At 57.2% G+C, this 57671-nt stretch carries 58 protein-coding genes (1 of these 58 running past the window's edge); 20 read left to right on the top strand and 38 right to left on the bottom strand.

What is annotated here, in order from left to right; genetic code table 11:
* Positions 1 to 476, top strand: the 3' portion of a protein-coding gene (locus U5J94_RS05360; protein WP_322564611.1) for a DUF2057 family protein. The gene continues 202 nt to the left of window position 1, outside the view; the window shows 476 of its 678 coding nt (coding positions 203-678); its start codon lies off the left edge, out of view; the stop codon is at positions 474 to 476.
* Positions 477 to 674: 198 nt separating this feature from the next.
* On the opposite strand, the gene pyrE is transcribed toward U5J94_RS05360, so the two are convergent.
* Entirely contained in the window at positions 675 to 1319 is a 645-nt protein-coding gene (gene pyrE / locus U5J94_RS05355) for an orotate phosphoribosyltransferase (protein ID WP_322564610.1), read from the bottom strand.
* Between the two features lie 85 nt (positions 1320 to 1404).
* Here pyrE and U5J94_RS05350 point away from each other — a divergent pair, with 85 nt between their 5' ends.
* Complete coding sequence (locus U5J94_RS05350) at positions 1405 to 2181, top strand: exodeoxyribonuclease III (protein ID WP_322564609.1); 777 nt, start codon at positions 1405 to 1407, stop codon at positions 2179 to 2181.
* Between the two features lie 375 nt (positions 2182 to 2556).
* Here the strand turns inward: U5J94_RS05350 and U5J94_RS05345 are convergent, their stop codons facing one another.
* Positions 2557 to 3306: a sulfite exporter TauE/SafE family protein gene (locus U5J94_RS05345; RefSeq protein ID WP_322564608.1), complete on the bottom strand. Its 750-nt coding sequence runs from the start codon at positions 3304 to 3306 to the stop codon at positions 2557 to 2559.
* A 52-nt stretch (positions 3307 to 3358) separates the two neighbouring features.
* On the opposite strand from U5J94_RS05345, the gene U5J94_RS05340 reads away from it, so the two are divergent.
* Positions 3359 to 3997, top strand: coding sequence for a hypothetical protein (locus tag U5J94_RS05340; protein ID WP_322564607.1), 639 nt, complete (start codon positions 3359 to 3361; stop codon positions 3995 to 3997).
* 7 nt (positions 3998 to 4004) lie between these two features.
* Here the strand turns inward: U5J94_RS05340 and slmA are convergent, their stop codons facing one another.
* The 5 genes from slmA to coaBC form a co-directional block, all read right to left on the bottom strand.
* The gene (slmA, locus tag U5J94_RS05335) at positions 4005 to 4607 is read right to left on the bottom strand and encodes a nucleoid occlusion factor SlmA (RefSeq protein WP_322564606.1); all 603 of its coding nucleotides are present in this window, start codon (positions 4605 to 4607) and stop codon (positions 4005 to 4007) included.
* A 9-nt stretch (positions 4608 to 4616) separates the two neighbouring features.
* The gene (argB, locus tag U5J94_RS05330; protein ID WP_322564605.1) at positions 4617 to 5513 is read right to left on the bottom strand and encodes an acetylglutamate kinase; all 897 of its coding nucleotides are present in this window, start codon (positions 5511 to 5513) and stop codon (positions 4617 to 4619) included.
* Between the two features lie 48 nt (positions 5514 to 5561).
* Positions 5562 to 8144 (bottom strand): phosphomannomutase/phosphoglucomutase, encoded by a 2583-nt coding sequence (locus U5J94_RS05325; RefSeq protein WP_322564604.1) that lies wholly within the window; start codon positions 8142 to 8144, stop codon positions 5562 to 5564.
* A 33-nt stretch (positions 8145 to 8177) separates the two neighbouring features.
* Positions 8178 to 8633, bottom strand: coding sequence for a dUTP diphosphatase (gene dut / locus U5J94_RS05320; protein WP_322564603.1), 456 nt, complete (start codon positions 8631 to 8633; stop codon positions 8178 to 8180).
* Positions 8634 to 8714: 81 nt separating this feature from the next.
* Positions 8715 to 9989: a bifunctional phosphopantothenoylcysteine decarboxylase/phosphopantothenate--cysteine ligase CoaBC gene (coaBC, locus tag U5J94_RS05315; protein ID WP_322564602.1), complete on the bottom strand. Its 1275-nt coding sequence runs from the start codon at positions 9987 to 9989 to the stop codon at positions 8715 to 8717.
* 364 nt (positions 9990 to 10353) lie between these two features.
* Here coaBC and radC point away from each other — a divergent pair, with 364 nt between their 5' ends.
* The 3 genes from radC (at position 10354) to rpmG (ending at position 11608) form a co-directional block, all read left to right on the top strand.
* Positions 10354 to 11028, top strand: coding sequence for a RadC family protein (gene radC, locus U5J94_RS05310; protein ID WP_322564601.1), 675 nt, complete (start codon positions 10354 to 10356; stop codon positions 11026 to 11028).
* A gap of 175 nt (positions 11029 to 11203) precedes the next feature.
* Positions 11204 to 11440, top strand: a complete 237-nt coding sequence (rpmB, locus tag U5J94_RS05305; RefSeq protein ID WP_322564600.1) for a 50S ribosomal protein L28 — start codon at positions 11204 to 11206, stop codon at positions 11438 to 11440.
* A 12-nt stretch (positions 11441 to 11452) separates the two neighbouring features.
* Complete coding sequence (gene rpmG, locus U5J94_RS05300; protein WP_134080758.1) at positions 11453 to 11608, top strand: 50S ribosomal protein L33; 156 nt, start codon at positions 11453 to 11455, stop codon at positions 11606 to 11608.
* Between the two features lie 91 nt (positions 11609 to 11699).
* Here rpmG and U5J94_RS05295 read toward each other — a convergent pair whose 3' ends face one another.
* Both U5J94_RS05295 and U5J94_RS05290 read right to left on the bottom strand, forming a co-directional pair.
* On the bottom strand, positions 11700 to 12005 hold the full coding sequence (locus U5J94_RS05295) for a DsrE family protein (RefSeq protein WP_322564599.1): 306 nt from the start codon (positions 12003 to 12005) through the stop codon (positions 11700 to 11702).
* Positions 12006 to 13979 (bottom strand): hydantoinase/oxoprolinase family protein, encoded by a 1974-nt coding sequence (locus U5J94_RS05290; RefSeq protein ID WP_322564598.1) that lies wholly within the window; start codon positions 13977 to 13979, stop codon positions 12006 to 12008. It abuts the gene before it with no gap.
* A 141-nt stretch (positions 13980 to 14120) separates the two neighbouring features.
* On the opposite strand from U5J94_RS05290, the gene U5J94_RS05285 reads away from it, so the two are divergent.
* The 7 genes from U5J94_RS05285 (at position 14121) to U5J94_RS05255 (ending at position 21400) form a co-directional block, all read left to right on the top strand.
* Entirely contained in the window at positions 14121 to 15074 is a 954-nt protein-coding gene (locus U5J94_RS05285) for an ABC transporter ATP-binding protein (protein ID WP_322564597.1), read from the top strand.
* Positions 15071 to 15832: an ABC transporter permease subunit gene (locus U5J94_RS05280; RefSeq protein ID WP_322564596.1), complete on the top strand. Its 762-nt coding sequence runs from the start codon at positions 15071 to 15073 to the stop codon at positions 15830 to 15832. Before U5J94_RS05285 ends, U5J94_RS05280 begins: the two co-directional genes overlap by 4 nt.
* Positions 15833 to 15855: 23 nt before the next feature.
* Positions 15856 to 17235, top strand: coding sequence for a GldG family protein (locus U5J94_RS05275; protein ID WP_322564595.1), 1380 nt, complete (start codon positions 15856 to 15858; stop codon positions 17233 to 17235).
* A complete protein-coding gene (locus U5J94_RS05270; protein WP_322564594.1) occupies positions 17235 to 18110 on the top strand; it encodes a DUF4340 domain-containing protein in 876 nt (291 codons plus the stop codon). Before U5J94_RS05275 ends, U5J94_RS05270 begins: the two co-directional genes overlap by 1 nt.
* 222 nt (positions 18111 to 18332) lie before the next feature.
* Positions 18333 to 19148, top strand: a complete 816-nt coding sequence (mutM, locus tag U5J94_RS05265; protein WP_322564593.1) for a bifunctional DNA-formamidopyrimidine glycosylase/DNA-(apurinic or apyrimidinic site) lyase — start codon at positions 18333 to 18335, stop codon at positions 19146 to 19148.
* Positions 19149 to 19366: 218 nt separating this feature from the next.
* Positions 19367 to 19765 carry a rhodanese-like domain-containing protein gene (locus U5J94_RS05260; RefSeq protein ID WP_322564592.1) on the top strand — a complete coding sequence of 133 codons (399 nt, stop codon included), beginning with the start codon at positions 19367 to 19369 and terminating at the stop codon, positions 19763 to 19765.
* 18 nt (positions 19766 to 19783) lie between these two features.
* The gene (locus U5J94_RS05255; protein ID WP_322564591.1) at positions 19784 to 21400 is read left to right on the top strand and encodes a diguanylate cyclase domain-containing protein; all 1617 of its coding nucleotides are present in this window, start codon (positions 19784 to 19786) and stop codon (positions 21398 to 21400) included.
* Positions 21401 to 21414: 14 nt separating this feature from the next.
* Here the strand turns inward: U5J94_RS05255 and ggt are convergent, their stop codons facing one another.
* The 6 genes from ggt to U5J94_RS05225 form a co-directional block, all read right to left on the bottom strand.
* Complete coding sequence (gene ggt, locus U5J94_RS05250) at positions 21415 to 23109, bottom strand: gamma-glutamyltransferase (RefSeq protein ID WP_416224154.1); 1695 nt, start codon at positions 23107 to 23109, stop codon at positions 21415 to 21417.
* 214 nt (positions 23110 to 23323) lie between these two features.
* Positions 23324 to 23575: a YfhL family 4Fe-4S dicluster ferredoxin gene (locus tag U5J94_RS05245; RefSeq protein ID WP_322564589.1), complete on the bottom strand. Its 252-nt coding sequence runs from the start codon at positions 23573 to 23575 to the stop codon at positions 23324 to 23326.
* Positions 23576 to 23610: 35 nt separating this feature from the next.
* Positions 23611 to 24090 carry a pantetheine-phosphate adenylyltransferase gene (coaD, locus tag U5J94_RS05240; protein ID WP_322564588.1) on the bottom strand — a complete coding sequence of 160 codons (480 nt, stop codon included), beginning with the start codon at positions 24088 to 24090 and terminating at the stop codon, positions 23611 to 23613.
* A gap of 78 nt (positions 24091 to 24168) precedes the next feature.
* On the bottom strand, positions 24169 to 24738 hold the full coding sequence (gene rsmD, locus U5J94_RS05235; RefSeq protein ID WP_322564587.1) for a 16S rRNA (guanine(966)-N(2))-methyltransferase RsmD: 570 nt from the start codon (positions 24736 to 24738) through the stop codon (positions 24169 to 24171).
* Between the two features lie 188 nt (positions 24739 to 24926).
* Positions 24927 to 26285 carry a pitrilysin family protein gene (locus U5J94_RS05230; RefSeq protein WP_322564586.1) on the bottom strand — a complete coding sequence of 453 codons (1359 nt, stop codon included), beginning with the start codon at positions 26283 to 26285 and terminating at the stop codon, positions 24927 to 24929.
* A 28-nt stretch (positions 26286 to 26313) separates the two neighbouring features.
* Positions 26314 to 27672 (bottom strand): pitrilysin family protein, encoded by a 1359-nt coding sequence (locus U5J94_RS05225; RefSeq protein ID WP_322564585.1) that lies wholly within the window; start codon positions 27670 to 27672, stop codon positions 26314 to 26316.
* 135 nt (positions 27673 to 27807) lie between these two features.
* Here U5J94_RS05225 and ftsY point away from each other — a divergent pair, with 135 nt between their 5' ends.
* The 5 genes from ftsY (at position 27808) to rpoH (ending at position 33079) form a co-directional block, all read left to right on the top strand.
* Entirely contained in the window at positions 27808 to 28803 is a 996-nt protein-coding gene (ftsY, locus tag U5J94_RS05220) for a signal recognition particle-docking protein FtsY (protein ID WP_322564584.1), read from the top strand.
* A 202-nt stretch (positions 28804 to 29005) separates the two neighbouring features.
* The gene (gene ftsE / locus U5J94_RS05215; RefSeq protein WP_322564583.1) at positions 29006 to 29677 is read left to right on the top strand and encodes a cell division ATP-binding protein FtsE; all 672 of its coding nucleotides are present in this window, start codon (positions 29006 to 29008) and stop codon (positions 29675 to 29677) included.
* Between the two features lie 3 nt (positions 29678 to 29680).
* Positions 29681 to 30655: a permease-like cell division protein FtsX gene (ftsX, locus tag U5J94_RS05210; RefSeq protein ID WP_322564582.1), complete on the top strand. Its 975-nt coding sequence runs from the start codon at positions 29681 to 29683 to the stop codon at positions 30653 to 30655.
* 101 nt (positions 30656 to 30756) lie between these two features.
* On the top strand, positions 30757 to 32100 hold the full coding sequence (locus tag U5J94_RS05205; protein WP_322564581.1) for a response regulator: 1344 nt from the start codon (positions 30757 to 30759) through the stop codon (positions 32098 to 32100).
* 127 nt (positions 32101 to 32227) lie between these two features.
* Positions 32228 to 33079, top strand: a complete 852-nt coding sequence (rpoH, locus tag U5J94_RS05200) for an RNA polymerase sigma factor RpoH (RefSeq protein WP_322564580.1) — start codon at positions 32228 to 32230, stop codon at positions 33077 to 33079.
* A 347-nt stretch (positions 33080 to 33426) separates the two neighbouring features.
* On the opposite strand, the gene U5J94_RS05195 is transcribed toward rpoH, so the two are convergent.
* The 13 genes from U5J94_RS05195 to U5J94_RS05140 form a co-directional block, all read right to left on the bottom strand.
* Positions 33427 to 33627, bottom strand: coding sequence for a hypothetical protein (locus U5J94_RS05195; protein WP_322564579.1), 201 nt, complete (start codon positions 33625 to 33627; stop codon positions 33427 to 33429).
* A gap of 420 nt (positions 33628 to 34047) precedes the next feature.
* The gene (gene ccoS / locus U5J94_RS05190) at positions 34048 to 34251 is read right to left on the bottom strand and encodes a cbb3-type cytochrome oxidase assembly protein CcoS (RefSeq protein ID WP_322564578.1); all 204 of its coding nucleotides are present in this window, start codon (positions 34249 to 34251) and stop codon (positions 34048 to 34050) included.
* Positions 34252 to 34284: 33 nt separating this feature from the next.
* Complete coding sequence (locus U5J94_RS05185; protein WP_322564577.1) at positions 34285 to 36786, bottom strand: heavy metal translocating P-type ATPase; 2502 nt, start codon at positions 36784 to 36786, stop codon at positions 34285 to 34287.
* A gap of 11 nt (positions 36787 to 36797) precedes the next feature.
* Positions 36798 to 37622 (bottom strand): FixH family protein, encoded by an 825-nt coding sequence (locus U5J94_RS05180; RefSeq protein ID WP_322564576.1) that lies wholly within the window; start codon positions 37620 to 37622, stop codon positions 36798 to 36800.
* A 10-nt stretch (positions 37623 to 37632) separates the two neighbouring features.
* Positions 37633 to 39039 carry a cytochrome c oxidase accessory protein CcoG gene (gene ccoG / locus U5J94_RS05175; RefSeq protein ID WP_322564575.1) on the bottom strand — a complete coding sequence of 469 codons (1407 nt, stop codon included), beginning with the start codon at positions 39037 to 39039 and terminating at the stop codon, positions 37633 to 37635.
* 151 nt (positions 39040 to 39190) lie between these two features.
* On the bottom strand, positions 39191 to 40099 hold the full coding sequence (ccoP, locus tag U5J94_RS05170; RefSeq protein ID WP_322564574.1) for a cytochrome-c oxidase, cbb3-type subunit III: 909 nt from the start codon (positions 40097 to 40099) through the stop codon (positions 39191 to 39193).
* Positions 40092 to 40268, bottom strand: a complete 177-nt coding sequence (locus U5J94_RS15240) for a cbb3-type cytochrome oxidase subunit 3 (protein WP_416224193.1) — start codon at positions 40266 to 40268, stop codon at positions 40092 to 40094. The genes ccoP and U5J94_RS15240 overlap by 8 nt, the downstream gene beginning before the upstream one ends.
* A 33-nt stretch (positions 40269 to 40301) precedes the next feature.
* Positions 40302 to 41051, bottom strand: coding sequence for a cytochrome-c oxidase, cbb3-type subunit II (gene ccoO / locus U5J94_RS05165; protein WP_322564573.1), 750 nt, complete (start codon positions 41049 to 41051; stop codon positions 40302 to 40304).
* 25 nt (positions 41052 to 41076) lie between these two features.
* The gene (ccoN, locus tag U5J94_RS05160; protein ID WP_322564572.1) at positions 41077 to 42531 is read right to left on the bottom strand and encodes a cytochrome-c oxidase, cbb3-type subunit I; all 1455 of its coding nucleotides are present in this window, start codon (positions 42529 to 42531) and stop codon (positions 41077 to 41079) included.
* Between the two features lie 243 nt (positions 42532 to 42774).
* The gene (cyoE, locus tag U5J94_RS05155; protein WP_322564571.1) at positions 42775 to 43698 is read right to left on the bottom strand and encodes a heme o synthase; all 924 of its coding nucleotides are present in this window, start codon (positions 43696 to 43698) and stop codon (positions 42775 to 42777) included.
* Complete coding sequence (locus tag U5J94_RS05150; protein ID WP_322564570.1) at positions 43698 to 44714, bottom strand: COX15/CtaA family protein; 1017 nt, start codon at positions 44712 to 44714, stop codon at positions 43698 to 43700. The genes cyoE and U5J94_RS05150 overlap by 1 nt, the downstream gene beginning before the upstream one ends.
* A 5-nt stretch (positions 44715 to 44719) precedes the next feature.
* Positions 44720 to 45346, bottom strand: a complete 627-nt coding sequence (locus tag U5J94_RS05145; RefSeq protein WP_322564569.1) for an SCO family protein — start codon at positions 45344 to 45346, stop codon at positions 44720 to 44722.
* On the bottom strand, positions 45324 to 46064 hold the full coding sequence (locus tag U5J94_RS05140; RefSeq protein WP_322564568.1) for an SURF1 family protein: 741 nt from the start codon (positions 46062 to 46064) through the stop codon (positions 45324 to 45326). The genes U5J94_RS05145 and U5J94_RS05140 overlap by 23 nt, the downstream gene beginning before the upstream one ends.
* A 72-nt stretch (positions 46065 to 46136) precedes the next feature.
* Here U5J94_RS05140 and U5J94_RS05135 point away from each other — a divergent pair, with 72 nt between their 5' ends.
* Positions 46137 to 46343, top strand: a complete 207-nt coding sequence (locus U5J94_RS05135; RefSeq protein WP_322564567.1) for a twin transmembrane helix small protein — start codon at positions 46137 to 46139, stop codon at positions 46341 to 46343.
* Between the two features lie 294 nt (positions 46344 to 46637).
* Here the strand turns inward: U5J94_RS05135 and U5J94_RS05130 are convergent, their stop codons facing one another.
* From U5J94_RS05130 to U5J94_RS05085, 10 genes are all read right to left on the bottom strand, one after another.
* Complete coding sequence (locus tag U5J94_RS05130) at positions 46638 to 47507, bottom strand: cytochrome c oxidase subunit 3 (RefSeq protein WP_322564566.1); 870 nt, start codon at positions 47505 to 47507, stop codon at positions 46638 to 46640.
* A gap of 35 nt (positions 47508 to 47542) precedes the next feature.
* Positions 47543 to 48187, bottom strand: a complete 645-nt coding sequence (locus tag U5J94_RS05125; protein WP_322564565.1) for a cytochrome c oxidase assembly protein — start codon at positions 48185 to 48187, stop codon at positions 47543 to 47545.
* Positions 48188 to 48345: 158 nt separating this feature from the next.
* Positions 48346 to 49917, bottom strand: a complete 1572-nt coding sequence (ctaD, locus tag U5J94_RS05120; protein WP_322564564.1) for a cytochrome c oxidase subunit I — start codon at positions 49915 to 49917, stop codon at positions 48346 to 48348.
* Between the two features lie 21 nt (positions 49918 to 49938).
* Complete coding sequence (gene coxB, locus U5J94_RS05115) at positions 49939 to 51078, bottom strand: cytochrome c oxidase subunit II (protein ID WP_322564563.1); 1140 nt, start codon at positions 51076 to 51078, stop codon at positions 49939 to 49941.
* 448 nt (positions 51079 to 51526) lie between these two features.
* Complete coding sequence (gene bioD / locus U5J94_RS05110; RefSeq protein ID WP_322564562.1) at positions 51527 to 52225, bottom strand: dethiobiotin synthase; 699 nt, start codon at positions 52223 to 52225, stop codon at positions 51527 to 51529.
* The gene (bioC, locus tag U5J94_RS05105; RefSeq protein WP_322564561.1) at positions 52222 to 53106 is read right to left on the bottom strand and encodes a malonyl-ACP O-methyltransferase BioC; all 885 of its coding nucleotides are present in this window, start codon (positions 53104 to 53106) and stop codon (positions 52222 to 52224) included. Before bioC ends, bioD begins: the two co-directional genes overlap by 4 nt.
* Complete coding sequence (gene bioH / locus U5J94_RS05100) at positions 53093 to 53893, bottom strand: pimeloyl-ACP methyl ester esterase BioH (protein WP_322564560.1); 801 nt, start codon at positions 53891 to 53893, stop codon at positions 53093 to 53095. The genes bioC and bioH overlap by 14 nt, the downstream gene beginning before the upstream one ends.
* A gap of 3 nt (positions 53894 to 53896) precedes the next feature.
* Entirely contained in the window at positions 53897 to 55054 is a 1158-nt protein-coding gene (gene bioF / locus U5J94_RS05095) for an 8-amino-7-oxononanoate synthase (protein ID WP_322564559.1), read from the bottom strand.
* A gap of 329 nt (positions 55055 to 55383) precedes the next feature.
* The gene (gene bioB, locus U5J94_RS05090; protein ID WP_416224153.1) at positions 55384 to 56352 is read right to left on the bottom strand and encodes a biotin synthase BioB; all 969 of its coding nucleotides are present in this window, start codon (positions 56350 to 56352) and stop codon (positions 55384 to 55386) included.
* Positions 56349 to 56843, bottom strand: coding sequence for a hypothetical protein (locus U5J94_RS05085; RefSeq protein ID WP_322564558.1), 495 nt, complete (start codon positions 56841 to 56843; stop codon positions 56349 to 56351). Before U5J94_RS05085 ends, bioB begins: the two co-directional genes overlap by 4 nt.
* Positions 56844 to 56897: 54 nt before the next feature.
* On the opposite strand from U5J94_RS05085, the gene U5J94_RS05080 reads away from it, so the two are divergent.
* Positions 56898 to 57593 carry a ComF family protein gene (locus tag U5J94_RS05080; protein ID WP_322564557.1) on the top strand — a complete coding sequence of 232 codons (696 nt, stop codon included), beginning with the start codon at positions 56898 to 56900 and terminating at the stop codon, positions 57591 to 57593.
* Positions 57594 to 57671 lie beyond the last annotated feature (78 nt).

Raw genomic sequence — 57671 nt, 5'->3', positions numbered from 1 at the left:
CACTGCACCTGCTGCCCGGCCGACACACCCTGACCTTCAAATACGAGCTCTACTGGGGTGCGGCCGACGCCGGCATGCTGCTCAAATCCAAACCGACCACAATACAGGCCGAGTTCAGTGCCGACCGGGTGTATGAACTGCGTTATGACGAGCCCCGCAACGAAAGCGAGGCCTTCAGCCTGGCCAGTGACTTTCAGGCCACGCTGGTGGAAGCCGGCAGCGGCAGGCGCGTCGCCGCCACCGCATCGGATGAATATCCGTCAGGATTTACCAACGCCGAACCGGTGGTCCGCGAAACGCCCGCCTCGACACCGTCGGCACAAAGCGGCGGCTCGCTGCCCACTGCCAGTCAGGCTGTCAATGAAGACGCCGTCAAACGGCTCAAGTTCTGGTGGCTGATGGCGGATGAAGCCGAACGCGAGGCATTCCGCAAGTGGATACAGCAGGATATGCCAAACTTCGGGGGGACAGAATAAAAACTCACCACCAAGACACGAAGGCACCAAGAAAGATTATTTTTTTGTAATACCGGTATCAAGATAACCGGGAGTCCCTGTGTTCAGATCAGGAACTCCCTATACAACCATCACATAATCAGAAGCTAACGCGACCTTGATTAATCAATAAATTATTCTTGGTGCCTTGGCGTCTTGGTGGTTTATCTTTTGACTATTTCACTCGATGCCGTACTGGTTACGGTAGGCCTTGACCGCTTCGAGCTTGTCATCCATCCCGGGCTGTTTTGACAGGTATTCGATGAGCAGCTCAAGCTGGATAATGCTGTGCACCGGGATGCCGTAATTGTTCTCGACTTCCTGGATAGCGGAGAGTTCGCCCTTGCCCTTCTCCTGACGGTCCAGCGCGATCACCACGCCCGCCGGGCTGGCACCGTTGGCCTCGATAATTTCCATCGCCTCGCCGATGGCGGTGCCGGCGGTAATCACATCATCGATGATCAGCACCTTGCCCTGCAGCGGCGCGCCGACGATGTTGCCCCCCTCGCCGTGGGCCTTGGCTTCCTTGCGGTTGAAAGCATAGGGCACGTCCCGATCATGCTGCTCGGCCAGGGCCACGGCTGTGGCGGCGGCCAGCGGAATGCCCTTGTAGGCGGGGCCGAACAGCACATCGAACTGCACACCGGCATCAACGATGGTCTGCGCGTAATAGCGCCCCAGTCGCGCCAGCGACTTGCCACTGTTGAACAGCCCGGCATTGAAAAAATAGGGACTGACCCGCCCCGACTTGAGGGTAAATTCACCAAAGCGCAATACCTCGCGCTGCAGGGCGAACTCGATAAATTCCTGTTGATAATCACGCATGCGACAAATTCCGGATTGTGGGGCTGGGGATTTCGTTGTTCAGGTTGTGTATCATACACCTTTTGCTCGTAACCGGATAAGTGTGATGTTCAGAGTGATTACCGCCAATCTCAACGGCATTCGCGCTGCCCAGCGCAAGGGGTTCTTCGAATGGATGAAACGCCAGAAGGCGGATGTGATCTGCATCCAGGAGACCAAGGCGCAGGAGCACCAGCTGGATAACAATATTTTCTACCCGAAGGGCTATCACACCTATTATTTCGACGCCCAGAAAAAAGGCTACAGCGGCGTGGCGATCATGAGTCGCCACCGGCCGGACAAGGTCTCCATCGGGCTGGGCTGGGATCATGTCGATACCGAAGGGCGCTGGATCGAAATCGAGATCGGCAAGCTCACCGTCGCCTCGCTCTATCTCCCCTCCGGCTCCTCCAGCGAACAGCGCCATAATAACAAGCTGATCTTCATGGACCGCTTCGCCGGGGATCTCAAGGCCATGCGCCGCCGACGCCGCGATTACATCATCTGCGGCGACTTCAATACCGTGCACAAGGAGATCGACATCAAGAACTGGAAATCCAACCAGAAAACCTCCGGCGTCACCCCGGTGGAACGCGCCTGGCTGGATAATCTGTTCGACAACATCGGCTTCATCGATGCGTTTCGCGAGATCAACAAAAAACCCGATCAGTACACCTGGTGGTCAAACCGCGGCAATGCCCGCGAGAACAACGTCGGCTGGCGTATCGACTATCAGATCATCACACCGGGCCTCAAAGGCACCGTTAAAAAAGCCTCGGTATATAAAAACAAGTGGTTCTCCGACCACGCCCCGCTGACCATCGACTATGACATCACTGTATAGTCCCGTTTCAGTGCGTATTTCTCACCACCAAGACACAAAGGCACCAAGTAAAATAATTACAATACAATTTACCTGGAAACTCGGTATGGACCCAACATGTATAAATGCCCTGGGTGGTGTGCCACCCTGGAATTTCTAAACCTGCTTCGTCAGATTCTAAATAAGCGTTCCGAATACCCGATCACTTTGTTCAAAAGATTGCTTCGCTTCGCTCGCAATGACCGAAAATAATGATGTCATTGCGAGGAACAACGTGACGAAGCAATCTCTCTGGACTGGTATTCGGAACGCTTATTTAGTTACTGACTATATCCGGCCAATTCGATATTAAAACTATCTTTTCTTGGTGCCTTTGTGTCTTGGTGGTAAATATTTTTACCCAATGATCAGCTTGATTCCCACCAGGATAGTCACGATCTCGAATACACGCTTGATCGCCCGGTTGCCCTTGATGATGGAATAGTGGGCACCGAGGTAGCCGCCCAGTAATGAGCCGAGCAGCAGAACCGGCACCCAGTCCCACTTGATCGACCCCAGCAGTCCCAGGGTCAGGGCGCCGCTGCTGTTCCAGAACAGGCCGACCATGACCAGTGTATGGGCGACGGCGCGCTTGTAGTCGAGACCAAACCAGCGCACCAGCCACAGGGTAACGAACAAGCCGGTTCCGGAGGTCAGCGAGCCATTGAGAAACCCGATGCCGAACAATACGGCCCCGCCGATCAGCCATCCGGCCCGGTCGCGATGGGTTCGCGTATCGACCTGCCCGAGCCCCGGGCTGGCCCAGGAGTAGATACCCAGCCCGACAGTCAACAATCCCAGCGCCAGTTCCGCCCAGCGGTCCGGCACGCTGAGAATCACGCCGGCACCCAGGACCACGCCCGGCACGCCGGTCAACAGCATCAACAGCGCGAATTGCCAGTCGAGGTTCCTTTCTCTAAAGTGGCGGGCCGAGGCGCCGATACCCAACGCAACACTGGCCAGTTTGTGGGTTGCCAGGGCGACACTGAAAGGCAGGCCGAGAAAGATCAACGCCGGCAACTGCAGCAGCCCGGCACCTCCGCCGGCAAAGGCGGAAAACGCATTGGCCACCAGGGACACAACAAATAACAGGATGTACTCCAACATGCGCGCAAAATTCCCTACAATTGAGATCCTGGACCCGAGGACCTTACATAAAATGATACCCGAATGCCGTCTGCCAATCCGTCTTTGTCTGCTGGCTCTGCTACTCGGCGGTTTTGCCCCCGCTGCGTTTGCCGGCACCTACAAATGCTGGACTAATGAAGACGGGGTTCGCGAATGTGGCCAGAGTGTCCCACCCGAATATTCCCAGCAACGCATTGAAATTCTCAACCAGCAGGGCGTGGTCATTGAGGTCGAGGAGGCGGCCAGGACCCAGGAAGAACTGGAGCAGGAAAAGCGCACCGCCGAACAGCGTAAACTGGAGCAGGAGGAAGAGGAGGAAAAACGCCGTCAGGATCACATTCTGTTGAGCACCTTTACCACCGAGCGTGATCTGAGGATGTATTACCAGGATAAAGGCAACTCCATTCAGAGGCTGATCGACATTACCCGCTCCAGTAACCAGTCCCGCCAGGAAAAACTGAATGAACTGCAAAAGCGGGCCGCCAACCTGGATCGTCGCGGCGAGTCACTCCCCGAGACTCTCCTGAAGGAAATGGAACAGCTCAAGCGGCAAATAGCCAATAACGAGAAATTCATCGCGGATAAGCAACAGGAGCTGGAACAACTGGATGCTGAATATGAGACGAAGCTAAAGCGATTTCGTGAGCTCAATTCGACCAGCTCACGTTAGCAACGGTTTACTGCCGACTTTGCAGCAGACCCACCAGCAGGCTCCACTGATCCTCCCACATCTCCAGCGGCGGGCGACGAAAGCCAGTACGTACATACTGATTGATCCGGCCTTCCACCACTGCCAGTAACAGATTGGCCGCCGGACCCACCGGCATATCCGGCGGCAATTCGCCGTTCATCTCGCCCTCACGCAATACCTGCTTGAACTGGGTCTCCAAACGATCATAAAACTGGTCGATACGGCTACGCAGGCGTTCCGTTTCGCCCACCAGTACGTCCCCGGCCAGCAGACGGGTAATTCCGGCGTTCTTGCCGGCAAAGCCAAGTACCAGCGCCATGATATGTTCGCTACGCGTGAGCGCGGATTTTTGATCCTCGAGTATCCGGTTGATGAGACCGAAGATCGACTCTTCGATAAATTCGATGAGCCCTTCGAACATCCGGGCCTTGCTCGGAAAATGTCGGTAAAGGGCCGCCTCGGAAACCCCGACCGCGCGGGCCAGGCCCGCGGTGGTAATCCGCTCACCGGGACTTTTTTCCAGTTCGCTTGCCAGAACCTCGAGGATCTGCTGGCGGCGCGACAGTTTGTTGGTTTTATGCTGGTCCATGTAAATACATTAGCTCCGGATAAGAGTGCCGACACCTTCATCGGTCAACACTTCCAGTAATACCGCATGCTCGACCCGGCCGTCGATGATCTGGGCCGTACCCACGCCGGAGTGCACGGCATCCAGGGCACAGCGGATCTTCGGTAACATACCGCCGTGAATCGTGCCATCAGCGATCAGTGCCTCAACCTCTTTGGCCTTGAGCCCGGTCAACAGTTCACCGTTGTTATCCAGCACCCCGGGGATATTGGTTAACAGAATCAGTTTTTCCGCACCCAGAGTGGTGGCGAGTTTGCCGGCCACCAGATCGGCATTGATATTATAGGACTGGCCATCCTCGCCGACACCGATGGGCGCAATCACCGGAATAAAGTCTCCCTGCTTGACCAGCATGTTCACCACGGAAGGATCGATACTCTCCACGTCGCCGACATGCCCGATATCGATGATCTCGGGGGCGTTCATCTCCGGGTTGTGCCGTTCGAAGGTCATCTTGCGTGCCCGGATCAGCCCGCCATCCTTGCCGGTCAAACCGACCGCATGCCCGCCGGCCTGATTGATGAGATTGACGATCTCCTTGTTGACCAGACCGCCGAGAACCATCAGCACGACATCCATGGTTTCGGCATCGGTTACCCGCATGCCTTCGATAAACTTGCTCTCCTTGCCGATCTGATCCAGGACATTGCCGATTTGCGGCCCGCCACCGTGCACGATCACGGGATTCATCCCCACCAGCTTCATCAGCACGATATCGCGCGCAAAGCCCTGCTTGAGCTTCTCGTCCACCATGGCGTTGCCACCATACTTGATGACCATGGTCTTGCCCTGAAAGCGCTGGATATAGGGCAAGGCCTCGGTCAGGACCCTGGCGATGTTCAATGCGGTATCTGGATTAATGCTCATGACAATCGCTTGTTCTTCTGATTGAGATAGACATTGTATTGCGGGTTATTAAAATGGCATCGCCAGATCCGGCTTGACCGTCTGCAACAACTCGCGGAATTTCTGCTGAATCCGTTGTAGCGCCTCCTTGTCTTTGGCTTCAAAGCGCAAGATCAGACTCGGCGTGGTATTTGAAGCGCGTACCAGGCCCCAGCCGTCCTCGAAATCGGCGCGCACACCGTCGATCATGAGCACGCTGGCATCCTCGAAATCGACCTGGTTCATTAACGCTTCCATAACCTGATGCGGTTCACCTTCTGCCAGTTCAATACGTAGTTCGGGCGTATTGATGGCATCCGGCAGGGCGGCAAACACTTCCCGCGGACTTCGTTTGTCATTAGCCAGAAGTTCCAGCAGACGCGCGGCGGCATACAGGGCATCATCGAAACCGTACCAACGCTCCTGAAAGAAAATGTGTCCGCTCATTTCACCGGCCAGCAGTGCGCCGGACTGTTTCATTTTGGCCTTGATCAATGAATGACCTGTTTTCCACATGATCGGCTCGCCGCCTTTTTCCCAGATCACCCGGGTCAGGTTACTGGAGCATTTGATGTCGTAAATAATCTGCGCGCCATGATTGCGCGACAGGATATCGGCGGCATACAGCATCATCAGCCGATCCGGCCAGATGATATTACCGTCGCTGCTAACCACACCGAGGCGATCGCCATCACCGTCAAAGGCAATACCCAGATCGGCACCCTGGGCGCGCACCAGTTCGATCACATCGCGCAGGTTCTCCGGCTGACTGGGATCGGGATGGTGGTTGGGAAAGCTGCCATCCACCTCGCTGTAAATGTCGATCACCTCGACACCGAGCGCGCGAAACAGTGCCGGCGCCACCGCGCCGGCCACCCCGTTACCGCAATCGATCACGACCTTTAAGGGCCGGGTGATCTTGATATCGGAAACGATGCGCTTGAGGTAGTCGTTGGTCACCTTGTGCGTGGCATAACTGCCCTTGCCCTGCACAAAATCCTTGTTCTCGATACGCCGACGCAGATCCTGGATCACGTCCCCGGAGAGTGTCTCTCCACCCAGCATCATCTTGAAACCATTATAATCGGGCGGGTTATGGCTGCCGGTCAGCATGACACCGGAGCCCTCGGCCATTTCATGCGCCGCATAATAAAGCACCGGTGTCGGTACCATGCCGACATCGATTACCTGCAAACCGGTTGATTGCAGACCGCGCACCAGCGCACCGCCCAGTTCCGGACCGGACTTGCGCCCATCGCGGGCAAAGGCCATTTTCGTCAGCCCGCGGCGGCTGGCTTCACTGCCCAGCGCCTGGCCGATCAACATGGCGTGCTGGGCACTCAGGGTACGCCCGACGATGCCGCGAATGTCATACGCCTTGAAAATCTCCGCCGGCGGCATAGCGGGCAACGCCGCTGTCGGCGCCGGTTCAGGCTTTTTTGGCGGTTCGGGCTCCCTGTTTTGAAAACGTGCCTGATTCTCGTCGCTGTCCAGTTCTTCGACTGAGATGCTGCTGTCCGCAAACAGCCGATCGCTGCTCGTCGCCCCCATCGGGGTGTTGAACGAGTGACTGTCATCATCATGCTCGCGTTGCACAACCGGAGCCACAGTCAGATCGTCCAGCCGTTTCGCCATCTGCTTGAACTCTTTCATTTTCATGAAATACTCATGACGCTTGTTCCCGCGCAGCAGACTGGCCTCAAGCAGCATGAAGTTTTCCAGATCATTGCGGATGGAACGACTCATCGCCTGGTACAACAACAGCACCGAGATTCCTATCAGCACGATGCTGATAACCAGAATGGTCAGCAGGTTCACATTAAACGCCGAAACCCGGACCACCTGCGGCATCCAGGCCGACAGCTGCCAGGCGGTATTGGGAATATCCACATGGGTCGACTCGGCCCGGGTCTGATAGGCAGGATCTCCCGCCTTGCCCAGCAGGACCGAATTTTGTTCGGTGATTTTCTGCTTCAGCTCGACATAACCCTTGCCGGCGGCCTGCTGCATCCACTGATCCAGCAGGCCGGCATCGAGCGCCAGCTGCACATGGCCAATCACCTCGTCCCCAGCCCGATTCAGGACCGGCTCGACGATATCGATATGTTGCTGCGGGGTATCCAGCGCATGAACCTCGACCGGCGGGCGGCTTCGTAACTCCTCGGCCTGACGCTGCTGATCCAGACAGGCAAACCCGAGATGCGGCTCGCTGCTTTTATCCGGGGAATAGATTTTCGGCTGCAGCAGACGCACTTGCAGGGCGTTATTAAACATCGACTGCAATTCATGTTCGCGCTCGGCGATTGCCGCCCGATTACCGCTTCTCAACAGCTCACGAGTCTGCGGATCCTTTGCCACGCTGTGCAGGCCCTGGGCGTAATCGGCCACCGCCTCGCTGATACCCGTGGCCGTGCGCCGGGCCTCGTTTTCCAGCACCGCATTTTCCTGGGTCTGCAGGGCGAGCAGCGGCGTCATCTGGCCGGTAAACACGGCCACGGTCAAAATGGCGCTGAACAGGAAAAAGGCGATCAGGCTCACCGTGGTCAGGGTAACGCCACCGGAACTGATCTGTTGTTGCTGGTGCTTGCTTTTGCGTTTGCGACGACGGGCCACGCTGCTTCTCCCTGTTACGGGTTATTATTCAGGTTATGCACTGCCGGTGTGCCCAAACCCGCCTTCGGCCCGGACACTTGGTTCGAAATTCTCCACGAGTTCGAACTGTGCCTGAACCACCGGCACCAACACCAGTTGGGCGATACGCTCACCAATCTCGATAGTAAAAGAATCGCTGCCGCGATTCCAACAGGAGACGAATAACTGACCCTGGTAGTCTGAATCGATCAGGCCGACCAGGTTGCCCAGCACGATACCGTGTTTATGCCCCAGCCCGGAACGCGGCAGAATCACCGCCGCCAGCGACGGATCGCCGATATGAATCGACAGCCCCGTCGGAATCAGTTGGGTTTCGCCCGGGTTCAGCGCCAGTGGTTCTGGCAGACAGGCGCGCAAGTCCAGTCCGGCGGAACCGTCGGTGGCATAGTGCGGCAGGGGAATATCCTTGCCGAGACGATCATCGAGCAGTTTGAGTTTGATACGTGTCATAGGGACAGAGCTCGCCTGTAAGTTGGTGAGTGTTTATTCTGGTTGGTGTCGGCATCGAGCCGGGCCGACCCAAGGCCTGTTTTATATTTTTGGTCGGCTGGCCTGATTCAATTTTACTATTTTACCCTTGCCGGCGGCAGTCCGATCACGCTGTTCATAACGGCTGACGATGACCGGTATCAACTGGCGAGCCAGTTGCGCCTTGGAGGCCAGCGGTAGATGAGCTTCTCCGCCCGGCCAGAAGACCTGCAGGGCGTTGGTCTCGCTGCCAAAGGTCCCGTCAGTGTCGGTCGCGGCCGGCCCCACCTGGTTGGCCACCACCATTTCCAGCTGCTTGGCCTCCAGTTTGGCACGGGCATAGCGCTCCAGATCGGTGGTTTCGGCGGCAAAGCCGACGCAAAACACGCCCGGATGCTGCTGTTTGACACCGGCCAGAATGTCGGGATTCTTCTCCAGCTCCAGGGTCAGATGCGACTGGTCTTTTTTGATCTTCTCCGGCCGGGCCCGGGACGGCCGGTAATCGGCCACCGCCGCGGTGGCGATAAAGATATCGGCTTCGTCAATGCGCGAGGCCACCGCCGCGGCCATCTGTTGTGCGCTGATCACCTCGAGGCGCTCGACGTGTGCCGGGGCGGCCAGATTGACCGGACCACTGACCAGAATCACCCGGGCACCGGCCTCCACCGCCGCTTCGGCCAGACTGAAACCCATCTTGCCGGAGCTGTGGTTGGAGAGATAACGCACCGGGTCAATCGCCTCCCGGGTCGGCCCGGCGGTGATCAGCACGGTCTTGCCGGTGAGGCTGCCGGTGCTGAACAGATCGGCCAACCGGGTAACGATCTGCTCCGGCGGACTCATACGCCCGGCGCCGACATCGCCGCAGGCCTGCTCGCCCTCGTCGGGACCGATCAGCAGGATGCCGCGTTGCTGCAGGGAACGGACATTGTCGACAGTGGCCGGATTGGTCCACATATGGGTGTTCATGGCCGGGGCCACCGCCAGCGGCCGTTCGGCGGCCAGACAAACGGTGGAAAGTAAGTCGCTTGCACGACCCTGGGCCAGGCGGGCCAGAAAATCAGCACTGGCCGGGGCGACAATAATGGCATCGGCCCAGCGCGCCAGCTCAATGTGGCCCATCGCCGCCTCGGCATCGGCGTCCAGCAAATCCTGGTGCACCGGGTGACCGGAAACCGCCTGAAAGGTCATTGGCGTGACGAACTCGCCGGCGCCCTCGGTCATCACCACCCGCACCTCGGCCCCCGCCTCGCGCAGGCGACGCACCAGATCGGCCGCCTTGTAGGCGGCAATGCTGCCGGTGACCCCGAGCAGGATGTGTTTGTTGGCCAGCTGTGTCATACATATAAAGTGTATCAGAGTTTCCGGGCCCTTCGGAGTAAACTCCGAAGGACAGGGCCGAGGGACGAGGAAAATCTTCAACCACGAAGGCACAAAGACACAAAGGAAGAACCGTTCTGTCCTGGGCCGTCATAGCGGTGCAGACAGGGGTAGGCCGGACATAGCAACGCGGTGTCCGGCAGCCGGAGAATTGCCCGATACCGCTGCGCCATATCGGGCCTACCTGCTCCGTGGTTCTGGTTTTCCTCGTAACTCGTCCCTCGTCACTCGGCCCTTTTCCTGACTATAATTGAACAACACTCTCTGGTCGGCCGGAAATGCTGGCCGGTTTACCCAATCTGCTGAAAACGACAAGGAGGTCGTCATGCCCCTCACCGACTGGCCGCAGGCGGAGCGCCCGCGGGAAAAACTCCTGGCCCGCGGTCCCGAAGCCCTCTCCGACGCCGAATTGCTGGCGATTTTTCTGCGCACCGGCACCCGCGGCAAAACCGCCGTGGATCTGGCCCGCGAGGTGCTGCACCAGTTCGGCGGCCTGCGTGGGCTGCTGACCGCCAGCCAGGAACAGTTCTGCCAGCTACCCGGGCTGGGCCAGGCCAAATACGTGCAGTTGCAGGCCGTGCTGGCGCTGGCCCAACGCCACCTGGGCGAGACCCTGCAACGGGAGAGTGGTCTGCACAGCCCGGAGGATACCAAACGCTATCTGCAAAGCCGACTGCGGGATCTGCCCCACGAGGTGTTCGCCTGCCTGTTTCTCGACAGCCAGCACCGGGTGATCCGCTACGAGGAGCTGTTTCGCGGTACCCTCAACGGCGCCAGCGTGCATCCGCGCGAGGTGGTCAAAAAGACCCTGCAACACAATGCCGCGGCGCTGATTTTCGCCCACAACCACCCCTCAGGCATCGCCGAACCCAGCCACGCCGATCGCCACCTGACCGGCCGGCTGGTCGAAGCGCTGGAGCTGGTAGACGTGCGGGTGCTGGACCATATTGTGGTCGGCGACGGCGAGTGCGTGGCCTTTTCGGAGCGGGGCTGGCTATAAAAAACAGGGCCGAGGGACGAGTGACGAGTGACGAGGAAACCCGGCACGGCCGACAGTTTGCCTGAAATCCGCGCGATACGGCACTTTAGGAGGAATTGGGCTTGTAAGGCTGGCGGGAAATCCGTAAAATTCGCGCTCTTTGACGCATTGTGCAGCCGATTTTTGGAGAATAACCATGGCCAGAGTCTGTCAAGTGACTGGCAAACGTCCGATGAGCGGGAACAACGTCTCCCACGCTCATAACAAAACCCGTCGCCGTTTTCTGCCCAACCTGCATAACCACCGCTTCTGGGTGGAATCGCAGAACCGCTGGGTGAAACTGCGTGTCAGCAGCAAGGGCATGCGCATCATCGACAAAAAAGGCATCGAGGTCGTCCTCGAGGATCTGCGCCGTCGTGGCGAAAAGGTGTAAGGAGCCAATATCATGCGTGACAAAATCAAACTCGTCTCCAGCGCCGGCACCGGCCACTTCTACACCACGACCAAAAACAAGCGCAACATGCCGGAAAAAATGGAAGTGAAGAAGTACGATCCGGTGGTCCGCAAGCACGTGGCCTACAAGGAAGCGAAGATCAAGTAAACCGTTCGACGCAACGTGCGCTCGCTGAACCCCAAAAAACCCGCTGCCTCGTCAGCGGGTTTTTTTATGCCGCCGTGCGAGGTGGCGCCCGTCACGGGCGCCAGTATTTATAGCCTTGCAACTGTCGCTGAATGACATGCGGCGCGCCGGCCGGGATAAAATCGACTTCCAGGGGAAAATCCCCCTCTTCCAGCTCCCAGGCCCGCATGCTGATTCGACAGACCTTAAAGGCGACACCGCGATTGACCAGCTTGATCAACAGCTGGTTGGTTTGCGGGTTATTGGCCAGCAGTGCATGAATGCCGTCTTCATAGGCAACCACTTCGATATTCAGTTTCTTCTGCCCCAAATCCTCGAGCACCTTGTCAATTTGCAGCAGAGCCCGACGATATTTCAATTATCGCCGGTTTAATAACAAACAACCTGTCTCATGCACCCGGGCCTGCCAGTGCGGTGCGAGGTAGGTGGTGGAGACGGTTTCGGTGATCAATACCGGCCCGCGAAGGGTTTGTCCGACGACCAGTTCCTCCCTGGCGTAGACCGGCACCGGTGTCTCGATTGCATGCAAGTCAACGTATTCATAAGGTTCAGCCGGATCGCCCTGGCTGACGGCCTGTAACACGATCTCCTGAGGGGGACGCTGCAAGGCAACACGCAGATTGACCAGCTCCACCGGCAGCGCGAGTTGATGGCCGTAGCGTTGTTCGTGTTGGGCATGAAAATCGGCCGTGGCCTGGTCGATATTCTGCCAGGGCAGATTGAGATAATAGGACTGCCCCTGGTAACGCAGATCGACACTGGGCGCCACCTCGATCGTCTCCCGCGCAACACCTTCCTGCTGCATGGCCTCGAGGCCCGGTTCGATCAACGCCGCAAATGCGTGATCCATCGTTGCATTATCCCGATCGCGTAACAGCCCTCCCAGCGTCCGTGACAGTTGCCGGGCGCGCGGCGCCACCAGCATGCCAAGCGCAGACAACACCCCGGCGTAGACCGGGACGATGGCCCGTTGCATGTTCAGCGCCTCGGCCAGGGCACAGACGTGCAGGCCGCCGGCCCCACCAAAGGAGACCAGCGCCAGCTGACGTGGATCGATCCCCCGCTGCACTGACATGACCCGCAGGGCGTGGGCCATATGCTCGTTGGCCAGACGCAGGATCCCTTCGGCCGCCTCTTCGGGCGACAGATTGAGCTGGCGGGCAATCTCGTCCACTGCCGCTTTTGCCGCCGCCCCATCCAGCGTCATATTGCCGCCGAGAAACGCGCCGGGGCGCAGGCGCCCCAGCAGCAGATTGGCATCGGTCACGGTAGCCCGCTTGCCGCCCCGAGCGTAACAGGCCGGCCCGGGTGCCGCGCCGGCCGACTCGGGGCCTACCTGCAACAACCCGCCGGCGTCCACGCTGGCCAGTGAACCACCACCGGCACCGATGGTGTGCATGTCGACCATCGGCACCGCAACCGGATACCCCCGGATGGTCCCTTCACTGGTGAGCTTGAGCGCCCCGTCGATCAGCGCCACATCGGTGGACGTGCCGCCCATATCGAAGGTCAGCAGGCGTCGGCAGCCAACCTGCTCGCCGATATACCGGGCCGCGGCCAGCCCCCCGGCCGGGCCCGAGAGCAACATGTGTACCGCCTCTTCCCTGGCCTGGTGGGCGGCGATGGTACCGCCGGAACTTTGCATCACCGTGATATGCGCCTGCGGCACCCCCTGTTGCAGCCGCTGCAGATAGCCTTCGACCCGCGGTCCGACGCAGGCGTTGAGCCAGGTGGTCATGCCCCGTTCATACTCTTTATATTCGGGCAAGACGCGGGAGGAACGGGAGATAAACAGCCCGGGCGGCAGGGCCGCCTCGATCTGCTTTTCGAAGCTGTCATCCAGATAGGAGAACAACAAATTGATCGCCACTGCTTCCGGCTGCAGGCGCGCAATCGCCTCGCGTAGCTGCTGCAGATCGGCCCCGGTGAGCGGCTCGATGACACTGCCGTCCGCGGCCAGACGTCCGCCGGTCTCCAGGCAATGATCCCGTGGCACCGGTGGCGCCAGGGTGCGCGGCTGCAGGTTATACAGCTCGCGCCGGGTCTGTCGGCCAATGCTCAGCATGTCACCCAGCCCGCGGTTGGTGATAAAGACGGTGCGCGCGCCCTTGCCTTCCAGTACCGCGTTGGTCGCCACGGTCGAGCCATGCACAATATAAAAGGCCGTCCCCTCCGCCAGCTGATCCAGTTGCAGATCCCGCACCCCTTGCAGGATCGCCGCCTCCGGCGCCGCCGGGGTGGACAGCACTTTGTGCATGGTGATCGCGTCCTCCCGATACAGGACAAAATCGGTAAAGGTCCCGCCGGTATCGACGCCGAGTAGTACACTCATGGGTAAGCCATTCCTTCCGGATTCGCGATCGATTGTATCATCTTGGCCAAAACGGCATTACGGGCTTGTCACCCGGACGCAGAAGCTTATAATTTCGCCCCGGCATGACATTGATAATAACCACGGCCGCTGTTAACCGACATGCATAATGACAACCTGATCAGCGTGGAACATCTTTCCCGGCGTTATGCCGGTCTGGTTGCCGTCAGGGATGTCAGCTTCGAGCTGCAACGGGGCGAAGTCCTCGGCTTTCTTGGCCCCAATGGTGCCGGCAAGACTACCACCATGCAGATTATTACCGGCAATCTGGCGCCCACCAGCGGTCGCATTCTGATCAACGGCCTCGATCTGCTCGACCGCCCCAGGCAGGCCAAGGGCGAAATCGGTTATCTGCCGGAACAACCGCCGCTGTACCGCGAACTGACCGTGGATGAGTATCTGCGCTTTTGCGCCCGGCTTAATCGTCTGCGGCGAGATACCATCGGCCGGGCCGTCGATCGCGCCAAGCAGCGCTGTGGCCTGGAACAGGTCGGTCGGCGACTGATCAATAATCTCTCCAGGGGGTATCAGCAGCGGGTGGGCATCGCCCAGGCAATTATCCATTCCCCGGCGATCGTGGTCCTGGATGAACCGACCGTGGGGCTGGATCCGATCCAGATCCGCGAAATCCGTGAACTGATCCGGGAGCTGGGCAAAGAACACGGCGTGATTCTCTCCACCCATATTCTGCCCGAAGTGCAAATGACCTGCGATCGGGTGCAGATCATCAATCGCGGCCAGCTGGTATTCAGTGATCATGTCGACAACCTGAATCGTCGTATGCAGTCGACCAGCCTGATCCTCGGGTTGCATCAGCCACCGGCACAACACATCCTGAGCACCCTGCCCGACATTAACGACGTACAGGCACTGGATAACCACCGCTTCCGCCTGCTGTATGCGGCGGAGGCAAACCCGGCCGAGGCGATCGCCCGGCAGGCCGTCGAACAGGGCTGGGGCCTGTTCGAACTGACCCCGGAGCACAAGACGCTGGAACAGATTTTTGTCGAAATCACCAGCTCGGAACAAAGCGACGGGGAGATTGCGGCGGCATGATGGTGCTCACTCTGGCGCAACGCGAACTGCGTACGCTGTTTCTGTCCCCGCTGGCCTGGTCGATTCTGGCGGTGATGCAGTTCATTCTGGCGTATCTGTTTTTGACCTCGCTTAACGATTTCATCACCCTGCAGCCCCGGTTGCAGAACCTGGAATCGCCTCCCGGCGCCACCGAACTGGTGGTCGCCCAGGTCTATGGCAGTGCCGCGTTTATTTTCATGATGGTGGTGCCACTGTTGACCATGCGTATCATCAGCGAAGAGCGCCGCAACCGCAGCATCGCCCTGCTGTTCAGCGCGCCGCTGTCCATGACTGAAATTATTCTCGGCAAGTACCTGGGGCTACTCGGCTTTTTGCTGCTGGCCTGTCTGCTGATCAGCCTGATGCCGCTGTCACTGCTACTGGGCGGTCCGCTTGATCTCGGCCTGTTACTGGCCATGTTCCTCGCCCTGTTCCTGCTGGCAGCCTGCTTTGCCGCCATCGGTCTGTTTCTCTCGACTTTGACCTTGCAACCGACTATTGCCGCCGTCAGCACCTTTGGCGCCCTGTTGCTGCTGTGGATTATTGACTGGGCCGGCGATCAGGGGGGGGATACCGCTGCCAGCGGGCTACTGGAATACATTTCCATACTGCGTCATTTCGAGGCCCTGAGCCGCGGGTTGTTCAGCACTACTGACATACTCTATTTTCTGTTGTTTATTACGGTGTTCCTCGTGCTCAGCATCCGCCGCCTGGATGCGGATCGTCTGCAACACTAGGCCTTTATGGAATTCTGACAACCATGCAAGTCACGCCCAAAAGCCGCTTACAGATTCGCCTGCAGAACATCTTTTTTGTGGTGCTGTTTCTGGCAATCATGACCCTGCTGGCCTGGCTCAGTCTGCATTACAAATACGAAAGCGACTGGACCGCTTCCGGGCGACATACCCTCTCCGAGGCGACGGTAACCCTGCTGGAGCGCATGGAGGGGCCGGTGAAGATCCTCGCTTTCGCGCGCAGCGGTAATCTGGTCTCGACCCGGCGCAATATTGCCGAGATGATCGAACGCTACCGGCAACACAAGGACGATATTCATATTCGCTATATCAACCCGGAAACCGAACCGGACATGACCCGTGAATACGATATCAGTGTCGATGGCGAACTGGTCGTCACCTATAACGATCGCACCGAACACGTTCAGGATCTCAGCGAAGCGGCGCTGACCAATACCCTGCAGCAACTGCTGCGCAGCGGCGAGAAACATATCGTTTTTGTCGCCGGACATGGCGAGCGCAACCCCGAAGGGCGGGCCAACCACGACTACGGCCGCTTTGCCCAACATTTGCGCGACAAGGGGATCAAGAGCAGCACCCTCAGGCTCAGTGACAACCCCGCCATCCCCGCCGACACCGCCGCCCTGGTGATCGCCGGACCGCAACTGGATTACCTGCCCGGTGAAGTCGAGATCATTCGCGACTATGTGCGCAACGGCGGCAACATGCTCTGGCTGCATGATCCCGGCAAGCTGTATGGTCTGCAACCCCTGTTGCAGGAACTCGGCCTGGATTTTGTCCCGGGCACTATCGTTGATCCCTCGACCCAAATGCTCGGCATCAATGATCCGACCTTTACGGTCATCGCCGACTACAGTGCCAGTTCCCACCCGATCACCCGTGATTTTCGGTTCATGACCCTGTTTCCCCGTGCCGCCGCCATCAAGACGTTGCCTGACAGTCGTTTTAAAGCCGAACCGTTTTTACAAACCGTCCCGCGCAGCTGGGTGGAAACCGGCAAACTCGACGGCGTAATCAACTATGACGAAGGCGAAGACACAGCCGGACCATTGCACATCGGCGTCGCGGTGACTCCTGATACGGCGGATGAGGAACAGACCGATCATGATGCTGCCGGACAACGCATCGCAGTGCTGGGTGACGGTGACTTTCTCGCCAATGCCTATCTGGGCAACCAGGGCAACCAGGACCTCGGTTACAACATTATCAACTGGTTGAGTCATGATGACGCCTTTATCGATATCCCCTCGCGCACCGCACCGGATACCGAGCTGACATTGGACTCGCTGACCTGGTCGATCCTCGGCTTGCTGTTCCTGTTCGGACTACCGCTGCTGTTGCTTGGCTATGGTCTGTACATCTGGTGGCAACGACGTAAACCCTGATGCGCTCACGTCTGCTGCTCAATCTGGCCCTGTTACTGGTCGTTCTGATCCTGACGCTGGTGGTGTTCTACACCCCCAGGGAGTCCGGACAGGCCGGGCCACAGCGCCTGACCGACCTGGCCCCCGAGGAAGTCACGCGCATCGACTTGCAGCGCGAGGCGGGTCAGCCGGTCACCCTGTATAAAAAACAGGGCGTCTGGTATATGCAAACACCCTACGCCGCGACGGCCAATGATTACCGGGTTCAGGCCCTGTTGCGTCTGCTCCAGGGTGAATATGCCAGCACCCACGACCTCACGAAGCTTGATCCCGCAGACTACGGGCTCGATCAACCGCGTGCCACGGTGACCTACAACGACACTCTGCGCATCGCCTTTGGCGACACCGAGCCTTTGTCACAGCAGCGTTATATCCGTATGGCGGATCGCCTGTATCTGGTGCCCGACACCCATTACTACCATACTGCCAGCCCGGCCACCGGTTATCTCAGCCATGCCCTGTTGCCGCCGGGCAAGATTACCGGTCTGCAGTTGCCGCAAATGCAACTTGCCCTGCAGGAGGGCCAGTGGCAACTGCAACCGCCACGCGAAGACCGCTCCGCCGATGCCCTGACGGAACTGGTCGCTAACTGGCGCAGTGCCCAGGCCATACGCCTGGAACCGGTCGAAATGGACGAACTCCCTGCTGCGGATATCCGGATCGAACTGGCGGATCGAAAAATGCCCGTCCGTTTCACGCTGCAGGAAAAGGATGGACAGCCCACCCTGCTGCGCCACGATGTGCGCCTGCGTTATGTTATCAACGAGGATATCCGTCAACAGCTGCTGCAACTGCCCGCAGCTATCCCCGAACCCGAATTCAACTCGAATCATTAACCACCAAGCCACAAAGACACCAAGCAAAAAGATGGCAACCAGTAACTGGTCCCGGTAGTCTGCCAGCGTTCTGTCTTTGATGCCACACGACCGGCATGAAAGTTGACCGCTCTATTATAACTCACGTATAGAGCTATATTGTCAGTTAAACAAAAACTTGGTGCCTTTGTGTCTTGGTGGTGAAATAATATAAATTTTACAGACGAACTCTACTGAAGTCCCATGCCTGAACTGCCCGAAGTTGAAACCACCCGCCAGGGCATTGCTCCGCACCTGAAAGGGAGGCGCATACGGGAAGTCATTGTGCGCCAGCGACAATTGCGCTGGCCAATCCCGCGCAACCTCAACGCCTTGTTACAGAACCAGATCATTGAACAGATCGATCGCCGCGGCAAATACCTGTTATTACGAATGACTAAAGGAACACTGATCATGCATCTTGGCATGTCCGGTAGTCTACGGGTTCTGCCGAGTCAAAGCGCCGTCCAAAAACATGATCACCTGGATATTGTGCTTGATGACGGCCAATGTCTGCGCTTGCGCGATCCGCGCCGCTTTGGCGCGGTATTGTGGACTCGCGGAGCCCCCCTGCAACACAAGCTGTTGGCAGCGCTGGGGCCTGAGCCGTTGTCGGACCAATTCGATGCTGACTACCTGTGGCAAAAGTCACACGGCCGCAAGTTGTCGATCAAGGCTTTCATCATGGATAGTAAAGTCGTCACCGGCGTCGGTAATATCTACGCCAATGAAGCCCTCTACCTGGCCGGTATTCACCCCCGGCGCGCGGCCGGACGAATCGCCCGGGCGCGCTATGCGGGTCTGGTCAATGCAATCAAACAGGTTCTCGAGGCAGCGATTCGTCAGGGGGGAACCACACTGCGTGATTTTACCGCCAGTGACGGCAAGCCCGGTTATTTTCGCCAGCAGTTGCACGTCTATGAACGTGAAGATAAACCCTGTCACCAATGCGGTAAGCCGCTTCGGCAGGTGGTAATCAGCCAGCGTGCCAGCTACTATTGCCGATACTGTCAGCGCTGACGCTGTATCAGTATTAACTAATACTGGATTCAGTACACGGCAAGGGAATGCCGCCTTTCCTGAAAATTTCAAGTAACGCCTATCCCTGCCGACATACTTGACATGGTTAAGAGAAATACCGTTGTTATTCTGCCGCGCACGACTAATTAATCTGAAAGACAGGGGTAATTAACAATATGAAAAATCGTTTCCGAGCAGTTTCAGGAGCGAAACTCATCATGCTGTTTTTGCTACTGGGCAACGCCTTTGCCGCAGCCGAAGAGGAAATCGTGGAATCTATCCCCGGTGTTAATAAAGTTAACGCGGAAGAATTGATCAATCTGGTTGGTCAGACACCGAAAATGCTGATTATTGACTCCCGTATTGTCAGCGATCGGGCACACGGGTATATCGAGGGTTCTACCAGCCTGCCGGATATCGAGACCGACTGCGACAGCCTGGCAGAAACCATTCCCGACAAGAGTCACCCGACGCTGTTTTACTGCAACGGTCCCAAGTGCGGGCGTAGTGCCAATGCCGTGCAAATTGCCCGGAACTGCGGCTATACCAACCTGCACTGGTTTTTTGGTGGTTTCGAAGAGTGGCGCGAAAAAAAATATCCCTACATTAAAAAATAAGCCGAGCTTCATCGCGTTATGCCATTCTATGTATCGATCAAAACCAACCTGATACTGACCATTTTGCTGGTTGGTCTCCTGGGTCTGGGGCTGGCCCTGGCCAGCACCAGTGTTTATCGAGATGTCATTCTGGACTACAAGCGCCAGTCGCTTGTCGATATGGTGGAAATTAAAACCCGGGACAAGATGAATCAGCTGGAAGAGTACGCCCGGGATCTGGGCAACAGTCTGAAAACATCGACCACCTTTCGCCAGGCGCTGGATAATGACAACTTCGAAGCATTGCATGGCGTGCTGGAACAACAGTTCCACCAGTACTTCGTTACCGCCAACATCCTGCGCCTTGAACGATTGGTCGTCTTTTCCATCGATTTCGAAACCCTGGCACAATCCAGTGCCGAAAACACCACGCTGGAACACCCCGGCTCGGTATGCCCGGAACTGATTGAGCAGGCCGAACAACGCCGGGGCGCGGCGCGACTGCAGATTCTCGCCACCCTGTGTAACAATGATGGGCATCCCTACTACACTATCCTGTTGCCACTGGGCGGCCTGAATCCCAACGGCTATCTTGAGGTCGTCAGCGCACCAACGCCCAGTCTGAGTCCGATCGAAGACGAGCTGGGTATGCCGGTACAGATCCGGCTACCTGATGGTAACCTCCTGTATCGCTCGCAACAATGGCCCGCATCACGCAACAACGGTCTGATCGCCCGCTACCGCCTGAATACTACCAACCGGCACGAGCCTGCATTATTGATCGAGGTCTATGACGATACCCATCAGATGTATCAGGAACTCCAGTATACGCGTAACATGATTCTGCTACTGTCAGCGATTGTTATCGTGCTGGTGACAGCGGTGGCCCTGTTCCTGCTGCGTCGTACGCTGATTCGCCCCTTGCAAATGCTTAATAGCCACTTGCAACGGTTGCATGGCAATAACAAACTGCTGGGCGAACCGATTGCATCGCGCAGCAATATTATCGAAATCAACCAGCTGATCGATGACTTTAACCTGATGGCCGGTAAACTGCACGATCTTTATGGCCGCCTGGAGCGCATGGCCTACACCGACCCCCTGACCCATCTGCCCAATCGCGGGCTTTTTAATGATTATATCGATTATCTGCTCAACGAATACCGCGATCGCGGACAACGCTTTGCCCTGTTTTTAATTGATCTGGATGAGTTCAAGCTGGTAAATGACAAGTTCGGTCACGAGGCCGGTGATATGCTGCTGTGCGAAATCGCTTCACGTATGGATAACGTTTTGCGCACCCCGACATTGACGGACAACCAGGGCATTTCACTGGCCGATATTACCAGTCATGATCTTCTCGTGCGCCTTGGGGGAGATGAATTCGCCGTGGTTCTGCCTGAGATAGAGAGCATTGAACAGGTCGATGAGATCGCAAAAAAACTGACAGCTGCCATTTGGCCATCGATGGATATTCACAATACCACGGTAACAACCCATCTAAGCATCGGTATTGCTATCTATCCCGACGACGGTAACGGTCGTACCAGCCTGCTGCACCGGGCCGATGTCGCCATGTACCATGCCAAGAACCATAAACTTGATTACTTTTTTTATCATCATCAAATGACCGAGTCCCGGACATCCCGCCGCTAACCTGACGGCTAAAATTACCGGGTAATTGCCAACCCCTCGCCACGCGGATCGCTGGCGGCCTCGATTTGGTTGTTCAACCGATCCCGGATCACCAGCTGCATATTGCCGTAGCGGTTGTGCAGTTCCGTCAGTACATGGCCCCGACCGGCCAGTTCCCGCTGCTGCTCCGACGTCAAAGCCCGCGGTTCATACTGCACCTGATCCGGCAGATATTGATGGTGATAGCGTGGCAGACTGACAATGGTTTGCGCATCATGGCCCTCGACAAAGCCCAGAATCCCGTGCAGCACCATGGTAATGATCCGACTACCGCCTGGCGTGCCGAGAACTGCCAGCCGATCGTCATGCTCCACAAAAGTCGGACTCATGCTCGAGAGCATGCGCTTACCCGGCTCGATGGCATTCGCTTCGGCCCCGACCAGTCCATAGACATTCGGTACACCTGGCTTGGCGGAAAAGTCATCCATCTCGTCATTCAGCAACACGCCGGTTCCCGGCGGCATAAAGCCCGAGCCGAACGGGTAATTAATACTCAGCGTCGCAGCCACGCGGTTCCCTTCGCTATCCAGGATGGAAAAATGCGTCGTATCACGGCCTTCATCACTGTCCGTGACCGGCGGCAACATGCTGCTGTCACTGGCCTGTTCGAGTTCAATGCTTTGCCGCAGGCGGGCGGCGTGCGCCTTGCTGGTCAGGCGTTCAATATTCATCTCGATAAAATCGGGGTCGCCCAGATACTCGGCTCGATCACGATAGGCGCGGCGCATGGCTTCGATGATCAGATGCTTGCGATCGACCGCGGGACGTTGTGCCAGCTCGTAATCTTCAAGAATATTCAACATGGTGACCAGCGCCACCCCACCGGACGAGGGGGGTGCGGCGGAAATGATCCGGTAATTGCCGTAGGTGCCGGTGATCGGCTCGCGCTCCACGACTTGATAACTGCTCAAATCCTCGCGGGTCCAGATACCGCCTGCGGCACGGGTTTCTCCGACCAGTCGCGCCGCCAGTCTGCCACGATAAAAACCGTCGGCACCCTCGCGAGCCAGTTGTTCAAGCGTCGCAGCCAGATCCGGTTGCCGGATCAGATGCTCTAATGGCGGCACGTCATTGTCCAGCAAAAAAACTTTCGCCGCCGCCGGTGAGCGGCGCAACACCTCCAGACGAAAACGGGCCATGCGTTGATAATGGGGTGTCACGGCAAACCCGTCACGCGCGACGCGAATTGCCGGCGCCAGCGATTCGGATAACGACAATCGACCGTATTCCTTTGCCAGATGCGCCAGGGCCGCCGGCTCACCGGGAATGCCCGCGGCCAGGGGGCCGTTCACCGACAAACCGTCGATCACCTCTCCCTGCTTATCCAGGTACATATCACGGTGGGCCAGAAGCGGCGCTTTCTCGCGACCATCGATCATCACGTTTCGGCCCGTATCAGCCTCATGCAATAACCAGAAACCGCCGCCGCCGAGCCCGGAGCTGTAGGGCTCGACCACCGCCAACGTCGCACTGACCGCAACCGCCGCATCAAACACATTACCGCCGGCATCCAGAATTCCCAGCCCCGCTTCAGTCGCCACAGGGTGGGCTGAGGCCACCGCCGTATCCGGGGTCGGCCTGTCACAGGCGGTTAATAACGTGCCAATTACTAACAAAATGCAAAGTCGAACGATTCTCATGACCTCTCCCATTGGTTGCGACAACCCCATCACGTTACGAAGGCAAACAAGCCAAACGCTTATTCGCCAGAATTGCAGATGCAAAACAGTCTGAAACAATTGTAAGTCTATCCGGGTCGACTTGCGTGCATTGGCGGACTGGTTATCAGCACAGTTATTCCCGAACTGAGGTTATTTTCCCTTTCTGTCGTGCACAAAAAAACCCCTCAACAGGGGCTTTTTATACATCAATGATCCGGTGCCTTCAGGCCGGGGCGGTCAATTTCTCGTATTTGGCCTGCAGCTGCTCCCTGGTCTCTTCATTATCCGGATCGACGATAATGCAATCAACCGGGCAGACTTCAATACACTGGGGCTCATCAAAGTGTCCGACGCACTCGGTACACAGATTCAGATCGATCTCGTAGATCTCATCACCCTGATAGATGGCTGTATTCGGACACTCCGGTTCACACACATCGCAGTTGATGCATTCATCGGTAATCAGTAGGGACATGCCGAACTCCAAATCAATCCTGAAGAGTGAAAATTTTATCGCATTCGCCGTGTCAATGCAGCCACAACTTTCTCGTGGACAAACGGCGACACATCCCCACCCAGTCTCGCGACTTCTCGTACCAGGCTGGAGGAGATATAGGAATACTCCTCGGCCGGCGTCATAAAGACCGTTTCGATATTCGCCGCCAGATGCCGGTTCATGCTGGCCAGCTGAAATTCGTATTCAAAGTCGGAGACCGCGCGCAGGCCACGAATGATCACCGTGGCATTTTGTTGCCGCATAAAATCGACCAGCAACGTATCAAATCCGCAGACTGTCACATTGTCGTCCGGCTGCAATACTTCGTTGGCCAGGGCAATACGCTCCTCCAGTGAAAACGTCGGTTGCTTGCCGGTGCCGCCGGCGGCAATGGCAACGATAACCCTGTCAAACAGACGACTGGCACGTTGCACCAGATCGCTGTGACCATTGGTCACCGGATCGAAGGTACCCGGATAGATGGCAATACGCATAAACTGTCCCCGAATTTTTATCTCTTAGTGTAGCGGTTCGTCCACGTCGCGACCATACCCTGCAATCAAGCAGGCGAATCAGGCAGGTTGCAGACGTCGGGCAAGCAGATAAGCCACCTGCCCAGCCTGTTTGTCACGCTGCAATTGCCAGTTGGCCGGTAACGACGGCGCCGGCCCATGGCTGTCATGTTCAAAGTAGATCCAGGCATCGGTTGTCAGCCAGCCACCCGCCTCCAGTTGATTGAAACAGGCCTCCAGCACCGCGGACTGATATGGCGGATCAAGAAAAACCACCTCGCACGCTTCGCCGGGTCGTTGCAGATAACGCAGTACCTCCGACTGGTATACCGCCATCTGTGTCGCTTGTAGCAGGCGTACATTCTGCTGCAACTGTGACACCACGCGTGGATGACTGTCCACCAGCGTGACCCGCGCTGCACCCCGCGAAGCCGCTTCAAAACCGAGCGCGCCACTGCCAGCGAAAAGATCCAGCACCCGGGCGCCCTGAATTACCTGGGCCAGCCAGTTGAACAACGTTTCCCTGACCCGCTCCGGTGTCGGTCGCAGAGCGGGCGCGGGGAAAAACCCCAGCTTGCGGCCACGCCACTGCCCACCGATGATCCGAAACTGGTTACGCTGTCCCGCCATGATCAAACCCGGTTCGTCATTCGAAGTTATTTATTTCATTTGCGTTCGTTGGTGTGTTTAGCGGACTTTGTTAATTCAGTCAGGTAGAGGTGCACTACCTGACCTGCACAAGAGATGGGTAAAAGGCGCAAGACAACATTAATTATCCTCTGCGACCTCTGTGTTCTCTGTGGTTCAAAGCTTTTATATTATTCAGCCTGCTTGCCGACGGTGACGGTGAGCAGTTTTTCAGGGTCGATGCGGCGCTGGAAGGCATCGCGAATATCGGCCGCGCTCACGGCTTCGACATTCTCATTAAACGTATCCAGGTAGTCGTGCGGTAACCCGTAGAACTCGATCATGGCCAGGTACTCAACGATATCCTTGTTACTGTCGATACGCAGCGGAAAACCACCGGTGATATTCTTCTTTGCGTGCGCCAGTTCATCCTTGGTGGGCCCCTGATCAATAAATTTCACCAGTACCTCCTGCAGCAACGCCAGCGCCTGTTGTGCCTGTTCGTTACTGGTTTGCAGTCCCATGATAAACGCACCGTTAACACGCTGAGGGACAAAATAGCTGTAGCTACTGTAGGCCAGGCCCCGATCTTCACGAATGGTCTCCACGATCCGTGAGCCAAATCCGCTGCCGCCCAGAATGTGATTACCGACATAGAGGCTGAAATAATCGCGATCGCCACGTCGCATCCCCGGTTGGCCGACCAGGATATGGGTTTGCGCTGACGGATGGGCGTGATCAACCCGGTTCGCCTCCGACAAGGCTTCCACTTCCGGCAGAGACGGCGCCGGCTCACCGGGATTCAGTTTTGCCGTGACCTGCTCGGCCAGCTCTTTGGCCTGCTGACGATCCAGTTGCCCGACGATCGCCACTACCGCATTGTTGGCCACCATATATTGTTGATAAAACGTCTGCAGATCGCCACGCTGCATCGCCTTGACACTTTCCTCCTCGCCGCTTACCGGTGTCGCATAGGGATGCTTGCCGAACAGATTCTTATAAAACAGATCCTTGGCGAGATCGCCGGGAGACTGCTTCTTGTTTTGCAGACTGACCAGGGTGTTACGCCGCACCCGATTAAACGAATCGTTCGGGAAGGTCGGCTCCCCCAGGATACTGGCGAAGGTGCTGAGCGCCTGCTCACGCAACGGTTTATCCACCAGCGTGCGCAAACTGAACGCCGCCATATCCCGCTTGACCGATGCACTGTAACTGGCACCGATATCATCAAAGCGTCGTGCCAGCTCATCGGCATCCCGATCACCGGCCCCTTCATCGAGCATGCCGGCGGTAATCTTCGCCAGACCGGGTAAGTTCCCATCGCGGGCACTGCCGGCATCGAACACCACCCGCACATCAACCATCGGCAACTCCGGCGCCGGCACAAAAACGACACGTGTGCCGTTGTCGGTTTTCCAGCTCTGGATCGCCAGGCCCGACGAACTGTCAGTGGCCTCGAACTCTGTCGGGTTCTCCAGCCTGGCAAGCGCAAACGTCAAAACCACGATCACAATGACGGCGGTGGTAATTTTCCAGTTCAGTCGTTTCATGGGATTCATCATTCTTTTGGCTTATTCTTCAGTGCGAACGAGTCGGCGGCGGTGTTGCAGCGGACAACGAACTATTGAGAGGTAACGGTTCAAGCACCGCGACAGTACGGTTGTCAGCACGCAGGTATTTGCGCGCGACCTTGCGAATCTGCTCCGGCGTCACCGCGTTGATCTTCTCCCGATACTGCTCCATGGTTTGCCAGCCGAGTCCAACGGTCTCCAGAATCCCCATCTGCATGGCCTGATAAAACATGGAATCCTTCTCGTAAACATCACTGGCGACAACCTGGGCCTTGATCCGGTCCAGTTCCCCTTCGCTGACCAGTTCGTTTTTAAGGGTTTCGATCTCGGCCAGCAGCGCCTGCTCCAGCGATTCGATGTCATGATCGCGCGCGGGCGTCCCACTGAGCTGGAACAGCTGGCCCTGCCGGGCGTAGAGGTCGTAACCGGCATCGGCGCCGGCGGCGATCTGCTGGCCACGCACCAGCTTCGACGGCAATCGGGCACTGCGTGAACCGCTCAGTACTCCGGCCATCACTTCCAGCGCGTAGGCCTCCCACTCCGCCTCCACTTTATTGAGCACCGGGACATGGTAACCCAGCATCAGATACGGCAGTTCCGCAGGTACCCGCACCGTGATCCGACGCTCGCCGTTTTGTGTCGGTTCAACACGCGGCTTGATGGCCGGCGGCTCGACAGTCGGAATCTGGCCGAAGTGTTGTTTCGCCAGCGCATGCACCCGGTCCGGCTCGACATCGCCCACCACCACCAGCGTGGCGTTATTCGGTGCGTACCAGTGACGATACCACTGACGCAGATCCGCTACGGCGAGATTTTCCAGATCGTTCATCCAGCCGATGGTCGGATGGCGATAGGGACTGGTCATAAATGCAGCGGCATTGTACTGCTCATAGGTCAGGGCGCGGGGATTATCTTCGGTACGCAGCTTGCGCTCCTCGATGACGACCTGGCGTTCCTTGTCGAACTCCTCTTTTGGCAGGGTCAGGTTGCGCATCCGATCGGCTTCCAGCTCGAAGCTGACGGCCAAACGGCTTTTTTCCAGTTGCTGGAAATAGGCGGTAAAATCCTTGCTGGTAAAGGCGTTCTCGCGACCGCCGTTTTCCGCGATGATACGGGAAAACTCGCCGGGCCCGTGCTTTTCAGTGCCCTTGAACATCATGTGTTCCAGCAGATGGGAGACACCGGTAATCCCGTTGTGTTCGTAACTGGCGCCGACCTTGTACCAGATTTGCGAGACCACCACCGGTGCCCGGTGGTCCTCGCGGACCAGCAATTTCATCCCGTTGTCCAGATTATACTCATGAACCTGGGCCAATGCCGGCGCAACAAAGGCGCCCAGCATGAACAGCATCAGTAAACGTCGCATTGATTTATTTGGCCTGTATGACGTGTTATTAACTTACTCAAAACAGCGAGCGGTGGTAGGATAGTGCGCCTGAAACCCAGGAACAACCGATTCCGCCGCATTTCGTTTTTTACAATTACTACGACCCTATATTCGATGTTTGGTTTCCGCAAATCCAGAACTGACTCGCAAGATGAGGCGCCCGCCTCGCCGGGCCTGTTTGTCCGCCTGAAACAGGGCCTTTCGCGCACCCGTTACGGGCTGAGTGACGGGCTGGCGCAGCTGGCCCTGGGCAAAAAGCAGATTGACGACGAACTGCTCGAAGAGATCGAGACCCTGTTGCTCAGCGCCGATGTGGGCGTCGAGGCGACCCGGCGGATCATCGATGATCTGACCGCCCAGGTCTCGCGCAAGGCGCTGCAGGACAGCGACGCCCTGCTGGACGCCCTGCAACAGAACATGCAGCAGATCCTCGCCCCCTGCGAGGCCCCGCTGACCATCGACACCACCTGCCGGCCGTTTGTGATCCTGATGGTCGGCATCAATGGGGCCGGCAAAACCACCACCATCGGCAAACTGGCCCGGCAACTGCAGCAACAGGGTCACTCGGTCATGCTGGCCGCCGGCGACACCTTCCGCGCCGCCGCCATCGAGCAATTGCAAACCTGGGGCGAGCGCAACGACATTCCGGTCATCGCTCAGCAACACGGTGCCGACAGTGCCTCGGTCATTTATGATGCCATGGCCGCCGCCCGCTCGCGGGGCATTGACGTGCTGATTGCCGACACCGCCGGACGCCTGCACACCCAGGCCAACCTGATGGACGAGCTGAAAAAGGTCAAACGGGTGATGACCAAGCTGGACCCGGCCGCGCCCCACGAAGTGATGCTGGTGGTGGATGCCGGCACCGGGCAGAACGCCCTGGTCCAGGCCGAGCAATTCCATAACGCCGTAGGTCTGAGCGGCATTACCCTGACCAAACTCGACGGCACCGCCAAGGGCGGGGTAATCTTCGCCATCGCCCAGAAACTGGGCATACCGATCCGCTTTATCGGCGTCGGCGAGAGCATCGAGGACCTGCGCCCGTTCCACGCCGGCGAATTCGTCCAGGCCCTGCTGGGCAGCGACGCCGACGAGATACAAGAGCAATAATAAATTAAGCGGCAATCAGTGAATACGTGACCGTGTCAGACAAACAAGGCGAGACGAAACGTTACGCTTTAAGTACTTGATGTAAAGGGGAAACCGGGGTGAATCTGAATCAACCACCGAAGACACTGAAACCGGCTTTGACCGGAAAACTTGCGGGCTTTCCTCGTCCCTCGCCCCTCGTCCCTCGTTCCTGTTATTGCTGATGATTCGCTTTACCTCGGCCAGCAAACGCTACCCGGGCGGCTATGAAGCCCTGACCAATGTGAGCTTTCACATGCCCCCCGGACAGATGGCCTTTTTGACCGGTCATTCGGGCGCCGGCAAGAGTACTCTGCTCAAACTCATCGCCCTGCTGGAGCGCCCCAGTCGCGGCCAGGTGTTGATCAACAACCAGAACCTGGCGCGCATCGGCCGCCGCCGCATTCCCTATTTCCGGCGCAATATCGGCATTATCTTCCAGGACCACCAGCTGCTGTTCGATCGCACCGTGTTCGACAATGTGGCCCTGCCGCTGATCATCGCCGGCCAGCCGCAGCGCGAAATTGGCCGCCGGGTGCGCGCCGCGCTGGACAAGGTGGGCCTGCTGGGCAAGGAGAAGGCCTATCCGATCACCCTCTCAGGCGGCGAGCAGCAGCGGGTCGGCATCGCCCGGGCGGTGGTCAACAAACCGCCGCTGCTGCTGGCCGACGAGCCGACCGGTAACCTGGACCCGAAGCTCTCCGCCGAAATCATGGGTATTTTCGAGGATTTCAGCCAGGTGGGGGTCACCGTGCTGGTGGCCAGCCACGATCTGGCCCTGATCTCGGGTTTGCCCTACCGCCGCCTGACCCTGGAACAGGGCCGGTTGAACGCCGACAGCGATCCGAGCGAGTAAGCCATGCGCCGCGAACGTCCCGCCAAACCCACCGCGAACCGCCGCCCCGCACTGTTGGCGCGCCCCGGCATCCATCTGTTGCGCCATTTGCAGGTGTTTTTCTATACCCTCGGCCAGCTCAGCCGACAACCGACGTCGTTGCTGATGACCGCAGCGGTCATCGGCATCGCTCTGGCCCTGCCTACAGGACTGCATGTGGTGCTCAAAAGCGCCCAGCAACTGAGCGGCGGCTGGGACGAGGCCAGCCAGATATCCCTGTTCCTGCAGCGCGGCACCTCCGAGGGCGAGGCCCGGCGGCTGGTCAATCAGCTCGAGCAGCGCCCGAAGATCCGCCAGGTCAGCTATATTTCGTCCGAGCAGGCCCTGGCCGAATTCCAGCGCCTCTCCGGCTTTGGTGACGCCCTCAACGCCCTTGAGGAGAACCCCCTGCCGGCGGTGGTGGTCGTCCAGCCGCACCTGCAACAGAGCGACCCGGCGAGTACCGAGGCACTGCTGGCCGAGTTGCGCGAGGATCCCCGGATCGACCTGGCCCGGCTCGATGTGCAGTGGGTCAAACGCCTCTACGCCATCATGGATATCCTGCGTCAGGGCGTCTATGTGCTGGCCAGTTTGCTGGCGCTGGCGGTGCTGCTGGTGGTGGGCAACACCATTCGTCTGGCGATTCAGAACCGCCGCGACGAGATCGTGATCATCAAGCTGATCGGCGGCACCGACGCCTTCATTCGCCGACCGTTTCTCTATACCGGCTTCTGGTATGGCCTGTTCGGCGGGATCATCGCCTGGCTGCTGGTGACGATCTCCCTGTGGGTGCTCAACGGGCCGGTGGAAAAGCTGGCCGGCCTTTACCAGAACAGTTTCGCGCTGAGCGGTCTGAATACCCAAACCACTGTCACCCTGCTAGTATCGGGCGTTCTGCTCGGTCTGGCGGGTTCCTGGATTGCCGTAGGGCGGCATTTGCGCGATATCGAACCCGGCTGAGCGCCATTTATAATAAATAAACCCTGAATTCGTTACAGATTGCACCGTGGCTGTCGATACAAACAGTAGCACGGCAAAATGTGATACCGAATAACAAACCCATGTCAGACACGCTTACCCGCATTATGGTGGTCGACGGCTCGTCCGTATCACGGGCAATTCTCGCCCGGATTTTGCGCAGCGAAATCGAGAACGTCGAAGTCATCACCTGTGAATCAGGTCATGATGCCGTCGCGCAGCTGAAGAACCAGCATTTCGATCTGGTAACCACGGCCCTGCTGCTTTCGGACATGGACGGGCTGGCGCTGAGCCGCGCCATCCGCGACACCAAACGCCACCACTATACCCCGGTGATCGTGGTCTCCGGTGACGCCGATATCCGCCTGCTCAAGGAAGGGTTCGAGTCCGGGGTAACCGACTATTTCGACAAATCCAACGGCTACAAGGCATTTGGTGATTTCATCAAATCCTTCATCCAGCGCAATACCGGGCTGGTGGGCCACATCCTCTATGTGGAAGACAGTCGCACTGCCGCGGCGGTGACCCGCAAGATCCTCGAAAAACACGGCCTCAAGGTGACCCTGACCGATAATGCCGAACAGGCCATCGTGCTACTCGACAATCAGGGCAGGGGAGACGATTTCGACATGGTCATCACCGACTTTTTTCTCGAGGGGGCGCTGACGGGCGGGGATCTGCTGCACGCCATCCGCGCCCGCCTGCACCTCTCCCAACAGGAGTTGCCGGTCCTGGTGCTGACCGGCTCCGACGACAAGCAGAAACAGGTCGAGGTCTTCCACGCCGGCGGCAACGACTTTGTCGGCAAGCCGTTGATCGAGGAGGTCCTGATCGCCCGGGTCCGTTCCCTGCTGTTGATCAAGCATCAGTACGACGCACTCAAACAGCAGGCCGAAGCCATGCGCTGGATCGCCGCCACCGACAGCCTGACCGGCGTGCGCAGCAAGCGCTATCTGGTGGATAACGGCGAAAGCTACATCCGCGATCCCGCGCATCAACCGGTCTGGGCCATGCTGATCGATATCGACCACTTTAAAACGACCAATGACACGCTGGGGCACATTACCGGCGATCATGTCCTGGCCGAGCTGGGTGAAACCCTCAATCAGTGGTTCCCGAACGACATGGTGGTGCGCTTTGGCGGCGAGGAGTTCTGCGTACTGGTCAAACAACACTCGGCGGACGCCATGCTGGAACGCGCCGAGCTGCTGCGTCAGCACATCCAGCAGCTGCGACCGGCCGGGGTCGACACCACCGTCAGCCTCGGCCTGGCCAGCACCGAGGATCACCCCGATGCCCATCTGAACGACTTCCTGAGCAAGGCCGACGAGGCCCTCTACCACTCCAAGGAACGGGGCCGCAACCGCGCCAGCATCTTCACCAGCGAGGGACCGCAGGAGTCGCCGTGGAACTATTCCAACGAATGAGCGGTCTTAATCGGTTGAAATCTCAATGTTTTCCGGCTATATATTAGCGGGAACTAATGGATGATCTGGCACTCTAAGTTTGTGAGTGCTAGGATTGAACGACATGATGAGCGAGGATACACATATTATGAGTAAGGGTCTACAACTGCAACTGGCCGTGCCGACCGGCAACCTGGAATCCTACATCCAGGCAACGCGCAGTATTCCGATGCTTTCCGCGGAGGAAGAGACCTCACTGGCCCGCCGCTGGCAGGAACAGCAGGAGCTGGACGCCGCGCAACAGCTGGTGCTCTCGCATCTGCGCTTCGTGGTCCATATCGCCCGCAGCTACAGCGGCTACGGCCTGCCCCAGGCGGACCTGATCCAGGAGGGCAATATCGGCCTGATGAAGGCGGTCAAACGCTTCGATCCGAATGTCGGCGTGCGGCTGGTCTCCTTTGCGGTCTACTGGATCCGCGCCGAGATCCACGAATACATCCTGCGCAACTGGCGCATCGTCAAGGTCGCCACCACCAAGGCCCAGCGTAAGCTGTTCTTCAACCTGCGCAGCGCCAAGCAGCGTCTGGGCTGGTTCAACCAGGACGAAGTCGAATCGGTCGCCGAGGATCTGGGCGTGACCACCAGGGACGTGCGCGAGATGGAATCGCGCATGAGCGGTCAGGACGTCGGTTTTGATCAGCCCGATGATGACGATGACGATCGCCCCAACCTGTCACCGGTCGGCTTTCTGGAAGATATGAGCCACGAGCCTTCGCAGGTAGTGGAAGATCAGCAGTGGGAGGCGCATAACAAACAGCAGTTGCTGGGCGCCCTGCAGGATCTCGACGATCGCAGCCGCGACATCATCACCCGCCGCTGGTTGAGCGACCACAAATCCACGCTGCATGATCTGGCCGATACCTACAACATCTCGGCCGAACGGATCCGTCAGCTCGAATCCAACGCCATGAAGAAATTGCGTGGTGCGTTGGCCGCTTAAACTGGACGACCTGCATCAATAAAAAGGCCTCCACTGTGAGGCCTTTTTTGTTTCCGTACCCGGTGGTTTCTCTCATATGCTCCGGGAATAACGCGGAGGACGCAAAGTCGCAGAGGCGCGGAGAATAAAATAATACCAATGTGAAAAAGAGTTATGTCACAAAATAATAACCCTCTTCCTTATGCCTGAGGCCACAAAAGATCTTCGCTGCATCTTTCTTTGCGTCCTCCGCGTAAATTATCAGCCCTGCGGGGTGCATACTACGCACCGTCAACTAGCACGAATAGAACGACTGCACTGACATACAATTCATTTCTCCGCGCCTCTGCGCCTCCGCGTCCTCTGCGTTAACTTCCAGAGCCTCCGGGAATTGACTCCGGCTTATCAGGCACGTTGTCAGATTCGTAGTCACTGCCCAGATCGATACCCAGCTCTTGTGCCACCGCCTGCCAGTAGGGTTCGATCTCGCAGGAGCAGCAATCACACCACACCGCGATACCCTCGTGCATGCTGATGGACGAACGGGATTGCGCTTGCTTGTCGGCCATAAAACACCTCCGCGATTGCCAACACGTGTTCAGCGTCCCCTGCTAACAAGCGTAGACCTCCCCGGGCGGATTTTCGAGAAGCTTGATTATTGCGCGAACCCATGGCAGCCGGAGCACTGCATGACAGCGCGCCAAAGACGCACCACGGAAGGAATCACGCCACCGACGTATAACAGAAAGGATTTGAGTCTCCTTGCCGGACAGGGCGATCGACCCGCCTCTGCGGCAAAGGATCGGAAAGGCATTCAGCCGCCAATCAGGACCGTCAGCAAACTGAACCAGGCAATAGCGATCAGCGCGACCACGATCACCATGGGTAAATTCTGGAAGGTGAACATCTCTTTCATCGGGTTCTCCAAAAAGGCGTCATCGTTAATAAGTAAATTCTAATAAAGCCGGGGCCGCGCATCAAGTCGGTTTCTATTCGTCTTTATCCTGATCCCCGCGGGATTCGGGCTCCTCCCGCCGGCTGGGAATACGCGGATCGTCATCATCCATCAATATCCGGTGGGCGGGTCCCTCCAGATCGTCAAACTGGCCACTGCGCACCGCCCACACCAGCGCGCCGATGGCCACGGCCATAACGATCACGGCGATGGGGATGAGCAGATAGAGAATTTCCATGCTGAGAACTCCTGTCTTCCGGCGCTGGCCGGTTCAGCCGGGTTTGACATCATTATCCGCCACCTCGCCCGGCGGCTGAACCCCGAGGCGGCGCCGGGCCGCCGGTGCCGGCGACGCCTCGCCATTATGGCGAAGCAGCCGCAAGGCGTTGAGCACCACCAGCAGCGAACTCAGGGACATGCCCAGCGCGGCGAGCCAGGGGGTAAGCAGGCCGGCGGCCGCGACCGGCAGCGCCACCAGATTGTAGCCCAGCGCCCAGCCGATGTTCTGGTGAATAATACGCCGGGTCGCTCGCGCCTGAACCACGGCATCCAGCAAGGGACTCAGCCGGTTGGCCTGGAGGATCATATCGGCACTGTTGCGCGCCAGCTCGACCCCGCTGGCCATGGCGATGGAGACATGGGCCTGGGAGAGCACCGGGGCGTCATTCACGCCGTCGCCGACCATGGCCACGGTGCGCCCCTGCGCCTGCAGCTCGCGCAAACCGGCCAGCTTGTCCGCCGGCAGCAGCCCGCCCCGGACCTGTGCAATCCCGAGCTGTTCGGCCACCCGCTGTACCGTGGCCGGCTCGTCGCCGGAAAACAGCTGCACCTCGATCCCCTGCTCGATCAGCCCCGCCACGGTCTGCGCCGCCTCGGGACGCAATTGATCGCTCAGCGTCAGCGCCGCCAACAGCCCCTTGGCCGAGCCCAGATAAACGGCACTCTGGCCCGGCACCGCTTGTGGCACAGGACCCGCACCGCTGAGCTCGCGCACAAAGTCCAGATTGCCGAGCCGATAGGCGATGCCATCGATCTCGCCGGCGACGCCGCGCCCGGGCGTCGCCTGCAACTGCTCGACCGGCACGGTTTGGGGCGCCTCGGCGACAATCGCCTTTGCCAACGGATGTTCCGATCCCTGCTCCAGCGCCGCGGCCAGCACATGGCAGCGCGCCGCCGGCAGCGTGCCCAGCGGCATCACCTGCTCCAGTCGCAGTTCGCCCTGGGTGAGGGTCCCGGTCTTGTCGAAAACCAGGGTATCGATCCGCGCCAGGGTCTCCAGGGCATGCCCGCGGGTAGTGATCACCCCCCGCCGGGTCAGCTGGCCGGTACTGGCAGTCATCGCCACCGGGGTGGCCAGCGCCAGGGCGCAGGGGCAGCTGACCACCAGCACCGCCACCGCCACCCAGAAGGCGCGCATAGGCTCGATCTGCCACCAGACCAGCGCCGCGCCCGCCGCCAGCAGCAACACGCCCAGCACGAACCAGCCGGTGCCCCTCTCGGCCAGCCGGGCAATCCGCGGTTTCTCGCTCTGGGCCCGGTCCAGCAGGCGCTGGATCCCCGAGAGGACCGTGTCCTGACCGACCTGCGTCACCCGCATCTCCAGCGGGCTCTCGACGTTGACCGCGCCGCCGATCAGGGCCTCGCCGGTACGCCGGGCGCGGGGCAGACTTTCGCCGGTCAGCAGCGACTCATCCACGCTCGAGATGCCGCGAAGGATCTCGCCATCGGCCGGCACCGTCTCGCCCGGGCGAATCCGCACCCGATCCCCGGGGACCAGCTCGGCCACCCCGACCCGGCATTCACTGCCATCCGCCTCCAGGCGGGTTGCCAGCGCCGGCAACAGGGTGGCGAGGGATTCCACCGCCGCGCTGGCGCGCTGGCGCGCCCCCATTTCCAGAAACCGCCCCAGAAGCAAAAAGAAGACGAACATGGTGGCCGATTCAAAATAGACCTCCCCGCTGCGGCTGACGGTGGCGATCAGACTCGCCAGATAGGTCCCGCTCACGGCCAGTGCCACCGGCACATCCATGCCCAGCCGACGCTGGCGCAGATCGCGCCAGGCGCCGCTGAAAAACGGCCACCCCGAGTACCAGACCACCGGCGTGGCAATCACCAGGCTGACCCAGCGCAAAAAGTGCATCATCTCGGGGCTCATGCCCTGGTCCTCACCGGCGTAAAGCGCCACGGCCAGCATCATCACCTGCATCATGCCCAGCCCGGCCACGGCGAGCCGGCGCAGGGCGCGCCCCCGCTCGCGCTGGTGCACCCTGGCCTGATGCTGGGGATCATAGGGGTGGGCCAGATAGCCGATGGCGCTGATCGCCTTGAGGATGTCACTGAGATGGATCTGGCGCTCATCCCAGCGCACCCGGGCGCGCTGGGTACTGTAGTTGACGGAAAACTCCAGCACCCCCGGCAAGCGGCCGACATGGCGCTCGCTCAACCAGACACAGGCGGCGCAGGTGATCCCCTCGAGGATCAGCGCCGCTTCGCGCTCCTCGGGTTCGCCACTGACAAAACGCTGTTGCACCTCGGGCCGGTCATACAGATCCAGCGTCTCCAGCACATCCGGGACCAGTTGGGAGGGATTGGGGGCGTTGTCGGTGCGATAGCGGTAAAAGTCGGCCAGACCCGCCTCGACAATGGCGTTGGCCACCGCCTCGCAACCGGGGCAACACATGGGCCGTGCCTGCCCGTCGATGACAGCCTGATAGTGACTGCCTGGAGGAACCGGCTGCCCGCAGTGAAAACAGCTGTGTTGCTGCTCAACCATAAGCGGGCGACTCAGCGCGCGGCCTCGACCCGGGTCGTGGCCTTGATCTCGTGGGTTTCCTTACCCCGACGCACTTGCAGCAACAGCTCCCAGCGGCCGGCTTCGGGCAGCACCAGGTCGGCCAGGTAACTGCCGGGTTCCCCGGCCTGCGGCTGCATCGCAAACGGCTGATCCAGCCGGCTGTCGCCCGGGCGAAGGAACACGCCACTGACCTCGGCATCGCCGATCGGCGTGCCGTCTCTGTCGAGCACCCGCAGTTTGAAGCGGGACGGTTGCCTGGCCAGGGCCTCGCCCAGCCAGCCTTTCTGAATCTGCCAGGCACGGGCCTCCTGTTCCTGGATGCGTTGCTGAAACTGGTTGAACTCATCCTGCTGCTTGCGAAAATCACGCGCCACCGTGCCGGGGAAGCGGGAACTGACCTCGCCGCCGGCGCGCGGCTCGGGCAGCAGCCAGTGCGTTGCCTTGTTGTCCAGGCCTTTTTGCGCCATCAGGATGTAGACGGAATTGACGGCGATGACCACCATGAAAAAGATCACGATCGCCGCCGGTCCCCAGTGAAACCAGCGTTCTGACTCACCCGCTTTGCGTCGCGCGTCGCGCTGGCTGCTGATGATCCCCAGCACATAGACCGTGACCAGATAGATTGCCAGGTGGATGGCAAACACATCGGCGCCCGGCCACTTGATAATCACCAGGGGCATATAAATACCCACCACCAGCAAGGCAACGACGACAGCCACCATCTTGCCGTCCAGCCGGCTGAAGCGATACAGCAAGGCGAAGCCGACGGCAATGGCAATGACACCACCGAGCAGGGAATACAGAATATCTGTCATAGCAATGACCTTAGCGCGTTAGTGGTGTATAAAAAACGGTAGTGCGGCGAGTCGTCAGCGGCTGTTCGCTATTGATCTGACGAATCACAAACTCGAAAGACTGGCGCTCCTGTTCGGCAATTTCCGGCCGGCGATTCACCTTGGCCATCAGTTTAAGACTGTGTTCCGGGCTGACGGTGACCTCTTCATTGCCCCCCAGATCCAGCTCCGCCTGCGGCAGGCCACCGATACTGATCCGGTAACGAATCGACTCACTGGTCTTGTTGTTGATTTTTATCTCATAACGGTTCTGAATCCGACCGTCGGACAGTGTCACGGACATCGGCTGGCGAAACTGGGCCACGCTCAGCTCAACCTTGTCCCGATGCGATATGGCCCAGGTCAACAGACCAACCGCCGCGATCAGAGCCAGGGCATAACCGAGGTTTTTAAGATTGAAGGGATTGCTCTTCTCGCCTTCCAGGGCCTTTTGCGAGGTATAGCGGATCAGTCCGCGGGGGTAACCGATGCTGTCCATAATAGTATCGCAGGCATCAATACATAAGGCACAGGAGATACACTGGTATTGCAAGCCATTACGAATATCAATCCCCACCGGACAGACCTGTACGCAATAACCGCAATCGATACAGTCGCCCACCTTGTCGGCAATACGGGCCTCGCGCGCCATGTAGTCTTTGGACGGCTTGTGCCGCCCCTGCTCGCGTTCACCGCGCTGCTCATCATAAGCGACGATCAGGGTGTCACGATCGAACATCACGCCCTGGAAGCGGGCATAGGGACACATATAGGTACAGACCTGCTCACGAGCCAGCCCGGCCATTACATACGTGGTTGCGGTCAAAAACAAGGTGGTGGCATAGGCGGCAAAGGGTGCCTCGCCGCGGAAAAAGTCCAGCACCAGTTGTGGCGCATTACCCCAGTAAAGCACAAAGGTCAGGCCGGTCACAAAGGCCATGGCCAGCCATAGAACGTGCGTCATCCCCAGCTTGAAAAACTTGGTCTTGCTCCAGGGCGCATCGGCCAGCTTGATACGGGCATTACGCTCACCCTGGACCAGGCGCTCGATCAGGATGTACACATCGGTCCACAGGGTTTGAAAGCAGAAGTAGCCACAAAAGACACGGCCCGCCACGCCGGTCACAAAGAACATTAACAGGGCAAATATAATCAGCACCCCGGCGAGCCAGAAAATATCCTGGGCATAGACCACCAGATCGAACAGGTAAAAGTGACGTCCGGCCAGATCGAACAACACGGCCTGATCCGGCGCATTTTCCCGAGCCCAACGCAGCCAGGGCAGCAGGAAATAGACCCCGTACGCGAGCGTCAGTACCGCATACTTGATCGTGCGAAAACGACCTTTGACGGATCGCGGGTAAATCGGGATACGGGACTGATAGGCGGTTTGTGTCATTCAAGCTTCATTTTAATAATCGAACATCCACTACGGTAGCACGAGCCTGTTGTGGCGAGCAGGAACCCACAGATAAACAAAGGGAGGGACGTCCGCATACCGCAAACGCACCCTCCCCCCTGTTGTGTTGTTATCTGAGCGGGTCGTCGGCTTATTTGCCGCCACCCATCTCATGCACATAGTAAGTCAGAATCTTGATTTCGGTATCCGACAAACGGGCTTTCCAGGCCGGCATATGCCGGGACTTGCCATTTCTCACCAGTTGCATGACTGCGGATTTTTTCTGCTCCAAGCTTCCAGCAGCGGGGATATTCACGATGGTCCAGATGCTGTCGATCAGATTCGCCGACCCCATCATCGTCTTGCCTTTGGCATCTTCACCATGACAAACGGCGCAATTGGCAGCAAAAATCTGCTCCCCGCGGGAAATTTCATCTTCCGCCATATCGTGACCGGACAGGCTCAAAACATAGGCAGAGACGTCGCCTGTCTGCTGCGATGATAATTGGCCCTTGAACCCGGGCATATTCCCCTGACGACCTTCACGGATAGTTTGCTCAATTTGTTCAAAGGAGCCGCCCCACAGCCAGGCATCATCAATCAGGTTGGGATACATGCCAATAACGCCATTACCGCCAGTCTGGTGACAGGCCGCACAATTATCCGCAAACAGCACCTTGGCCATGGAAAAAGCGAAACCGCTCTGTTCCGGATCCGACTGGATCTCCTGATAGGAGGCCTGGCTCAACTGCTCCACGTATTTGGCCTGCGCCTCCCGGGCTTCCTGCATCTCTTTTTCAAACAGGGCGCGGGTATTCCAGTGCGTCGTCTCTGTCTTGCCGTCTTCGGTCGTATAGGTGATGTCGTTAAATGCACCCTTGGTGTATGTATCACCAATTGGCAGCGTTGGATAAAGTATCCAGTAAATAATGGCAAACACGACCGTGGCATAGAATGCCCACAGCCACCATGTCGGCAGGGGATTATTAAATTCCTGCAGATCACCGTCCCAGGCATGACCGGTTGTCTGAACTGTTTTCTGGGTTTTGTCTTTACTCATTGTCTGTATCCTTGCGATGGGCTACATCATCATCTTCAAACGGAATATTCTTGTATGACTCAAGTCGACGGCCGCGCTTACGGCTTGCATATACATATAAAACGATGCCGATAAATGTAAAAAAGAACAGGAACAACAGAAACGTTTTCGCGTCTCCTGAATGTACCATCGATCTTATCCAGTCAAACATTTCGGGTCACACTCAGCGGAACTGTACAAAGTAGCCGTCTTCGAACTGGTTGAAATCAACCATGGTCCCCAGCACCTGTAAATAGGCAACCAGAGCGTCCATTTCGCTGATCACCATCGGATTACCGTCGTAATTGCCCTGATTGGCCTGGGCAACCAGGTTCTCTGTTGCCGCGTTGATATCCAGTTTCCGGGCGACTTCTTCCCCAAATCGCTCGACATTGGCCTGATATGCCGCTTCGGTTTCCGAATACGGCACACCGACCATCTTCAATGCGCGCATCCGGTCCGCGACATCCTTGTAATTGAGCTTATTCTCCAGCAACCAGGGATAGTTCGGCATGATAGATTCAGGAACGACCGATCGCGGTGCAACCAGATGCTGAACATGCCATTCATTGGAGTATTTATCACCTACACGAGCCAGGTCCGGACCGGTACGCTTGGAGCCCCACTGGAACGGGTGATCAAACTTGGATTCGGCTGCCAGCGAATAATGTCCGTAACGCAAAGCCTCATCACGGAAGGGGCGAACCATCTGCGAATGGCATGTATAGCAGCCTTCGCGCAGATACAAATCGCGACCACGCAGTTCAAGCGGTGTATAAGGGCGAACAGTATCCTTACCGGCCACCTTGACCTCTTCCACCGTATCATCGATCAGATATAGCGGGACGATTTCGACCAACCCGCCAATGCTAATAACGATCAGCGTCAGAACGATAAGCCAGCCGGCATTGGTTTCTATAGTTTCATGTTTCATTGCGCTTCTCTAATCCTGTTTTTCTTTAGGCCTTGGCCATTTTTGCAGCCAGTTTGGCTTCCAGTTCAGCCCCCTCAAGATTCGCCTTACGGATTGTCATGTAGGTATTGAATGCCATCAAGACCATTCCGACAACAAAGAACGCGCCGCCCAGCGCACGGAATACATACGGCTGATGCAGGAAGGCAACGGATTCTATAAAGGTGTAAGCCAGATTCCCGTACTCATCAAAGGCACGCAGCAACAGACCCTGACCGATACCCGCCACCCACATCGCGGTGATATACAGGACGATGCCGATGGTTGCCAGCCAGAAGTGCAGATAGATCAACCGATCGCTGTACATTTTGGTTTCCCACAGGCGCGGAATCAGATGGTACAGCGAACCGAAGGTGATCATAGCCACCCAGCCCAGGGCACCGGAGTGTACGTGACCAATAGTCCAGTCCGTGTAGTGCGACAGGGCATTCACACTCTTGAGCGACATCAGCGGACCTTCAAATGTGGACATGCCGTAAAACGACAGCGCCACAATAAAAAAACGAATAATCGGGTCGGTGCGCAGTTTGTCCCAGGCGCCTGACAGGGTCATGATCCCGTTGATCATGCCGCCCCAGGACGGCATCAGCAGCAAAATAGAGAATGTTGCAGCCAGCGTCGAGGTCCAGTCCGGAATGGCGGTCCAGTGCAGATGGTGGGTACCGACCCACATATACAGGAAGATCAGTGCCCAGAAGTGGATAATAGACAGACGATAGGAGTAAACCGGACGTCCAGCCTGCTTGGGTACAAAGTAATACATCATCCCGAGAAATGCGGCGGTCAGGAAGAAGCCAACCGCATTATGTCCGTACCACCACTGGGTCATGGCGTCCTGAACGCCGGCATGCAGGCTGTAAGACTCCAGGCTGAACATGCTGACCGGCACGGCCATATTATTGAAAATATGTAACAGTGCCGTGGCCAGAATAAAGGCGATAAAGAACCAGTTGGCGACATAAATGTGCGGCTGACTGCGACGACGCAGCGTCTGAACATAAATCCAGAAATAGGCCACCCAGGTCACGGCGATCAGGATGTCGATCGGCCAGACCATTTCCGCATATTCGCGGGCCTGGGTATAACCCATGACATAGGAGATAGCCGCCAGAACGATCGATGCCTGCCAACCCCAGAATGTGAGATTCGCCAGGCCATCGTTATACAGGCGTACCTGGCAGGTCCGCTGCACCACATAATAGGAAGTTGCGAACAATGCGCTGCCCCCAAAACCGAAAATCACCAGCGTAGTATGCACCGGGCGCAAACGACCAAAGGTGATTTCCGGAATATCAAAGTTCAAAAAGGGCCAGGCAAGTTCGGATGCAATATACAAGCCTGCGAACATCCCCAGCACACCCCAGACGATCGTCATGATGGTGAACTTGCGGACAATATCGTAGTTATATTGCTCCGCAGCCTGCGCAGTTGAATGGGCCATATAACGCCTCTTGGTTCTTGGTTGAATCAGGTGAATACAGGTTTAAAGGGGGCGATCCCGCATCCTGCGCCAGCACAGGAAACCTGAGAAAACCCCTCTGGAATATAAAGATATCCTAATATTGTAAAGTATCTATAAACGAACAGGCAACTCCGGATAACCCGGCAAGTATAGACAGCTGCGTCACCGCGGGCCGGATAGGGGAAGATTTACGTCGGTCTTTACACTTATGATTAAAAGGGTTTATGTCAGTAGCAGGAGTAACAGCGGGACATAGTGATCGATCAGCAACAGCGCAAACAGCCCCATCAAATACACGATGGAATAACCAAATGTCTTGATCGCGATCTTCGTATCCTTGTCCGACTGCATGCGGATTGCATAGTAGAGGAAAACCCCGCCCAGGATAATCGCGCCGATAAAATAGAGCCAGCCGCTCATCCGGGTCGCAAACGGCAACAGGGTGATGCCGAACATAATAATGGTGTATAGCAGGACATGCAGGCGGGTGAACTGCACCCCGTGGGTCACCGGCAACATCGGCACATCCACCTTGGCGTATTCCTCCCGTTTGTGGATAGCCAGTGCCCAGAAATGGGGTGGCGTCCAGGTGTAGATAATCAGGAATAACAACAGGCTGTCGGGATGGATCTGCCCGGTCACTGCGGTCCAGCCCAGTACCGGCGGCGCGGCACCGGCGGCGCCGCCGATGACGATGTTCTGCGGCGTGGCCCGTTTCAGATACATAGTATAAATGAAGGCGTAACCGATCAGGGACAACAGGGTCAGCACGGCGGTCAGCGGGTTGACCAGATAAACCAGGATTACCATCGAAGCAATCCCCAGCAGAGCGGAAAACAATAACGCCTGTTTATTGGTAATGGTGCCGGACGGCAAGGGACGTTTCGAGGTCCGTTGCATCTCGGCGTCGATCTTCTGATCCACAATCTGGTTAATCGCCGCCGCCGAGGCCGCGGCCAGACCGATTCCCAGGGTGCCGAAGATCAGCGGCTGCCATGGCACCATTCCCGGCACGGACAAAAACATGCCGACAATGGCCGTAAACACGATCAATGCCACAACCTTGGGCTTGCACAGGGTATAGTAGTCACACCACAGCCGGAAAATTTCCGGGCGGACTTCAGACTGTTTGACGGTCTCCCCCATTACGTTCTCCGCGGCTTGAATGCCAGGTGGTTCAATGTCACCAGGGTCAGCAACAATAACGCACCCACACCATTATGCGCCACCGCCACACCCAGTGGCAGGGACAACAGGACGTTGGCAATCCCCAGGCTGACCTGCAGTAACAATACGCCCAACAAGGTCAAACCCACCGGCGGCAGGTTTTCGCCAAGTCGCCCCAGCAACAGCATCACGCCCAGCACCCCGAGATACAGGAAAGTGACCAGCGCACCGAGGCGATGGGTAAAGTGCACCGTGACGCGCGCGGTATTGCTCATGATGCCGCCCTCATAGTCGGGCCCGATTCCGTGCCACAACGTAAAGGCTTCGCCAAAATCGGTTTGCGGCCACCACTTGCCCTGACAGGTCGGGAAATCGGTGCAATGCAAGGCGGCGTAGTTGGCACTGGTCCAGCCCCCCAGCATGATCTGGCCCACCACCACCAGCAAACCGATCAGGGCCAGTTTCTTCAACCGGCTTTGCTGTATTATACCCACGCGGCGCCGGGAAAACAGATTCAGGTGCCGCAGGGTCAGCCACCACAACAAGGAGAGGGTTGCCATACCCCCCATCAGATGCAGCATCACGATCACGGGCTTGAGCTTGATGGTGACGGTCCACATTCCCAGCAAAGCCTGGAAGATGATCAGAATGCTCAAAAACAACGGCAGCTTGACGGCCTGCTTCGGGTTCCTGCGATTGCGCCAGGCAACAAAGGCCAGGGTAAATACCAACAGGCCGAGTATGCCTGCAAAATAGCGGTGAACCATCTCCTTCCAGGCCTTGTGCGCTTCAACCGGGCGGTCCGGATATAGTTCGTTAGCCAATTGGACAGCCTGTTCGCTTTTCGGCACGCCCAGGTGTCCGTAGCAGCCCGGCCAGTCGGGACACCCGAGACCGGCATCAGAGAGCCGCACAAAAGCGCCGAGAACCACAACACAAAACGCCAGAACTGTTGCAATCAGCGCCAATCTGGCAAACAGGGTTTCTTTTGTCATTTTACTTATCCTGATCGCGCAAACTTCAATAACCTTTCCAGATCCTTGATCATGCCTTTAGGATCGTAATCCTCGGGATAACTCATCATCAGAAAACCACGGGGATCTGCCAGATACATTTCCTGAACAGTCGGTCCGGCACCAACATCGTGTTGGAACTGGCTGACGACTTTCTGCAAGTCGGATGCATCACCATATACCACCTTCAACTCGGGATGATCCGCCAACACAGCGTGCAGGCTTTCTTTGGGTTTGCCACCTGTCGAAATATGGATCCGTACAATTCGCTGTCGATCACCACCCTGGGCCAGACGTATCTGACGCATCAGATATAATTCATCCCTGCACGCCTGATCACAGCCGGCCCCACCGAAATGGATCATGAGCCATTTATCACGTACATCCGAAAAGCGAAACGCTTTGTCCTGTATATCAGTGAGCACGACATCCTCTAACTGACGCGGCGGCTGAATCAGATCACCGTGGTTACGTTCTCCGCCTATATCCCACTTATCCAGATTAAAATACAGCACCAGGACAATAATAATCGGCAGAAAGAAAACAGCGACCAGTAATAAAAAATCCCGTCGGCCCTTATTACGCTGTTCGTTACTTACGTTCATGTTTTGCATGGTTAATCTTTCTAGTGTTGACAAATATAAATATTAAAACCAGGGCCAGTGCCAGGGTGAACCACTGCACCGCATAACTTGTACTCTGCTCAGGCTCACTACTGACAATCTTCCAATCCCTGACAAATCCGTACGGCTCATTCTCATCCAGTCGCAATATATAAGGATACAGCGTGTAGCCTGTCTGTTTTTCCAGTTCCTGGATGTCCAGCCATTGCACCACCCGCGGCCAGCTTTTATCGGTATAACTCCGTTCACCGAGTTTCAGGCCAATGCCTCCCGGTAGCTTCAGCTGGCCGGTCAAGGTAACGGTTTTCCCCGGTGTCTCGAATTCCGGCAACGTGTCACGTCGAAGCCGACCATCCACCCAGCCACGATTTACCAGGATGTATTGCTGACTGTCTTCAATCCGCAGCGGCGTAATAACATGGTACCCAGCCCGTTTTTGATGGATCTGATTATCCCGCAAAATCTGGCGCTCAGTAGCAAAATGCCCACTAACCGTGGCGCGCCGATATTCTATCTCATCACTCGGATCAAGCCGAGACAGCTCTACTACAGGCCGTGCCTGCTGCTCGGCATAACGCTGCTGAATCTCGCGTTTTTCCTCCGCACGATCCAGTTGCCAGAACCCCAGCCGTAGCAAAATTGGCAACAGAATGAGTGTTGCGACAGTCGGCCACAGGCGGGGCCGGAATTCGCGGTTGCCGAATTGCATTTCTCAGCCTCTGTCCATATGCCTGTCGCGGCAATTTGGGTATACTTTATTCACCAGCTTTCGGAGGTAACCATGCTTTTCAAAGCAGTCATCGTCATAATTCTGGTACTGATTTTGCTCAGCCTGGCCAGCGCCCTGTTTTCCATGCTCAGAGGCAATCAGGACTCTACCCGTACTGTCAAGGCATTGACCGTGCGGATCGCCCTGTCCATCGGCCTGTTGATCTTCATTATGATCGGCTATTCACTTGGTCTTATTTCACCACACGCGCTCATATAACGCTATTGTGATTTTTTCACCGTCTCTAACTGCTGCATTCTATGACGTCGCTAAACAGGCGTTCAGAATGCCCGATCACATTGGCTTTAATCGGTACTGCCGCGCCTTCCCGGACACGCCGTGAACACATCCCTGTAGGCTCGACGGCCACGTCCTTGTGGCCGACGGTCCGGGAAGGCACGGCAGCACCTCATGCCTGCACCGGTATCCGGAACGCTTATCTAGCAGACTAAACTTCTGAGCAAAAAAAAGGCGCCGCGATCGCGGCGCCTTCCATAGCCACGCTATATCCGCTTATAGCCAGTATACGAAGATAAACAGGCCAAGCCAGACAACATCCACGAAGTGCCAGTACCAGGCCGCCGCCTCAAAGGCAAAGTGATGCTTGGCGGTAAAGTGGCCCTTGATAGCCCGCAACAACATCACCAGCAACATGATAGCCCCGATGGTGACGTGCAACCCGTGAAATCCGGTCAGCATGAAGAATGTCGAGCCGTAGATGCCGGATGACAGCTTCAGGTTCAGATCGGTATAGGCGTGACCATATTCGTAGCCCTGAAGGAACACGAACAAAGCACCGAGCGCGACTGTCAGGAACAGACCTGTAATCAGTTGTGTACGGTTATTTTTCTTCAGACCCCAGTGTGCCCAGGTGATGGTCAGTCCGGAGGTCAGCAGGATAATCGTGTTATAGAACGGGATCCCCCACGCACCGACAATTTCCTTCGGCCTGTCAAAACCTTCCGGGTTCGGCACATCCATCAACGGCCAAGCCGCCTGGAAGTTGGGCCACAACAACTCGCCGGTCATCGCATTGTTGCCGGCGCCGTCAAGCCACGGCACCGCCCACTGACGAACGTAGAACAGGGCACCGAAGAAGGCAGCGAAGAACATGACTTCCGAGAAGATGAACCAGGCCATCCCCATGCGGAAAGAGGTATCCACCTGCGCGTTATATTGTCCACCTTCACTCTCAGAAATGACCTTGCCGAACCAGCCGAACATCATCACGATGACAATAATCGCACCGACGATTATCCACAGACTGCTTCCGCCATGTAACCAGTTGGCAAAACCCGCCAGCAGGGTGAACAGGCCGACTGAACCCACAATCGGCCAATGGCTCGGTTCGGGCAAATAATAGCTACCTTGTGCGTGTGACATGGCTACCCCTCTTTATATGCTTATAGTGGTAATTGTTATTTGTTCAAATAGACCCGGCTGTTTTCGGCAACTGCCACAACGGGCGCATTGCTATCATCCAGCCTGGTGTTTTTTTCAGTATCAAAAAATGTATAGCCGAGAGTAATCGTATTGACGTTTTTTGGCAGATCCGGATCCACCACAAACACCAATGGCATTTCCTTCGCTTCTCCCGGCTTGAATGTCTGCTGGTTAAAACAGAAACACTCCATCTTGGTGAAATATTTTACTGCTTGTGACGGTGCCAGGCTGGGTACGGCCTGGGCAACGACTGTCTTGTCCGTTTTATTTTTGGCGTAAAACTTCACCTGTTTTATCTCACCGGGATGAAGTTCCATGCTCCGGGTCATTGTTCTGAATTCCCAGGCCAGATTCTGATTGAGTGTCGTGGTGAACTGCACGGTTACAGTCCGATCCATATCTGTTCTTGCCGCCAGTTTTGCTCCCCTCTCAGCGCCTTCAGCCGCATCATAGCTTCCATCCTGGATTGCCAGGAAACGCCCGTTGAGGCCAAACGCATCACAGACCATGTTGTACAGCGGTACCAGGGCAAATCCAAAACCGAACATCGCAAAAACGACCACGGTCAGTTTCCTGACCACTTTGCCGTGTGAAACGCCGGTTTTTTCCTTATCTGCCATGACCCGTTACCAGTATTTGGCAAAAACAGCGATATAAAATCCGACTGCAATCAGCACCAGGATAGTTAGGGTCAGTTTTAAACGATTTTGTTTTGCCACTTCACTCATCTTTGTCTATTCCGGTCAATCGGGAAGGCCCGAGGGCCTTCCCGTATGACTTATTTAACTTGCGGCGGGGTTTCAAAGGTGTGGTACGGCGCCGGTGATGGAATCGACCATTCCAGGCCTTCCGCACCTTCCCAGACCTTGCTGGTAGCCTTTTCACCACCACGGATGGTCTTGATGATGATGTACAGGAACAACAACTGACTGGCACCGAAGACGAAGCCGCCAAGAGAGGCCATCATGTTGAACTCGGCGAACATCGGCGAATAGTCCGGAATCCGTCGCGGCATACCGGCCAGACCGACAAAATGCATCGGGAAGAACAGCACATTGACTGAGATGGCTGACAGCCAGAAGTGCCACTTGGCCAGGGTTTCGCTGTACATGTTACCGGTCCACTTCGGCAACCAGTAATAAACACCCGCAATGATAGCGAAGACTGCCCCGGTGACCAGTACATAGTGGAAATGCGCGACCACGAAATAGGTATCGTGGTACTGGAAGTCAGCCGGCGCGACACCCAGCATCAGGCCGGTAAAGCCGCCGATGGTGAACAGGAAAACAAAGGCAATCGCCCACAGCATCGGGGCCTCGAAGGTCATCGATCCCTTCCACATGGTTGCGGTCCAGTTGAAGACCTTGACCGCGGTGGGCACGGCAATCATGACCGTCGCGTACATAAAGTACAGCTCACCCGCGACCGGCATTCCGACAGTAAACATATGATGCGCCCAGACGATGAACGAGAGGAACGCAATCGCCGCGGTGGCATAGACCATCGAGGCATAACCGAACAGCGGCTTGCGCGCGAACGTCGGGATGATCTGCGAGACCACGCCGAAGGCCGGCAGGATCATGATATACACCTCGGGATGACCGAAGAACCAGAACACATGCTGGAACAGAACCGGGTCACCACCACCGGCCGCATCAAAGAAGCTGGTGCCGAAGTTGCGGTCGGTCAGCATCATAGTTACCGCCCCGGCCAGAACCGGCATCACCGCAATCAGCAGGAAGGCGGTAATCAGCCAGGTCCAGACGAACAGCGGCATCTTCATCAGGGTCATGCCCGGCGCACGCATGTTCAAAATGGTCGCAATGATGTTGATCGCGCCCATGATGGACGAAAAGCCGAGCAAGTGAATCGCAAAGATAAAGAAGTCAGTACTCGCCGGTGCGAAGGTGGTGGACAACGGCGCGTAGAAAGTCCAACCGAACGCCGGGCCGCCGCCTTCCATGAACAGGGTGCTGATCAGCATGGTGCCGGCAAACGGCAGAATCCAGAAGGACCAGTTGTTCATGCGCGGCAGTGCCATGTCCGGCGCGCCGATCATCAATGGAATCTGCCAGTTGGCCAGACCGACGAAGGCCGGCATGACCGCCCCGAAGACCATAATCAGGCCGTGCATGGTGGTCATCTGGTTAAAGAAGTGCGGGTCGACGACCTGCATGCCCGGCTGGAACAGCTCGGCACGAATGACCATAGCCATGGTCCCGCCCAGCAGGAACATGATGAACGCGAACCACAGATACAGGGTACCGATATCTTTATGGTTGGTCGTAAACAGCCAACGCGTAATACCCGTCGGGTGTTGATGCTCGTGTGTCGCAGCTACTGTACTCATTCTTATATCCTCCACTACGCCTTAGCGCGCTGCCTTAACGTCTGACGGTTGTACAACACTGGCGCTGTTACCCCAGCTGTTGCGTTCATAGGTGATAACTGCGGCCAGATCGGCATCATTCAGCTGTGGGCCAAAGGCCTGCATGGCGGTACCGCTCTTACCGTTCAAGACGATGTCAATATGGCCTTCCGCCGGACCGGTGGTCAATGCACCACCTGCCAATGACGGGAAGGCTCCCGGAATACCTTGTCCATTCGCCTGATGGCAGGCGGCGCAGGTTCCCTTATAGACTTCTTCACCACGAGCCATCAGTTCATCCTTGGTCCATTCACGATCACTGCCCGCGTTGGCTGCTGCGGCCGCTGCTTTTTGTTCGGCAACCCAGTCGTTGTATTCATTTTCGGCGACAACTTTGACCACGATGGGCATAAAGCCATGATTTATACCGCACAGCTCGGCGCACTGGCCGCGATAGGTGCCGGTTTCGGTGGCCTTGAACCAGCTTTCATTAATATACCCGGGAATCGCATCACGCTTGACGCCGAGATCGGGCACCCACCAGGCGTGGATAACGTCATTGGAAGTGGTCAGGATGCGGACTTTCTTGTTCACTGGAACCACGATCGGATTGTCGACATCCAACAGGTAATTTTCAACAGTTCGCACATCGACACCGGAATCTTTCTGCCGGGCCTCGTTGCTGGCCTGATCGAGATTACTGAAAAAGCTCACACCTTCGTCCAGGTATTCATATTGCCACTTCCACTGCCAACCGGTTGCCTTGACGGTCACATCGGCATTGCCCGTATCTTCATATTTGAGCAGGGTTTTGGTAGCCGGAATCGCAATCAGTACCAGAATCACCAGCGGTATAATCGTCCAGATGACCTCCACGGTCGTGCTTTCGTGAAACTGGGATGCCACCGCGCCTTTTGATTTGCGATGTTTAAACAGTGAATAGATGATCACCCCGAAAACGCCGATACCGACGATAGTAACAATCCAGAGCACCAGCATATGCAGACCGAATATCTCCTTGCCGACGACCGTGACAGTCTCGGGCATATTCAGTTTATATTCCGCGAACGCGCTGCCCGGCCCCAACAGCAAAACAGCATATAGGAAGCTTCGGAGCTTTCTCGTTATCGTATTTGCCGACATACCTCTACCTCTTCCGGTTGGGATTTACTAATTTTTGATTAGAGTTTTAAACGCCCGCCGCTCTACAACCCTGCTCGAAATAAAAGCTGACGTGCGCAGGTAATTCTTTTTTATATTGTACTTGTCGTTTTTGTCTGCCCGCTGTTCCGTCACCAGGGTGTGATTCAATTCGTTCTCGGACATTATTATTTTCATCCGCCACAGCGCGTCCCGCGTTCAGGCTGTTGTGCATGGTAATCAGGCGGAGTGGGCCGCGCAATAAAAAAGATAGAATAGGCTTATAATAAACAGATATAAAAGTAATTGCTTATATGCTTATATCTTAATTAGTATTTTGTGATATTTATGCCAGCTATCGATTTTAGCGATAGCGCCAGCCTGGTTCACTCAGTTAATAACCTTATTAATCGCCAGTTAATTTGCCAAGTACTTTCATTCTTTCAGAATATTACAACCAGCTTATATTTATGCTTGCAGCCAGTTCTCGCTGTTGTGTCGGGGTGAAGGGTTCACAATGGTAGGGGATCTGCGCCAGACAAGGCGCTTTAAGACGGGATTCAAGCGTTTTGAAATTCGCCTGTTGCGCATCGAAACCGGGATCGAGGTAATTGGCCATCCAGCCCAGCAGTTTGCTACCGCTGTGTTCGATACTTTCTATCGTTAACAGTGCATGATTAAGACAACCCAGACGCATCCCGATCACCAGTACCACTGGCAGGTTTAGCAACTGCGGCAGATCGGACACGGAGAACCCTTCCGCCAACGGCACTCGCCAGCCGCCCACGCCCTCGACCACGACCTGATCGGCATCGGTTTTTAATCGGGAAAATGCCTGTTGAATCGGTTCGGGGCGGATGATCTCCCCGGCCTGTCGGGCGGCCAGATGAGGGGCAACAGGGGGCTCGAAGACATACGGATTGACCCACTCATAAGCCGGGTTCAGGCCGGACTGTTGCTGCAATTTCAGGGCATCGTCATTGACCAGTCGCCCTTGCTGATACTGGCCGCCGCTGGCGACCGGCTTCATACCGGCCACGCGCAAGCCACGCTGCCGCAAGGCGTCGATCAACAGACAACTGCAAACGGTTTTACCGATCTCCGTATCGGTGCCGGTCACAAATACACCCGGGTATGCTGCCTCAGTCATGATCGGCCGGCGTCAAAGGACACATTAACCGATTGAGGCACCGCACAACCTTGTTCGATATTATCCATTGCCCAGGCATGGCCGTACAGCACTTCATAAGACACAGGCAGGCGTTGATCCTGACGAAATTGTTCATACGCCTTGCTCACCGCCTGCATACGCCGCTTGCCTGTCAGGCCACGGGCGCGTCCCTGGGTGACATTATGTGCACCGATCTGTTTAAGATCGCGCATAATAGCCATGACATCATCATAGGTCACCGTCAGCATCTCCATATCCATGACCGGGTCGCCGAACCCGCTACGTAACAAGGCATCGCCTATATCATGCATATCGATAAACTGATTGGTATGTGAATAATCATCGACGGATTCAAAACAGTGGCGCAGCTCCCTGAGCGTATCAGGACCGAAAGTACTGAACATCAGCAAACCGTCCGGCTTGAGAACCCGACGCATTTCGGCAAAAGTCCGATCCAGATCCACGCACCACTGCATCGCCAGACTGGAGAAGATCATATCCACACTGGCATCAGCCATGGGTAATTGCTCGGCATCACCGGCCACATAGCGAAACCGACCGCGAAACTTTTGCCACAACGACGGTTTGCGCCGTGCCTGTCCCAGCATATTGAGCGAGACGTCCAGCGCCCAGATTTCGCTGCCGGGATAGCGTCGAGCGAGGGGTTGCAGGGTATAGCCGGTCCCGCAACCGACATCCAGCAGCCGTTGCGGTACATGCTTGATATAATCCAGCCGCTCCAGAATACGATCGGCCACCTCGCGTTGTAATACGGCCGCCTGATCATAGCTGCCCGCGGCGCGATCAAACGCGCCCCGGGCCTGACGTTTATCGATTATCTGTGCATCATTTTGTTGCATGTAGATAGGTTATCACGTGTTGAATGAATAACTGTGGCTGTGAGACAAACGGCGCATGTCCCGCGCCGTCGATTACCACCTGCAGACTGTTGTCAAAGTAGCCCGCCAATGCCTTTGCTGTCGACAACGGCACCAGCATGTCATACGCCCCGAACACCATCAGCACCGGCAGGTGTCGGATTTCATGTAGCCGATGGCGCAAATCGGCCTGTTTCAATATGGCCAACCCGCTTTGCAGGGCCAAAACATTCACCTCGGCATTGTCCAGAACCCGCTGACGCAGCGTGCGCAGCGCCGCTCTGGCATCATCACTTCCTTTGACCTGCAAGGCCAGAAAACGCTGCAGTGTGGGTTGATAATCCTCGGCCAGCTGTTCCGCAAAGGTATCAAGTAACGACACCGACATCGCATGCGGCCAGTCATCGGCTTGACTGAAACGTGCCGTACTGGCCACCAGCACCAGAGCACGGGTCTGTTCAGGGTGCTGTAAGGCGATCTGCAGTGCCGCCATGCCGCCCAGCGACCAGCCCAGCCAGATGGCCTGTCCCTGTAATTCCGGCGATACGCTTTGCCAGATCATGTCGGCCAGCTGCTCGAGATTAAAATCACCACAGGCATGCTGACTCTGCCCATGGCCCGGCAGATCCACCAGATGCAGGCAGTACTCTTGCTGTAACGGTTCTATCAGATCATGCCAGATGCCGCTGTGCATCCCCCAGCCGTGCAGCAACACCAGATCCGGCCCTTCGCCGATTCGGCTCACATGCAAAGGCGCGGCACCGATCATGCTCTATAGCACTCCGGCGATTACACCCAGCAGGTGATCCACGTCCGCCGCCTCGTGGGCGGCCGAGAAGGTAATCCGCAGGCGCGCTGTGCCTTGCGGGACCGTGGGCGGGCGAATGGCACTGATCAGAATCCCCTGTTGTTTCAGCTTTTCGCTGAGCAGCACGGCCTGTTCGGTGTCGCCGATGATCCACGGCTGGATCGGGGTGGATGACTCGCCGAGTTGCAACCCCAGTTGCGCGGCACCCGAGCGAAACCGGGCGATCAAGGTCTGCAGCTTCTCCCGTCGCCAGCTCTCCCGTTGCACCAGTTGCAAACTTGCCCGGGTGGCCTCGGCCACGGCGGGGGGCAGCGCCGTGGTATAGATATAACTGCGTGCCTGCTGAATCAAGGTTTCGATCAGCGCCTCCTCGCCGGCGACAAAGGCACCGAACGTCCCGAAGCCCTTGCCCAGTGTGCCGACCAGAACCGGTACCTCCGCCATTCCCAGGCCGAACTGTTCCAGGGAACCCCGGCCGGTTGCACCGATCACCCCCAGCCCGTGGGCATCATCCACCATCAGCCAGGCAGCGTACTGCTGTGCGACCTGGGCCAGCCCCGGCAACGGCGCCAGATCGCCGTCCATACTGAAAACGCCGTCGGTCGCGATCAGCTTGCTTGTCGAAGTGTTGTTTTTGATCAACTGCTGCAGATGTTCGGTCTCGGCATGCCGGTAACGTTGCAACCGGGCACCGGACAGTTGCGCCGCATCGATCAGCGAGGCGTGATTAATCCGATCCTCGAATATTCCATCCTTGCGCCCGAGCAGGGCGCTGGCTACGCCGAGATTGGCCATGTAACCGGTGGAGAACAACAACGTCCGCGGCCGGCCAACAAACTCGGCCAGCTCCTCTTCCAGTCGATGATGGGGCCGGGCATGGCCGGTTACCAGATGTGCCGCCCCACTGCCGGCGCCGAACTCATCGACACCCCGCTTGAATGCCTGTTTGACCTCGGGATGATTGGCCAGACCAAGATAATCGTTGCTGCAGAAGTTCAGATACTCGCGCCCGTCGATCACCACCCGCGGCCCCTGCGGCCCCTCCAGCACCTGCCGCGATCGATACAACTGCCGCGCCCGGCGTTCTTCCAGAGACTGCTGTAATTTCGATGTATCAATCATTTTTCAACTTCACTGGAAAATAACGCGGAGGACGCAGAGTCGCGGAGGCGCAGAGAAAATATATATTACTGTCTGACTCCGGCGGCACTAAATATCAAGCGTTCTGAATGCCCGATCTTTTTGTTCAAAAGATTGCTTCGCTTCGCTCGCAATGACTGAAAATAGTGGTGACATTGCGAGAAACCACATGACGAAGCGACCTCTCTGGCCTGGTATTTGGAACACTTATTTGGCTTGAAAGCCTCGCTCGAAAACTCAATAAGCCTTAATAAGTTTATTACTCCGCGTCTCTGCGCCTCTGCGTCCTCCGCGTTAATTAACCCCTCTATCTAAATGGCCCGGATGCCGAGTTTGTCGAACAGTTGGCTGTCGTGATCGGCGCCGGGGTTGGGGGTGGTCAGCAGTTTTTCGCCGTAGAAGACCGAGTTGGCCCCGGCCAGAAAACACAACGCCTGCATTTCGTCGGACATCTCTTCACGTCCGGCTGACAGACGCACGTAAGATTGTGGCATCAGGATCCGCGCCACGGCGATGCTGCGGATAAACTCGATATGATCGAAATCCTCGGCTTCCTGCAGCGGCGTCCCCTCCACCCGTACCAGCATGTTGATAGGTACGCTTTCGGGATGCTGCGGCTGGTTGGCCAATTGCTGCATCAACCGCACCCGATCGTAACGGCTCTCGCCCATCCCCAGGATACCGCCGCAACAGACATGCATGCCGGCATTACGCACGTGCTCCAGCGTATCGAGGCGATCCTGGTAGGTGCGGGTGGTAATGACTTCGCCGTAATATTCCGGGGAGGTATCCAGATTATGATTGTAATAATCGAGCCCCGCCTCCTTGAGCCGCCGGGTCTGGCTCTCGGTCAGCATGCCCAGCGTCAGGCAGGTTTCCAGGCCCAGATCCTTGACCGCCTTGACCATCTCGATCACCGGATCCAGATCCCGGTCCTTCGGGCTGCGCCAGGCGGCGCCCATGCAGAAGCGACTCGAGCCATTGGCCCTGGCGGCCCTGGCAGATTCAATCACCTCATCCAGGGGCATCAGCGGCTCGACTTCCAGTCCGGTATCGTAGCGAATGCTCTGCGGACAATAGCCGCAATCTTCCGGACACTTACCGGTCTTGATGCTCAACAGGGTGCTGACCTGCACCTGGTTGGGATCGAAATAGTGGCGATGCAGCTGTTGGGCATGAAACAGCAGATCATTGAATGGCAGGTTGAACAGGCCGTCGATCTCCTCGACCTGCCAGTCGTGACGCAGGTTATTGTCGATGGCGGTAGCAGTTTGTGTCATTGCGGTTCCCCTTCCCCGTACGTGTCTTGCCAGGGTTCTTGTTGAATGCGGTGCAAATCCCAGAGTGACCAGGGGATCAGAATCAGCGCGACAATGCCGCCGGTCATGATCCACAGCTGCCACTGGGTGCCATAAAAGGTGCCCACGGGTATCACGATGCCGAAAGCCCCGTAAAACCGGTACGCGGCCTGCTGGGTGTAATGGCCGACTCGCGCATTGGGATGATGGCGGGCGATGGTATAGATGGCGATGGAGACACCGAACCACAGGATCGGCGGGACCACCATCAGGATAAACATGAAAATCAGGGTCATGTGGGGCGCTTCCCCAAGCAGGATCCAGGGCGCCATGATCAGACCGGGCGCCACGGCAATAATATTGCCCAGATTAAACAGCCGCGCCATCCGTCGGCAGCTGTCGGCGCTGAAAAAATGGCTGGAACGGGAGTGCTCGGATTCCACGATGGCGCACGCTCGGCTAGACTGGGACAAGGAACCGCATGATAGACACCCTGCTGTCGGTGTCAACTCGCAAGGATGCGCAAAGTGAACAATTGGTTAAATTTCGACCTGTTCCGGCCGGGCTGCTGGCTTTGTCACAGCCCCCAGCCCCGGGACCAGCCACTGTGTCCGGACTGTCTCGCCGTCTTGCCCGGCAATCGACACGCCTGCCGGCGCTGTGCCCTGCCGATCGCCCCGGAGCAGACCCTGTGCGGGCGCTGCCTGGCACACCCACCGTTTTATCGCCACAGCCTGATTCCCTTTATTTATGCCCCACCCATCGATCAGCTTATTACCGGGCTCAAATTCCAACAAAAGCTGTCCCATGCCCGTCTGCTTGGTGAACTGCTGGGCCTGACCCTGCCGACAACCCACCTGCAGTCGCTCGATGCGCTGCTGCCGGTTCCCCTCCATCGCCGGCGGTTGCGCGAGCGGGGCTACAACCAGGCAGTGGAAATCGGCCGCTTTGTCGCCCAATACGCTGACCTGCCGCTGCTCACCGGGCAATGCCATCGTGTACGGCACACCGCCGCCCAGAGCCGGTTACCGCTGGCTCAGCGCCGGCAAAATCTGCGTCAGGCGTTCTATATCGATGCCGACTTGCGCGGTCGCTCGATCGGCATCCTCGACGATGTTGTCACCAGCGGCCACACCGTCAACGAACTGGCCCGTTGCCTGCGCCGGGCCGGGGCCGAATCGATCACCGTGATCGCTGTCGCGCGCGCCGACTTTCCCCGCTGAGAGCGAAAGTCTCACCATATCGTTCAGGGTGTTTGAATTAACGCAAAGGCGTTTATACCTGTTGGTTAGGGCGAAGGC

Source organism: Thiohalophilus sp. (genome assembly GCF_034522235.1).
GTDB lineage: Bacteria > Pseudomonadota > Gammaproteobacteria > UBA6429 > Thiohalophilaceae > Thiohalophilus.
Note: the sequence above shows the minus strand (reverse complement) of the source record. Positions and strands in the feature narration are given on the sequence as shown.

Coding starts and splice junctions, on each gene's coding strand:
- rpmG (WP_134080758.1), top strand. CDS start 11,453: ATGCGTGACAAAATCAAACTCGTCTCCAGCGCCGGCACCGGCCACTTC.
- ccoN (WP_322564572.1), bottom strand. CDS start 42,531: ATGGCCCATTCAACTGCGCAGGCTGCGGAGCAATATAACTACGATATT.
- rsmD (WP_322564587.1), bottom strand. CDS start 24,738: ATGGCGGGACAGCGTAACCAGTTTCGGATCATCGGTGGGCAGTGGCGT.
- U5J94_RS05185 (WP_322564577.1), bottom strand. CDS start 36,786: ATGGTTGAGCAGCAACACAGCTGTTTTCACTGCGGGCAGCCGGTTCCT.
- ccoO (WP_322564573.1), bottom strand. CDS start 41,051: ATGAAACATGAAACTATAGAAACCAATGCCGGCTGGCTTATCGTTCTG.
- ftsY (WP_322564584.1), top strand. CDS start 27,808: ATGTTTGGTTTCCGCAAATCCAGAACTGACTCGCAAGATGAGGCGCCC.
- bioB (WP_416224153.1), bottom strand. CDS start 56,352: ATGACACAAACTGCTACCGCCATCGACAATAACCTGCGTCACGACTGG.
- bioC (WP_322564561.1), bottom strand. CDS start 53,106: ATGCAACAAAATGATGCACAGATAATCGATAAACGTCAGGCCCGGGGC.
- U5J94_RS05350 (WP_322564609.1), top strand. CDS start 1,405: ATGTTCAGAGTGATTACCGCCAATCTCAACGGCATTCGCGCTGCCCAG.
- U5J94_RS05340 (WP_322564607.1), top strand. CDS start 3,359: ATGATACCCGAATGCCGTCTGCCAATCCGTCTTTGTCTGCTGGCTCTG.
- ctaD (WP_322564564.1), bottom strand. CDS start 49,917: ATGAGTACAGTAGCTGCGACACACGAGCATCAACACCCGACGGGTATT.
- U5J94_RS15240 (WP_416224193.1), bottom strand. CDS start 40,268: ATGGTACATTCAGGAGACGCGAAAACGTTTCTGTTGTTCCTGTTCTTT.
- U5J94_RS05260 (WP_322564592.1), top strand. CDS start 19,367: ATGCTGTTTTTGCTACTGGGCAACGCCTTTGCCGCAGCCGAAGAGGAA.
- ccoS (WP_322564578.1), bottom strand. CDS start 34,251: ATGGAAATTCTCTATCTGCTCATCCCCATCGCCGTGATCGTTATGGCC.
- U5J94_RS05280 (WP_322564596.1), top strand. CDS start 15,071: ATGATGGTGCTCACTCTGGCGCAACGCGAACTGCGTACGCTGTTTCTG.
- coxB (WP_322564563.1), bottom strand. CDS start 51,078: ATGTCGGCAAATACGATAACGAGAAAGCTCCGAAGCTTCCTATATGCT.
- argB (WP_322564605.1), bottom strand. CDS start 5,513: ATGAGCATTAATCCAGATACCGCATTGAACATCGCCAGGGTCCTGACC.
- U5J94_RS05275 (WP_322564595.1), top strand. CDS start 15,856: ATGCAAGTCACGCCCAAAAGCCGCTTACAGATTCGCCTGCAGAACATC.
- U5J94_RS05245 (WP_322564589.1), bottom strand. CDS start 23,575: ATGTCCCTACTGATTACCGATGAATGCATCAACTGCGATGTGTGTGAA.
- U5J94_RS05135 (WP_322564567.1), top strand. CDS start 46,137: ATGCTTTTCAAAGCAGTCATCGTCATAATTCTGGTACTGATTTTGCTC.
- ccoP (WP_322564574.1), bottom strand. CDS start 40,099: ATGAGTAAAGACAAAACCCAGAAAACAGTTCAGACAACCGGTCATGCC.
- U5J94_RS05230 (WP_322564586.1), bottom strand. CDS start 26,285: ATGAAACGACTGAACTGGAAAATTACCACCGCCGTCATTGTGATCGTG.
- dut (WP_322564603.1), bottom strand. CDS start 8,633: ATGACACGTATCAAACTCAAACTGCTCGATGATCGTCTCGGCAAGGAT.
- U5J94_RS05255 (WP_322564591.1), top strand. CDS start 19,784: ATGCCATTCTATGTATCGATCAAAACCAACCTGATACTGACCATTTTG.
- U5J94_RS05150 (WP_322564570.1), bottom strand. CDS start 44,714: ATGACAAAAGAAACCCTGTTTGCCAGATTGGCGCTGATTGCAACAGTT.
- coaBC (WP_322564602.1), bottom strand. CDS start 9,989: ATGACACAGCTGGCCAACAAACACATCCTGCTCGGGGTCACCGGCAGC.
- mutM (WP_322564593.1), top strand. CDS start 18,333: ATGCCTGAACTGCCCGAAGTTGAAACCACCCGCCAGGGCATTGCTCCG.
- U5J94_RS05225 (WP_322564585.1), bottom strand. CDS start 27,672: ATGCGACGTTTACTGATGCTGTTCATGCTGGGCGCCTTTGTTGCGCCG.
- pyrE (WP_322564610.1), bottom strand. CDS start 1,319: ATGCGTGATTATCAACAGGAATTTATCGAGTTCGCCCTGCAGCGCGAG.
- ccoG (WP_322564575.1), bottom strand. CDS start 39,039: ATGACACAAACCGCCTATCAGTCCCGTATCCCGATTTACCCGCGATCC.
- radC (WP_322564601.1), top strand. CDS start 10,354: ATGCCCCTCACCGACTGGCCGCAGGCGGAGCGCCCGCGGGAAAAACTC.
- bioF (WP_322564559.1), bottom strand. CDS start 55,054: ATGATTGATACATCGAAATTACAGCAGTCTCTGGAAGAACGCCGGGCG.
- U5J94_RS05290 (WP_322564598.1), bottom strand. CDS start 13,979: ATGAGTGTACTACTCGGCGTCGATACCGGCGGGACCTTTACCGATTTT.
- bioH (WP_322564560.1), bottom strand. CDS start 53,893: ATGATCGGTGCCGCGCCTTTGCATGTGAGCCGAATCGGCGAAGGGCCG.
- ggt (WP_416224154.1), bottom strand. CDS start 23,109: ATGGGGTTGTCGCAACCAATGGGAGAGGTCATGAGAATCGTTCGACTT.
- U5J94_RS05270 (WP_322564594.1), top strand. CDS start 17,235: ATGCGCTCACGTCTGCTGCTCAATCTGGCCCTGTTACTGGTCGTTCTG.
- U5J94_RS05345 (WP_322564608.1), bottom strand. CDS start 3,306: ATGTTGGAGTACATCCTGTTATTTGTTGTGTCCCTGGTGGCCAATGCG.
- U5J94_RS05195 (WP_322564579.1), bottom strand. CDS start 33,627: ATGGCCGACAAGCAAGCGCAATCCCGTTCGTCCATCAGCATGCACGAG.
- U5J94_RS05285 (WP_322564597.1), top strand. CDS start 14,121: ATGCATAATGACAACCTGATCAGCGTGGAACATCTTTCCCGGCGTTAT.
- rpmB (WP_322564600.1), top strand. CDS start 11,204: ATGGCCAGAGTCTGTCAAGTGACTGGCAAACGTCCGATGAGCGGGAAC.
- U5J94_RS05205 (WP_322564581.1), top strand. CDS start 30,757: ATGTCAGACACGCTTACCCGCATTATGGTGGTCGACGGCTCGTCCGTA.
- slmA (WP_322564606.1), bottom strand. CDS start 4,607: ATGGACCAGCATAAAACCAACAAACTGTCGCGCCGCCAGCAGATCCTC.
- ftsX (WP_322564582.1), top strand. CDS start 29,681: ATGCGCCGCGAACGTCCCGCCAAACCCACCGCGAACCGCCGCCCCGCA.
- rpoH (WP_322564580.1), top strand. CDS start 32,228: ATGAGTAAGGGTCTACAACTGCAACTGGCCGTGCCGACCGGCAACCTG.
- cyoE (WP_322564571.1), bottom strand. CDS start 43,698: ATGGGGGAGACCGTCAAACAGTCTGAAGTCCGCCCGGAAATTTTCCGG.
- U5J94_RS05145 (WP_322564569.1), bottom strand. CDS start 45,346: ATGCAAAACATGAACGTAAGTAACGAACAGCGTAATAAGGGCCGACGG.
- bioD (WP_322564562.1), bottom strand. CDS start 52,225: ATGACTGAGGCAGCATACCCGGGTGTATTTGTGACCGGCACCGATACG.
- U5J94_RS05140 (WP_322564568.1), bottom strand. CDS start 46,064: ATGCAATTCGGCAACCGCGAATTCCGGCCCCGCCTGTGGCCGACTGTC.
- ftsE (WP_322564583.1), top strand. CDS start 29,006: ATGATTCGCTTTACCTCGGCCAGCAAACGCTACCCGGGCGGCTATGAA.
- coaD (WP_322564588.1), bottom strand. CDS start 24,090: ATGCGTATTGCCATCTATCCGGGTACCTTCGATCCGGTGACCAATGGT.
- U5J94_RS05125 (WP_322564565.1), bottom strand. CDS start 48,187: ATGGCAGATAAGGAAAAAACCGGCGTTTCACACGGCAAAGTGGTCAGG.
- U5J94_RS05130 (WP_322564566.1), bottom strand. CDS start 47,507: ATGTCACACGCACAAGGTAGCTATTATTTGCCCGAACCGAGCCATTGG.
- U5J94_RS05180 (WP_322564576.1), bottom strand. CDS start 37,622: ATGACAGATATTCTGTATTCCCTGCTCGGTGGTGTCATTGCCATTGCC.